This window comes from Ectobacillus antri (assembly GCF_003852715.1).
GTDB classification, from domain to species: Bacteria; Bacillota; Bacilli; order Bacillales; family Bacillaceae_G; genus Ectobacillus; species Ectobacillus antri.
In genome coordinates this window covers 115,344-173,014 of sequence record NZ_RIAV01000003.1, presented here as the reverse complement: position 1 = coordinate 173,014, position 57,671 = coordinate 115,344, and the positions used below count along the sequence as shown (strand labels likewise).

Genomic DNA, 57,671 nt, shown 5'->3' with positions numbered 1-57,671 from the left:
AATGCTTTAATTTTATCGATACGAGTTCGCACATTTTCATTTTTATGAATTTGTGCTTCCGCACGCTTGAATAAATCCACTTCTTCTGTATTAGCAATCATTTTTGCTAATTCTTTTGCTCGCATTACAATATCTTCTTTAGTGTACGTCACTTCACTTCACCTCAATTTGTTCTTCTACCATTACCCCATTTAATGACCATGTTTTAGCTTCTGTAATTTTCACCAAAACAATTTGACCAATTGCCGATTTTGGTCCTTTAAAGTTCACAAGCTTATTTTTACGTGTATATCCAGCTAATACATCTGGATTGTTTTTACTTTCACCTTCTACCAATACTTCCACAATTTGATCTTGATAAGCCAAGTTCTTCTTTGCAGAAATCTCATTGACAACAGCATTTAAGCGTTGTAAACGATCTTTCTTCACTTCCATCGGTACATTATCCTGCATTTTTGCCGCCGGTGTACCTTCACGCGGTGAGTAAATAAAGGTATATGCGCTATCAAATTCAACCTCGCGATACAAAGAAAGCGTTTCTTCAAACTGTTCCTCTGTTTCATTTGGGAAGCCGACGATAATATCTGTTGTAAATGAAGCATTTGGAATGGCTGTCTTCATTTTACGAACAAGCTCTAAATACTGCTCACGCGTATACTTACGAGCCATAATCTTTAATATATCCGTACTACCAGATTGAACTGGTAAATGAATATGTTCAACAAGGTTGCCGCCCTTTGCCAATACTTCAATTAAATGATCATCAAAATCACGTGGATGACTTGTTGTAAAACGAATGCGTGGAATGTCAATTTTACGCAGCTCATCCATTAAATCACCTAAACCGTACTTCATATCTTTGAAGTCTTTACCATAAGCATTTACGTTTTGACCAAGAAGTGTGATTTCTTTATAACCCTGTGCTGCTAATTGGCGTACCTCTTGAATAATATCTTCCGGGCGACGGCTTCTTTCTTTACCGCGTGTATAAGGAACAATGCAGTACGTACAGAATTTATCGCAGCCGTACATGATATTTACCCAAGCTTTAATATCACCGCGACGTACACGTGGAAGATTTTCAATAACGTCACCTTCCTTCGACCATACTTCAACAACCATTTCTTTAGAGAACATCGCTTCTTTTAAAATAAATGGCAGACGATGAATATTATGCGTACCGAAGATCATATCCATATGTGGATGAGTTTTCATGATTTTGTTCACTACAGACTCTTCCTGTGACATACATCCACAAATCCCCAAAAGCACGTCCGGATTTCGGCGCTTTAAGGCTTTTAAATGCCCAATCTCACCAAACACCTTATTTTCCGCGTTTTCACGTATTGCACATGTGTTTAATAGAATAACCGTAGCATCTTCAACCGTATTTGTCGGTTCAAAGCCCATTGCGCTTAAAATCCCCGCCATGACCTCTGTATCGTGCTCATTCATTTGGCAACCATATGTGCGAATAAAGAACTTACGACCGTTTCCAATATTAAGCATATCCTCAGGAATCTCAAAATCACGCTGAATACTTACTTCTTCTTTACCACGTTTTTTTGCATCCTTTAAAGAAGGCGGCTGATACGTTCTATCAAAGTATTGACTATAATCCTTTTCGGATTTTTTTTCAGATGAAAGTATTTTTTGACTTTCTAGTCTTTGTTGTTCGTTCATAACTCTATCTCCTTTCAGGTAGCTATCAGTCTAAACAGCGCGCACACTTTTAAACATGCACCATATATAAATCACTATGTCCGATATACGTATTCGTACAGCGGTTATATAAACACCGAAATGTACTCAAATGGCTTGCAAAAAAGCATAAAACCTTTATCTTCGGTTTATATATTAGACTTATATAGTATAAAGTGTTTAGACCTATTAAACAATATAAGAGACTTAGATTTTATGAACGTATACTCTCATTAGTTAAAGACTTTTTTTTTCAACTTCATGCGCAGTTGCATAAGCATATCAGCTGTCATATTATCAAGGTCATACTGCGCTTTAAAACCCCACTCTTCTTCTGCTGCCGTGCAATCAATTGAGTTTGGCCAGCTATCTGCTATGCCTTGTCGAACCGGGTCAACTGCGTAGGACATCTTGAAATCAGGAATGTGTTTACGGATGGATGCTGCAATTTGTTCCGGTTCAAAGCTCATTGCTGTAATATTAAAAGCATTGCGATGCTTCAGCTTCGCAGAATCCGCTTCCATTAACTGTACAATAGCCTGAAGTGCATCCGGCATATACATCATATCCATGTACGTACCCGGCGCAATATACGATGTATATGCACCATCTTCAATTGCTTTATAGTAGATTTCCACAGCATAATCTGTTGTGCCACCGCCAGGGGGTGCCACGTAAGAGATGAGACCTGGAAAGCGGACGCCGCGCGTATCTACACCAAACTTATGATAGTAATAATCACAAAGCAATTCCCCTGCCACCTTGTTTACACCATACATGGTTGTTGGCCTTTGAATTGTATCTTGTGGTGTATTGTCTTTTGGTGTAGAAGGACCAAACGCTCCGATAGAACTTGGCGTAAAGAATTTACAATTTAACTCTTTCGCAGCCTCAAGTGCATTTACCAATCCACCCATATTTAAATTCCATGCAAACACAGGATTTTTTTCTGCGGTTGCAGAAAGTAAAGCTGCCAAATGAATAATCGTATCTACTTGATGCTCTTTTGCTACAGTATATAAACGCTGACCGTCCGTTACATCAAGCAATTCAAACGGACCTGATGTGACAGCTGGATTGTCCGTTGCGCGAATATCCGAAGCAATTACTTGCTCTGCTCCGTATAAATTACGAAGCATCATGACAAGTTCAGAACCGATTTGTCCTAGAGAACCTGTTACCAATATTTTCTTCATGTTTGCTCACTCCTATTGCATGCTCATGATGTCTTAAATGATATCCATTTCCTTGCCGACCTTTTCATAAATACGGATTGCTTCATCTAGCATTTCCTTTGTATGTGCAGCAGTCGGCATATTACGTACACGTCCCATACCCTTTGCAACAGTTGGAAACACAATTGCTTTTGCATATACGCCCTCTTCGTTTAAACGTTTGCTAAATTGCTGTGTTAGGACTTCGTCACCAATAATACATGGTGTGATTGGTGTTTCACTATTACCAATATTGAAGCCAAGCTTTTTCAATCCTTGCTTCAAGTAGCGACCATTTTCCCATAAACGATCGTGAAGCTCTGTACTTTCTGTGATAATAGATAACGATTCAATACAAGCCGCCACATCCGCAGGTGTTAACGAAGTAGAAAATAGAAATGGACGAGAACGAACCTTTAACCAATCGATGAGGTTTTGTTTTCCTGCCACATATCCACCGACAACACCGATTGCTTTTGACAGTGTACCGATTTGAAAATCTATCTTATCAGACAATCCAAAATGTTTTACTGTACCTGCGCCTTTCCCAAGCACACCAGAACCATGCGCATCATCTACATACGTGATTAAATCAAATTCCTCTGCAATTTCTACAATTTCAGGTAGTTTTGCAATATCACCATCCATGGAGAATACACCGTCTGTAATCACCATAACTTTTCCGTATTGACCTTGCGTTGCTTCTTTTGCTTTTTGACGTAAATCTTCCATGTCAGAGTGTTTATAGACAATGATTTTAGCTCTCGATAAACGACAACCATCAATAATGGATGCATGGTTTAGTTCATCAGATAAAATGGCATCATTTTTATCCATAATGGCTGAAATAGCGGCCATGTTACAATTGAATCCAGATTGATATGCAACAGCTGCTTCCGTATGCTTAAATGCTGCGATTGCTTCTTCAAGCTTAACGTGTACATCAAGCGTACCATTAATGGTACGAACAGCTCCTGCACCTACCCCGTACGTCTTAATCGCTTTTGTGGCTGCTTCTTTTAAGCGTTCATCTGTAGCTAAACCAAGATAGTTATTGGAAGACAGATTAATATATTCTTTGCCACCAATTGTAATGATTGGGCCGTTCGGACTTTCCAGCGGGTCGATGACATTATACATGCCTTTATCTTTTAATTCCGCTAAATTTTCAGTTAAAAATGATTCCAATGCTTTACTAGACATATCGTTAAGCCCCTCCTCATGCCGGCGTCTACAGCAACCACAGTGACCACGAAAGCGCTTTCTCTATTAAACTCGTATCGCAAACGGGTTGAGATCTACTTTTCTTCACTTGCAATCTCTTTTATGTTATCACTTTCAATGCCGGTAAATCATTATACTTTTTTCACGTATTAGCTTAACATATTTTTCACGAAAAAGGATAAAAAACATTTGCATTACATACAAACGTACTTTCGTTTCTGAATAATCCTGTTTTATTTAACATAATTTTGAAAAAAGTCTCCCTCTTCAAGCGAAGCTAAGTGGTGAGTAGTTCACTATAAAATCTCGTACATCAATTTCATTTTTCCACTTTTCCCCTTTAAAACCTTTCCATGCATATGCTACCTTTTCAAGAGCTTGCTTCATAATGAAATTTCCCATTTATTAATACAGGATGTGATAATTTTGTATAACAGGTTCTGGTATAAGAGTAACACTGTTTTGACTTTGGCTACGCCTGTAATCGTTAAATATTTATGAAACAATGCACAAAATTATATGCATAGTGTACAAGTTCTTCAGACAATTTGTTATTGTACGAAATAAAAGGCCGTTAACACCAGCAACAACGCGGATTTGACGTTTAACGAAGGTATTCTCTATAAGGTTTATATTATGAGTTCTTATGCAACACCACCATAGAAAAAGATCCATACAACTCGCGATAATCAGCAATAAAAAAGCCCTTTCACATAGAAAGGACTTCTTCTGTTACATAAATTCTGCCATCAATTCATCAAACATGCTTTGGTCCATTTTTAGATCAGCATGTACAAGTGGCTTGTCACTGTAACCTTTAATCAGCTCCTGATAGGAAGGCTGTTGTTTATTTTGATAAATTAAGCCTGTTACAAGGCTATTATTTTCAATTAATGTCTGCATCGCCTGCATACGATTAGAAGGATCGTATCCTTCTACTTCGCTAAGCTTCTTTAGGTTTTCTTTAAACCAATCATACGTATTCACTTTATTGTACGTTACACATGGACTAAACACATTAATAAGAGAAAAACCTTTATGCTTAATCCCCTCTTCAATTAATTGTGTGAGCTCTTTAAGATCGCTTGAAAAGCTTTGTGCAACAAACGTCGCACCGGCTGTTAATGCCATTTCCATGACAGACAATGCCGGTTCAACCGATCCTTGCGGCGTACTCTTTGTTTTAAAACCTACTTCGCTTCGCGGTGAAGTTTGTCCTTTTGTTAACCCGTAAATCTGGTTATCCATTACAATGTATGTAATGTCAATATTGCGTCGAATTGCATGGATTGTATGCCCCATACCAATTGCGAATCCGTCTCCGTCACCGCCTGAAGCAATAACTGTTAAATCACGATTCGCCATCTTTACACCTTGTGCAATTGGCAATGCACGGCCATGAATTCCATGGAAGCCATATGTGTTAATATAGCCGGAAATACGACCAGAACAACCGATTCCTGATACAACCGCCATTCCTTCCGGTTCTAAACCAACATTTGCAGCGGCACGCTGAATTGCAGCTTGTACGGAGAAATCACCGCAACCCGGGCACCAGTTCGGCTTCACATTATTTCGGAAATCCTTAAACGTTGCCATTTAATACAACTCCTTTTTTGCATTCGTTGTAAACTTCTTTTGGTAAAAACGGGTTGCCATCATATTTCAATAGGCTGGAAATTTTTTCACCATAGCCCACGTTCATTTTTATAATGTTTGCTAGTTGCCCCGTTGCATTATTTTCTACCACTACAACGCGCTTTGCTTCCTTCACAAGTGGCTGCATTACAGCTGTTGGGAACGGATGAAGCAAACGAACATGAGCATGATTCACCTTCAGACCATCTTTTTCTAAACGAATCATTGCTTCTTCAATTGCTCCTCTTGTTGAGTTAAAGCCAACAAGAAGCACATCTGGATTTTCATGCTTTGCAACAATATGAACAGGTGTATTAAACTTCATTCCTTCAATCTTGCGCATGCGCTTATCCATTTGCGCAATGCGATTTTCAGGTGATTCAGACGGCTTTCCTGTTTCGGCATGCTCTACACCTGTTACGTGATGAATGCCATTTTTCACACCAGGTACAACACGAGGAGAAACACCATCATCTGTTACTGCATAACGTTGGAAATACTCCTTATTTTCGATAGGCGGCTGCTCATCCAACAAGAGTTTACCGCGACGAATTTCCACTTTATTAAAGTCTAGCGGTTGTACAGTTTGCTTTCCTAGTGAAAGCTGCAAGTCTGTCATTAGAATAACAGGCACTTGATATTCCTCGGCAATGTTAAACGCCTCAATTGTATCATAAAAAGCTTCTTCGACCGTACTAGGCGCCATAACAACCTTAGGAATCTCACCATGTGTACCGTATATCATAGCCATTAAATCTGATTGTTCTTGCTTTGTCGGAAGTCCTGTACTTGGGCCACCACGTTGTGTGTCGACAATGACAAGCGGTGTTTCGGTAATACCGGATAAACCGATCGCTTCCATCATAAGAGACAAACCAGGTCCAGCTGATGCAGTCAAGGAACGCACGCCTCCGTAGTTAGCACCAATTGCCATTGTACACGCAGCAATTTCATCTTCAGTTTGAATAACAGTACCGCCGACCTTTGGCAATTTTTTAATTAAATATTCCATGATTTCCGATGCTGGTGTGATTGGATAAGCTGCCATAAAACGAGCACCGCCCGCCACTGCACCAAAAGCAATCGCATCGTTACCAATCATAAATAAGCGTTTTTGGCCACTTGCTGGCTCAAGCTGCATCATATTTACTTGCGAGCCAAGCAAATCTTTCATATGTTGTGAACCGCGGCGAATTGCCTCCATGTTTTTTTCTACAATTTGTTGCCCTTTTCTTCCAAAAATTTCTTCCACAACTTCTAAATAGACTGATTCATCTAATCCAAGCACTGAACAAGACGCACCTACAGCCACCATGTTTTTCATTAAAGATGTACCGAGTTCTGTTGCAATTTCTGTAAATGGTACCGCATACAGTTGCACGCTTGTACTATCTGGAATTGTTGGAGAGAATTTTGCATCTGCAATTACAATTCCGCCATCTCGAAGTTCATGGAAATTTAAGTCAATTGTTTCCTGATCAAATGCAACAAGAATATCCAAGTCATCGGATACAGAGCGAACTTCAGTTGTGCTGACGCGAATTTTATTGTTGGTGTGTCCGCCTTTAATACGGGAAGAAAAGTGGCGATAGCCATACAGGTAATATCCAAGCCTATTTAAAGCCATACAAAAGATTTCGCCGGTACTTTCAATCCCTTCACCTTGTTGCCCCCCAACTTTCCAAGAAAGTTGATTCATCATTTACTACACCCCTTTGGCCTCATACATTATAGTGCATTTTTTTACACTATCATTTTATCATCTTCTACCCTAGGAAACTACAAACTCTGGTCATACATTTTAAAAATTTATATAAGACGTGAAATTCTTATATAAAAACCCTTCTACTTGACGTTCTGAATAATGTTTTTGCAGTATATTGATTAAATTTGGATAATCCGCATATGAAGAAAGTCCTTCTACTGTTTCTGTTATGCCATCGAAGTCAGATCCAAAACCAAGTTGCTTCTCTCCACCGAGCATACAAATATGCTCTATATGCTTCAGAATATGAGAAATATGAGCTGGCCCTTCCGTTATAAACGAAGGTACAAAAGTGATACCTATCACACCATCTTTCTGTAGCAATGCACGAATTTGCTCATCAGTAAGGTTACGTGGATGGTCGCATAAAGACCGGCAATTGGAATGAGATGCAACCGGATATGTTGCATGCCCAATTACATCCCAAAAGCCCTTTACAGATAAATGAGATACGTCTGTCCATAACCCATGCGCATTAAGATGTTCGACAACCTGGAAACCAAATGAACTTAAACCAGCACCACGCGGTTCTAAAACACCATCGGCCACTGCATTGCTGTAATTCCAAGTTAACCCCACAGAGCGTACACCTAAGCGGTATAGTGTTTCAAGCTTTACAATGTTTTTATCAATGGCATCACAACCTTCTAATGTCAGCAATGCCCCTATTTCTCCATCTTTCAAATTATCTACATCTGCCTTAGATAACAGAACTTTCATATGCGGATGCTTTTCTATTATCTCCTTGTAGAATATATCGACCATTTCTAGTGCTACTAGGAAACGTTGCTCCTGCGACACATTCTCTGGCACATATATAGCGAAACACTGAATTTTGGCATCATTGCGCAATAAATTTTCCATAGTAATGTGAAGGTGCGGGTCATTTATAAACTGCCTCTTTCGATCAGACCACAATTGCCATAGCACATCACAATGTGCATCAAAAATCTGCATATAATCACCCTTCAAACAAAAATAACCTGTTTGCAACGCAAACAGGTTTAACTTCAACGAGGCTCTACAATCAGTTTAATTGCTGTTCGCTCTTCTCCATCAATGGTTATATCTGTAAACGCCGGTACGCAAATTAAATCTAAGCCACTTGGTGCCACAAATCCTCTTGCAATTGCAACTGCCTTAACAGCTTGATTTAACGCACCTGCTCCAATCGCTTGAATTTCCGCGGTACCTCGCTCACGGATGACTCCTGCAAGTGCGCCTGCTACAGAGTTAGGGACAGACGTTGCTTTAACTTTTAATATTTCCATTGCTTGTTTCCTCCTCGTTTCATTAAATGAGCGATTAAATTCACTCTACATATATTCACGAGGCAAAGCATGTATTCCTTCTTAAAAAGTCTTAATTTTCACAAAAATTTATATATAGTCGAATAGAACATACCTTTTAATCAAAAATAGATTGATCATCGTTGATTAAAATTTGTTCCACTTTCCGTGCTTTACCCGTAGCCGGATCTACATCAATATATACGGCACTTAGTTGCCTACGCCCTTCCGTTACTTCAAATCGCACAGGCAAGCCAGTTAAAAACTTTTTAAGAACCGCATCACGACTCATTCCTAAAATTCCATCATACGGACCAGTCATACCAACATCTGTTATATAAGCTGTCCCGTTAGGCAAAATACGCTTATCAGCAGTAGGAACATGTGTATGTGTACCCACAACAGCAGTGACTCTACCATCTACGTACCATCCAAGCGCCTGTTTTTCACTTGTTGCTTCCGCATGAAAGTCTATAAAAATTACATTGGTACGCTTTCTTGCTTCTTCTATGTACGCATCTGCTTGCTTAAAAGGACATTCTAGAGGAGGTAAAAATGTGCGTCCTTGTAAATTGATAATTGCTACTTCTGTTCCATTACAATTTACAAAAATCATTCCTTTTCCTGGTGCACCTTCAGGGAAATTACCAGGACGAACCAAATATTTAGCATCATCAATAAAGGAAAATAAATCTTTATTATCCCATGCATGATTGCCAAGTGTAACAGCTTGTGCACCTACCTCTAAAAAACGACGATAAATTTTTTCAGTAATTCCCCTGCCCGCTGCCGCATTTTCTCCATTAATGATGGTAAGCGTTGGACTGTATTTTTTCTTTAATTTTGGCATGTACTCATCAATCATTTCCCTCCCAGGCGCTCCGACAACATCTCCAATAAATAAAATTCGCATCACTATTGCTTCCTTTCTAATCCTACATTCTCATACAAATTCTAAATGGGTACTTATTCAATCTTTTTCATCAAATATACAGTAAGCAAGCCATTGACAACTTAGCTCTGTCACATTTTTGCATATAGTGTAATGATCTACCGATGTATGATAAAAAAATAAAGTGGTCAGAGACCACTTTATTTTGCATATTCAACAGCACGTGTTTCTCGAATAACCGTAACTTTGATATGTCCTGGGTAATCAAGCTCGCTTTCAATACGTTTGCGAATATCTCTGGCTAAACGATGTGCTTCTAAATCATCGATTGCATCAGGTTTGACCAAGATACGAACTTCACGACCTGCCTGAATTGCAAATGATTTCTCTACACCCTCATAGGACTCAGAAATCTCCTCAAGCTTTTCTAAGCGACGAATGTAGTTTTCCAACGTTTCACTTCTTGCTCCTGGTCTTGCTGCTGATAATGCATCCGCAGCAGCAACAAGCACAGAAATAATAGAAGTTGGATCTGTATCACCATGGTGGGATGCAATTGCATTAATAACCACAGGATGTTCTTTATATTTTGTAGCAAGTTCCACACCAATTTCAACGTGACTACCCTCAACTTCATGATCGATTGCTTTTCCAATATCATGCAACAAGCCTGCTCGGCGCGCTAGTTTTTCATCTTCACCAAGTTCAGCAGCCATTAAGCCCGCCAAATATGATACTTCCATTGAGTGCTTTAGTACGTTTTGACCATAACTTGTACGGAACTTTAAACGACCCAAAATTTTAATGAGATCTGGATGTAAGCCATGAACACCGACTTCAAATGTGGTTTGTTCACCAATTTCCCTGATATACTCATCCACTTCACGTCTGGATTTTTCAACCATTTCTTCAATACGAGCCGGATGAATACGTCCATCTTGTACAAGTTTATCTAATGCAATACGAGCTGTTTCACGACGAATTGGATCAAATCCTGATAAAATAACTGCTTCCGGTGTATCATCAATAATTAAATCAATACCGGTTAATGTTTCTAATGTTCGAATATTTCGACCTTCTCGACCTATAATTCGGCCTTTCATCTCATCGTTTGGAAGATTTACGACTGAAACAGTCGTTTCTGCAACATGATCAGCTGCACAGCGCTGAATTGCTAGGGATAAAATTTCCTTCGCTTTTTTATCCGCTTCTTCTTTTGCACGAACTTCACTTTCTTTAATCATCATCGCGATCTCATGTGAAAGTTCGCCTTCCATTTTGGAAAGAATGATAGATTTTGCTTCTTCACGTGTCAAGCCTGAAACACGTTCTAGTTCGTCCTGTTGTTTTTGAACCAGTTCTCCTACTTTGCTTTCCAACTCTTCAATCTGCTGTTGTTTTAAAACAAGAGAATCTTCTTTTTTCTCAAGCGCATATTCACGCTTTTCTAAAGATTCGTTCTTACGATCAAGATTCTCCTCTTTTTGCATTAAACGATTTTCTTGTTTCTGTAACTCACTTCTTCGATCACGAACTTCTGATTCTGCTTCTGTACGAAGTGTATGAATTTCGTCCTTAGCCTCAAGCAATGCTTCCTTTTTTAATGCTTCCGCTTGGCGCTTCGCATCTTCAAGAATTTGATTAGCAGCGTAGGTAGCACCGTTAATCTTTGCTTCGGCGATGGATTTTCGAACAAAAAAGCCAACAACGGCACCGACGATCGTGGCAAGCAAAATGGAGATGATTGCAACAACTAAGTTCATAACTTTCACCTCCTTTTGCTATTAATAAAATAAGACTGTCGGCATGTGCATTTAAGATGCACACCACTGCCCCCTCGTCCCTTTGAACTATGTGCATGGGACATGTTTACATTCGCTTTATTATTTACACAATTCTTCGAATTTGGAACAAAAAGTTCCCTTCGAATGTCATACATTTTCAAACCGAAAGATATGACACAATGGTAAAAAAAGAATATACATTCTCATTTTATAGGTCGATATTTCCATTGTCAAGAGCGGTATCTATTTGCTGAGTTTTAACTAGAATAAAATCGAATAAGAGTTATCTTTTTTGTTGAAATAAAAAACACCCAATTGGGTGTTTTTTATCTTATTCATCTAATAAAGTTGGCTCGTCTTCTTCAATAACCGTGCGAGGTCCATCAGAATCAATACCGTAGTGAGCACGTACTTTTAAAGCAATATCGTCTCGAACATGTGGATTTTCACGCAAAAAGATCTTTGCATTTTCTCGACCTTGACCAAGACGCTCGTCTTGGTAGGAATACCATGCACCACTCTTTTGTACAATATCAAGTTCTGTTGCCATATCAAGAATTTCACCTTCTTTAGAAATTCCCTCTCCATACATAATATCTACTTCCGCTACACGGAATGGAGGTGCCACTTTATTTTTTACTACCTTAATCTTTGTTTTATTACCAACCATATCGTTGCCTTGTTTTAACTGCTCGGCACGGCGTACTTCTAAACGCACTGTTGAATAAAACTTTAATGCACGGCCACCTGGTGTTGTCTCAGGACTACCGAACATAACACCTACTTTTTCACGAATTTGATTAATGAAGATAGCAATTGTTTTGGATTTATTAATTGCACCGGAAAGCTTGCGAAGAGCTTGTGACATAAGACGCGCTTGCAACCCGACATGAGAATCTCCCATTTCTCCTTCAATTTCAGCTTTTGGAACAAGAGCTGCTACAGAATCAATAACAATAATATCTACTGCGCCGCTGCGTACCAACGCTTCTGCAATTTCCAACCCTTGCTCACCTGTATCGGGCTGCGATAACAATAAAGAATCTATATTTACACCGAGCTTTTGTGCATACACAGGATCAAGAGCATGTTCTGCGTCAATAAATGCAGCTTGCCCACCGCGTGCTTGTACCTCTGCAATTGCATGAAGAGCGACTGTAGTTTTACCAGAAGACTCAGGTCCATATGTTTCAATAATTCGTCCGCGTGGGTAACCACCTACACCTAAAGCAACATCCAATGCTAGAGATCCACTGGAAACTGTAGAAATCTGACGTTCAGATTGCTCTCCTAGCTTCATGATAGATCCTTTACCGAACTGCTTTTCTATTTGTTTTAACGCCATTTCTAGCGCTGCTTGACGATCGCTCATTATATTTCCTCCTTTTATGTTAACCTTATCATTATTATAACCGCTTTTCCGTAAAAAGCCAACAAAAATCGAACACCTATTCGTATTTTAGTTTTTACTGTTCTACATCTCTACTTTAGCTATAAATATAATTTCAAAATTTTCATATCAAAATACGAATACTGTATTTAGCCAATTAACAACAATGTTTAGACAAGCAACACAAAATAAAACTTACACTTTCCTAACTTGTGAACTCCTCATCATCTCATTTTCTCACCAATCCATGTAAGTAGCGTGAACTCCAAAAGTTCATATGCTTACAGTGTGTTTACTCCGTTTCTAACGCATAGCCTGAAGCAGGAGAGCCTCTTTATTTATAATAGACAGTGTTAGCGCCTAGTGTTAATAATTAGCACTTGTTGATTGGTATGGATAGGTAAAAATTCTGATAAAAGAAGTGAGTCAACAAGAGACCGTTTAGGAGCTTAGCCTGAAGATATACTGACTGCCGCAAAGAGTGAAGCATTATATCGGAAATTAATAATACGGTTTTAACAGAGCCCTATTCATGAAAAAAGGAAGAGTTTAGCACTCTTCCAGTCGTTTTAATAGATAGTATAAACCATATTTGACAGCTCTTTCTCTTACAAGAATTCTGTTGCCTCCAAGCTTTAACGAAAATGTTTCTGTATGTTTCCCTTTGATTGCTACACCAATATGTACGGTTCCAGGCGCTTGGTTTTCTAACGGTTCTGGTCCTGCCACACCTGTAAAACTGATGCCCACATCACTTTGCAAAAGTGTAAGGACATTTGTAGCAAGTAAACCTGCACATTGTGAACTGACTACTTGCATATCAGCCGGAATACCAAGTAGCTTTTCTTTTACAGACCTGTCATAGCACTGTACACCGCCTTTAAAACAAGAGGAAACACCCGGTACGTCTGTTATCTTGGCAGCAAACATACCGCCAGTTAAACTTTCTGCACACGAAAGCGTATATCCTTTTGCCTGTAGTAAATCAATAACCTTAGTATGCAGGGATTCATTATCATAACCGTAGAAAAAAGACCCTACCCTTTCTAAAATTTGCTGCTCAGTTTTATTAAGTAGCTCATGTGCTTCTATTTCAGTTGTAGCCTTAGCCGTCAATCGAAGCGTTACTTCTCCTTCAGCAGCAAGGGGAGCAATGGTGGGATTGGTTTGGGCATCAATAATATCTTGTAATACATCTTCTAGCTGTGATTCCCCAATGCCAAAAAAACGTAATACACGTGAGTACAAATTCCCTGTAGATCCTAATTGGATTAGATATGGTTCTACATATCGTTCATACATAGGAATCATTTCTTTCGGCGGTCCTGGTAACAAAACATATAATTTGCCACCTGCAGCCAATGCCATACCGGGCGCCATACCAAAATCGTTCGGAAAAACAACCGCCCCTTCTAGTACAAGTGCCTGTTTTTTATTGTTTTCTGTAAAAGCTCGGCCCGTTTTGGTGAAATAAGCAGCAATTGCATCCATAGCTGGTTCATCATATACCAGCTTGACTCCTGCAGCATTGGCGATAGTTTCTTTTGTTAAATCATCTTTGGTCGGTCCTAATCCCCCCGTAAAAATTAAAACATCCGCTCGTTGCTGTGCAACGGCAATAGCTGAAGAAAGTCGTTCAGCATTATCTCCTACAACAGTTTGGAAATAAACATTAACACCAATAGATGCTAATTTTTGCGAAAGAAACTTTGCATTTGTGTTTAAGATTTGTCCTAATAATAATTCGGTGCCAACCGCGATAATCTCGGCGTTCACAATACATTCCCCCTATTTGGAATTAACAAAAACAGCGCGATTCTTCCAAAAGTAATCCCATCCGGATATCACAGTAAAGACAACAGCAATCCACATAGATATATTAGCTACAGAAAACGGTAGCCAATGAAGAGGCACATCATGTAATAGGTATGCTGAGATAGCTACAATCTGCGTCCATGTTTTAATTTTACCGAGCATGTTAGCGGCCACAACTTCTCCTGTTCCTGCTAAGATTAAACGTAACCCTGTAATAGCAAACTCACGGCTTATGATAATAATGACCATCCACGAAGGAGCATGAAAGGGCTCCGGCAATTCTACAAGTATAATAAGAGCAGCGGCTACTAGCAATTTATCGGCTAACGGATCTAAAAACTTCCCGAAATTAGTCACCAAATTATATTTACGTGCATAATAGCCGTCTACCCAATCTGTGGCTGATGCAAAAATGAAAATTAACGCTCCAATAAGATGACTTAGTGTTAAATCATTCGGACCTATAATACGATTTGACCATTCAAACGGAACCAACATAACAAGCATAAACAAAGGAATTAAAAAAATTCTTGATAAGGTGATTTTATTAGGTATATTCACGATTACTCCTCCATTGTTTCAAAACCAATTTCATTGAAAATAGTCATCGCATGCGATGACTATTGTGCAGATTGCGCTGTCCGCAAATTTTTAATCAGTAAAATTTGATGATAATATTTTGTAGGATCTTGCGGATACGAAACTGCCTGACCGTTAATTTTAATGTCAGTATTCGGTGTACTTCCAACATTTAAGCGCATCGTATCTTGTGCGGACAAATCCTGTTGCAATGTTTCTCCAGGTTGTAACGTTTTGCTTATAATCAGTTTTCCTGAACCATCTTTTATATCGATGTATGCGCGTCCTTTAGCTGTTAACTCAACAATCATTGCCGTATTGTTGCGAAGTTCCATCGTAGCTATTTTACCGGATGTTTCGATTACCTTTAGCTCTTGTACTGGCTGTGGAGGTGCAACAGGAGCTTCTTCCTTCTTTACCTCTTCTTTAGGCTCTTCTTTTTTATCTAACGGTGAATTTTCCGCTTTCTCTACCTGTGCTTTTGTTACCTCAGGTATAGCTGTACTTTCCTCTTTATTCGCTAAAGCCTGAAATACAAGCCAAACACCTACACATACCGCAAGTACAATAAGAGTGATAAATACTTTTGGCATATAATCCATAAACTTATTTGAAGCGGCTGTAGAAACCGCCTCCCTCGACTTACGAACACGTGACAATTGCGTTATATCGTGTGAAGCAGGAGGGAGGGGTAATTCATTCTTATGCTCTTCTAGCAACATTTCCGCATCTAGTCCAACAGCTTCTGCATATTGCTTAATAAACGCTCTTACGTAAAACTCTCCCGGCAAGATATGCAACTTTCCTTCTTCTATACTGGTGAGATATCGCTTTTGAATCTTCGTAATCTCTTGCAATTCATCTAATGACAAACCCTTTGTTTGTCTGGCTTCCTGTAATTTTTGTCCTAGTTCCAATACAAACACCTCGATACTTCCTTAAAAATCGAACATGGAAAAATTATTCCTTGTATTTAGCTCAATATCATCCACCAAATGATATGTAATCTCTTCATCATCGTCGTTACGTAACTCAATAATGTAATCAAAGTCGTCCAATGTATATTCAGACTGGGCTACAAAGATATCTGGGTGCTCCACCACTTTTGTTGCTGGGATGCGCATAATCTCTCGTACAAGCTGCCAATGTCTTTCGTTTGCTCGCTTTGTTGAGACAATGCCATCTAAAATAAAAATGTTATTTTCGCTATATTCATCTTGAATAAGTTGACTTCGAATCGTTTGCTTGATTAATGTAGAAGATACAAAAAGCCATCTTTTGTTTGCGCAAACGCTTGCTGCTACAATGGATTCCGTTTTGCCGACTCGCGGCATGCCACGTATGCCAATTAATTTATGCCCCTCCTTTTTCATTAACTCAGCCATAAAATCAACCAATAATCCTAATTCATCACGAACAAATCGAAATGTTTTCTTATCATCAGCATCTCTTTGTATGTATCTACCATGTCGCACCGCCAACCGATCTCTAAGTTTCGGTTCGCGGTACTTCGTTACCGTTATATTATCCATCGTATTCAGAATTGATTCAAGACGCGCAATTTGCTCACGGTTTTCTCCTCGAAGCAATAAACCCCGTCTAGAGTTATCTACACCATTAATTGTCACAATATTAATGCCAAGCATCCCGATTAGCGAAGAGACATCGCCAAGCAAGCCGGGTCGATTCTTATGTATCTCATACTCAAAGTACCATTCGATCATCTCAAACACTCCCCTTGCCTACTAACTATCTACTATCTTATATGATTTTTCCTGAATAGAAAAGTGAAATTACAAATCCGATATTCCAAATACAAAGCATTATTCATGTAAGCATTATCATTTTTGTGTTCAAAACAAAGAAAAGAGGAGGCTCCCCCCCTCTTTTAACGTTGATGCTGTACAAGCTTAATCATTAGATTCGCAATAGTATGCTGCTCTTGCTCATCCGCCACTTTCCAAAGTTCGGCCAACACGCGTTCTTCATCGTTGCGCGGCTCTACTTCGTTTGCTAAATAATCGCCAATTCGATAAGCCATTTCAGATACATAATTATGATCTAATCCTTTACCTTCGGCTTGATCCAAACGCTCACCCAAAAATGATTTCCATTGGTCAAAATTATCTAATACAGACACAGGTAACACCTCACCTTTCAAATAGATTCAATACTACTATGCACATTTCTAACCGATATTATGTATTAATACCATCCACCATTTACAGCGATAATCTGCCCTGTGATATAAGAAGCCTTAGGAGACAATAAAAATGAAACCACATTCGCTACCTCTTCTGCTTGCCCTAGGCGGCCCATTGGTATTTCCTCGGCAATTTCATTTTTTTCATCTTCGGAAAATATATGTAGCATCTCGGTTTCTATAGCACCTGGAGCAACTGCGTTTACTCGTATCCCACTGGGTGCAACCTCTTTGGCTAATGCTTTTACAAATGTATTTTGCGCTCCTTTGACAGTAGAATACAGTACTTCACAAGAAGCTCCTACCTGTCCCCAAATGGAAGAGATAACAATAATTTGCCCTTGTTTTTTAGAAATCATATCAGGTAATAAAATTGTCACCAACTGATATAAATTGGTAACCTGCATGCGCACCATCGCATCTAATTCATTGTTTGAAATATCTTGAACCAATCCAAATACGCTTTTACCAGCCGCGTATACAATGATATCTAGTGGATGGTGCAATTGCAATTGTATGTGCTTTGCACCATCTGGGTGCGATAAATCACCGTTAATTAAGATATGCCCCTGCCCCAATTCCTGTAATAGTTTCTCCGCTTTTTCTTTTCCTGTATGGTAATGTAGATATAGTTGATATCCTTCAGCAGCTAGCTGTCTGGCAATTGCTCCTCCGATTCCTCCACTTGCCCCTGTAATAAGTGCGTACTTCATATATGCCTCCTTACATGTAAAAAGCATCCGTAATGGATGCTTATGCCTTAGGTACGACCTGACAAACACTCAATCTTTTTTCATCAACAAATTCCTTGGCAGCTTGCTTTAGATCCGAACTTGAAATTTCCTCCAAAACTGCTAACGCATCAAATAAACTTGATTCGTTAAACGCATAACGTGTAAATTGATTTGCGATATATTCCGGAGAATTTAAAGAACGTAAAAAGCCGCCTATTTTCTTTTTCTTTGCCCGTTCGAGCGTCTGTTCCGATAAGCTATTATAATCTGTGTGCAATAGAATGGATGTTAGCTTTTCAGCCAATTCATTAGGATACTTTGTATCGCCTCCCACCATTGCAAAACCAAAGTTACTCTCTTCTGTATAATCATAAGAAAATGTATCGTCAATTAAACCATTATTATAAAGGTCCTCATAATTATTAGAACCTTTACCGAATAAACAATCCATTAAGAGCGTCAACGTAATTTCTTGCTTTAATAAAGCTCGACCTGTTTTATTTGACTTCTTCGCTTTTAAACCTACCAAACATTTAGGCGTTTGTACAGTCATGGGAATAACTTTTTTCTTTTCATTTACTTCTTCAGGTTCACTCTCAAAAAAACGTTGAATTGGGGGTTGATCTTCATATTTCTTAGCAGCTTGATTACGGCGTACCAACTCCATTGTATCTTCTACATCGACCGGACCAACAACAAATAACAACATATTACTTGGGTGATAAAATGTGTGATAGCATTCATATAAAGAATCTTTTGTAATTTTGCTTATAGAGTCGATTGTACCTGCTATGTCTATTTTAACAGGATGTTTTTGATACAAAGCATCAATTAATCCAAAATACAAGCGCCAGTCTGCATTGTCTTGATACATTTGAATTTCCTGTCCGATAATACCCTTTTCTTTTTCTACAGTTTCTTCCGTAAAATATGGTGCTTGCACAAAATCCAGCAATGTATTTAAGTTGACATCAACATTTGATGTACACGAAAATAAGTAGGCTGTTCTTGTAAACGATGTAAAGGCATTCGATGAAGCACCTTGTTTGCTGAAAAGCTGAAATGCATCATGGTCTTCTTTTTCAAATAACTTGTGCTCTAAAAAATGCGCAATGCCGTCCGGCACTTGTACCTTTTCTGTTCCATCTATTGGAACAAACACGTTATCAATGGAACCGTATTTTGTTGTAAATGTAGCAAACGTTTTATTAAATCCTTGCTTTGGCAGAATATATACATCTAAGCCATTTGGTAGCTTTTCGTAAAATAATTCTTCTTTAAGTTGTTCAAATGAAATTTTCTCCACCTTACACATCCTCCCCTTGCAGCAAGTAAACCGTGTCAATCTCTATCTTTTTTGCTACTGCAATTACTTCCTCTTTTGTTACATTATGAATTGCTTCCTCCCATTTGGCAATTGGGCGTTCGTAATCCGCTACAACATTATGGTATAGCATTTCAACTAGTCCCCTCGGTGTATCAATCGTTTCAAGAATTTGATTATTAATTACTGCTTTGGTTTGCTGCAGTTCTTGCTCTGTAAAATCTCCGTTTCGCATTGCTTCTAGTTGCTCATTGATAATGGAAACAGCTTTTTGATAATTTTTAGCTTCAATGCCTGACATAACAAACAAAAGTCCTTTATGGCTTTCATAACGAGATGCGGCGTAATATGCAAGGCTATTTTTTTCCCGCACATTGATAAATAGTTTAGAGTGAGAGAATCCTCCAAATAGACCGTTGAATACTTGAAGCGGGAAGTAGTCTTTATCTTTATATGTAACATGGGTACGATAGCCTATATGCAATTTGCTTTGTTTTAAATCCTGCTTCTCAATTACTTCTCGTTCTGATACTTGTTTAGAAGGTGATATAGTAACTCTACAATGCTGCTTTCGTTGTGCAGGTAGTGTGAAATATTTTTGAATTAAAGTTGTCACAGATTCATTAACATCACCAATCACATACAAATCTAAGCAGTCCTCTCTCAACACTTGCTGATAATACGAAAATAAAGAAGCCGGTGTAATCTCGGCAATTTTTTCTTTTATACCGTTTGCGTTAAATCGATATACCTCATTTTGACACATTTCCTCTAGCAATCGATCATTCGCATAACGCATTTTATCATCATACACGGATTCCAAACGCTGTAATAAAGACCGCTTTTCACTTTCAACAATGGATGGGACAAACACGTCACCTTCCGTTATCGGGTGTAAAATTAATTCAGCTAGCATTTCAATCGCCTTTTCTAGAAGAAGAGGGGCATCTTGTAAATACACTTCGTTTGCAACGTCCATATAAAAAGAAATAATGTGATATTCACCCTTTTTACTGACATCTACTCCTAAAGAAGCACCATATAAATCTTCAAGATGCTGTCTAATGAGCTTCACGGTTGGAAACGTTTTTGTACCACTTTGTAATACATATGGCAATAAGGCACGCTGTGTAACTGTTTCCTCCGATAAGGGGGCCTTCATTCGCAGTACAAGTGTATTCGTTTTGTATTTCGTAGTAGCAACTGTATGTACACGTAAACCAGCTATTTGTGTTTGCTGTTCCATCTTACTCCTCCTTATATACATATTCTTCTTCAATATACATTTCCTTGCATGAACTTGGCAAATTTCTAACGTATTTTTAGTATATGTGAAAAAAGAAAAAACTCGCACAAAGTGCGAGTTTTTAGCGTTTTCCTTTTTCGTACGGTGCACCTAATGCTTTAGGAGCTTCAGAGCGTCCTACAAAACCTACCAGCGCAAAAATGGTTAACACATAGGGAAGAATAATTAAAATTACTGGTGGAATATTTTGTAGCAGTGGCAGTGTACCACCTGTTACTCCCAGAGACTGTGCAAACCCGAAGAACAATGCTGCTCCGAGTGCACCAATCGGATGCCATTTACCAAAAATCATAGCTGCCAGCGCAAGGAAGCCTTGGCCTGCAATTGTACCACCTGAAAAGTTGTTAGAAATAGATGTTGCGAACACTGCACCACCAAGACCCGCAAACATACCAGAAATAACAACGGCAGTGTAACGCATTTTATATACGTTGATACCCATTGTATCTGCCGCCATCGGATGCTCTCCCACCGCACGAAGACGTAGACCAAATGGCGTTTTATAGATGATATACCATACTAAAAATACCATAGCAATGGCAATATATGATGTTAATGGAATTGACGTAAAGAACAACTTTCCAATTACCGGAATATCAGAAAGAACAGGTATATCCATTTTATCAACACGATATTGAATTACGTCCGTTTGTCCTTTTCCAAATATCTTTTTAATAGCAAATACTGTTAATCCAAGCGCCAAGAAGTTAATTGCCACGCCACTAACAACTTGATCAGCTTTAAAAGTAATAGAAGCAACTGCATGAAGCAATGCAAACAAACCACAACCCACAGCCGCAATTACAAGTGAAATCCAAGGCGTAGCAGCGCCCCACGTATCAGACATTAATAATGTTGTTACAATCCCAATAAACGCACCAAACAGCATTAAACCTTCCAGTGCAATATTTACAACACCGGATCTTTCACTAAATACACCGCCTAAAGCCGTGAAAATAAGAGGGGCTGCTGTATACAACGTTCCTTGTATGATAATAGCGAGAATATCCAAGAAGCTCATTTATTTGCCCTCCTTGCTAAAGCGATTTAAAGCCCAACGAATTACGTAGCTACACGCGACAAAGAAAATAATACACGCAACAATAACGTTGATTAGTTCAGACGGCACGTTTGCTGTGAAGTTCATTTGTGGAGCTGCGCTCTTTAATCCACCGAATAATAATGCTGATAAAATAATACCGAATGGATTGTTCATGCCAAGAAGTGCAACCGCAATTCCGTCAAATCCAACCCCCGTAAAGGCTGTCATTGCCGTCATGTACTGGAATGTACCTAAAGCTTCCATAGAACCGGCAATTCCGGCGAACGCACCAGCAATTGTCATAGAAAGAATAACGTTACGAGACACTTGCATACCAGCATAATGAGAAGCATGCTGATTGTATCCTACTGCTTTTAATTCATACCCCATAGTCGTACGGTCTAATAAAAACCACATCACAATTGCAGCAAGCGCTACGATGATAATTCCCCAGTGTAAGCGAGAGCCATCTGTAATGGATGATAACCATGGTGATGCAAGAGAAGCACTTGCTTTTACATCATATGTTTTTTCATTTCCAGCATGTAGGAAACGTTTAATTAAGTCATACGTCACATACAATGCTACGTAGTTCATCATAATCGTTACAATAACTTCATTTACTTTAAACTTGCCTTTTAAGTAACCAGGAACAAAACCCCACAATCCTCCGGCTACTGCAGCAACTAGGATAGACAATGGTAAATGAATAACTTTCGGTAGTTCAAAAGCATAACCAACCCATACTGCAGCAAGCCAACCAACAAGCAATTGACCTTCTACTCCAATATTAAATAACCCCGTACGGAAAGCAAATGCAACAGACAAACCGGCTAACACAAGAGGTAGCATCGTACGAATTGTTTCTCCGACAGCACGTGGGTTACCGAACATACCTTCAATAAGGGCCGTATATCCTACAACTGGGTCATAGCCACTCACAAGCATAACAATTGCTCCCATTAGAAGACCAAATAATGCTGATAATACAGGAACCAATATATTAATTGTGCGTGATGATAAAAATCCTTTATGCATGGTTCTCCACCTTCTCCCCTTGCGTTCCGCCCGCCATCAACAGGCCTAACTCTTGCTCGTTTGTTTCTTTTGCATTCACAATACCTACAATGCGCCCTTCGTAAATAACAGCAATACGATCACTTACATTTAAAATTTCATCCAATTCAAGTGATAAAAGTAAAACCGCCTTTCCTTTATCACGTTGCTCAACAAGCTTTTTATGAATAAACTCGATTGCGCCTACATCCAGACCACGTGTAGGTTGTGCTGCAATTAACAAATCCGGATTACGGTCCACTTCGCGAGCGATAATCGCTTTTTGCTGGTTTCCACCGGATAGCGCACGTGCAGGCGTATGTTCACTTGGTGTGCGCACATCAAATTGCTCAATTAATGCTTTTGCTTTTTCGTATACTTTACCGAAATTTAATATACCATTTCTAGAAATTGGTTCTTTATAATAGGTTTGAAGCACCATATTATCGCCAATAGAAAAGTCTAGAACCAATCCATGCTTATGGCGGTCCTGGGGAATATGTCCGACCCCTTCTTCTGTAATACGGCGCGTAGGCCAGTTCGTAACATCTTTTTGATTTAATGTAATAGAACCTGACTCAACTTTTCGTAACCCTGTGATTGCTTCAATCAGTTCACTTTGACCGTTACCATCTACCCCTGCAACTCCGACAATTTCTCCTGCACGAACAGTTAAGTCAAGGCCTTTTACAGCAGGTAAATTGCGGGCATCATGTACAACCAAATTAGAAATTTTTAATACATCCTGTTGTGGTTGGGCGTCTGACTTTTCAGTCTTAAAATTAACTTCTCTTCCTACCATTAATTCTGCTAATTCCTGCTCACTAGAGTTCTGAATCTCAACTGTTCCAATACCTTTACCTTTACGAATAATTGTACAACGATCACACACTTCCATGATTTCTTTTAATTTATGTGTGATGAGAACAATGGACTTACCTTCTTGTACAAGACGCTTCATAATGTTCATAAGCTCATGGATCTCTTGAGGTGTCAATACAGCTGTTGGTTCATCGAAAATTAAGATTTCAGCGCCGCGGTACAATGTTTTCAAAATTTCAACACGTTGTTGCATCCCTACAGAAATATCCTCAATTTTTGCATATGGATCTACCGCCAGTCCATATTGCTCAGACAGTTTCTTAATTTCAGCTGCCGCGTCTTCAATGTTAATTTTGCCGCCCTTTTTCGGCTCATTTCCTAAAATAATATTTTCTGTAACAGTAAAATTGTGTACCAGCATAAAGTGCTGATGCACCATACCGATTCCTAAATCATTTGCAACATTAGGACTTGTAATTTTAACAGCTTGACCTTTAATTTTGATTTCACCCTCTTCCGGCTGGTATAAACCGAAAAGGATGTTCATTAGTGTCGATTTTCCGGCACCGTTTTCCCCAAGCAATGCATGGATTTCACCCTTCTTTACTTGTAGGGTAATATCGTCATTTGCTTTGATGCCAGGGAAAACCTTTGTAATATGGTTCATCTCGATTACATATTCCATGAATTAACCCCCTATACATACAAAGGTTAGTTCCAAGAACTAACCTTTGCTATTCCTCTGTGTCCTATTTTTTCAGAGAAGCTTCATATGTTTTATATTCTGCTTCAGTTGCAGGAACTTTTAAATTACCTTCAAGGATTTGCTTTTTGAACTCTTCTACTTTAGCCAATGCTTCTTTGCTCACATTTTCAGTTGTTTCTGCAATATCAATACCTTTGTCTTTTAAACCAAATTCTTTAATAGCGCCGCCTTTAAGCGTACCTTCTTTTGCTTCTTTAGCAACCTCTTCAACTGCAACGTCTACACGTTTAACCATGGAAGTTAATGTAACATTTTCAGGCATACCTTCTTGATGCTGGTCACGGTCAACACCGATTACCCATACCTTCTCGCCTTTTTTCTTGCGGTTTTTCGCTTCAGTGAACACACCGTTTCCTGTACCGCCCGCAGCATGGTAGATTACATCAACACCTTGTCCATACATTGTAGAAGCCAATTGTGTACCTTTTGCAATGTTGTTAAAATCACCTGCATATTGAGATACAACCTCAATATTCGGATTTACTGCTTTTGCACCCGCGATGAAGCCGTATTGGAACTTTTTAATCAAATCGCTCTCTACGCCGCCGATAAAGCCAATTTTATTGGACTTTGTCGTCATAGCAGCTACCGCGCCTACAAGGAAAGAACCTTCGTTCTCTTTGAATACGATGCTTGTCACGTTTGGCTTGTCTACAACCATATCAACGATTGCAAACTGACTATCTTTCGCTTGATCAGCAGCCTTACCAATTGCATCTGCCATTAAAAAGCCGATACCAAAAGTGAGGTTAAATTTTGCTTCGCTAAATTTGTTTAGATTGTTCAAGTAGTCAGATTCTTTTTCGGACTGCAAGTAACGATAGCCTTCGTTTTCTTTCAAGCCGTTCTCTTTACCAAATTTAGTTAAACCTTCCCAAGCTGATTGGTTAAACGATTTGTCATTAACACCGCCAGTATCAGTAACCATACCTACTTTAAAGTTAGACGCTTTTTTGTCGCCGCCTTTTTCTTCTGCCTTGTCTGTTCCGCAAGCACCTAATACCGTGCTTGCTGCCAATGTTAAGGATAATAAAAGACCTGCTTTTTTCTTCATACTAGAACCCCTCCATAATATGCTGTTGCAGTTTTTGTATCTCTTGCTACTTACTGTCCCTTCTGAAAGGTGTCACCTCCTCAAAAGGATGAGGGACATTACATCCGTTTTCGTAGTACGTGGAAGCTGAATTTATCAGCTCTGAAATAGTTTACAGAATACAAAATAGGCTCATCATTTTGATCATAGTGCATTTGCTTTAAAACGAGCAGTGCTGTCTCAGGGTCACATTCTAAAATTGGTGACACCTTCGAATGATAGCCCAGCGGTTCAATATGAGCCACTGCATATGTCACACGTTTGTTTGTTTTTCTGTGAATAATACTCAGCAATGACTCTTCTTTATAGTCTGACAAATCCGGTAAGATATTATGCGGCATTTTATCAACACAATATACGACCGGTTCCCCATCTGCCGTTCTCACCCGCTCTATTGCAAGCGCTTCCACATTCTCTGTACAACGAAACTTCTCTTTCTCTTCTTCCGTCAAACTTGTAAGCGAAGATGATAGAAAGATAGTACCTGGTACTTTTTTGGCATCCGCAATCATATCAGTGATGCTGTAAAGCTGCTCAATCCCAGATGAGAAGAGCGGTGTAGCGTTTACAAAAGTACCAACACCATGACGGCGAATCACGACATTTTCCTCTTCTAAAATGCGCAACGCCTCTCGCAAGGTCGCTCGAGAAACCCCAAGTTCCTTTGCCAAATCAAATTCTGAAGGCAATTTCTGCTTTTCTTTGTATACGCCCTCTTTAATGTCATCTTTAATCCGGTCTATCACTCGTAAGTAAAGATGCCGGTTATCTGACCTGATTGACATGTTACTCCCCCAGTGTTCCACTTATTCGACCTCTGATGTAAGACATCTTTTCGTCTTTTTCAACCTTACTATATCATGAAATTATAAAAATCAAAATATAAAAGTTGTAATTTGTCGAATAAATGTTAATAATTTTTCTAGCACAAATTTTTATATATTTATGCATAAAAAAAACCTGTGCAACAGTATCTCTACGTCATGAGAAAACTGGAGCACAGGAATGTGCGTCACCGCTCTCCTCATAGTCTAGCAATTTAAGGCTGCTAGGTAGAAACTTCTGGACCATATCTCCATGATTATATGAGGTATCTAATTCATTCTGAGGTAAATAGTATCATAATATCCGTACATCGTCAACGGCATTCGACAAAAATCTTCGTATATTACGAACTCATCTCTTCTCTATCTTTAATAAGTACTTCTCTTGGTTTACTTCCTTCGTAAGGACCTACTACACCGTTCGCCTCCATCACATCAATTAAACGCGCTGCCCTTGCATAACCAATTCGAAAGCGACGTTGCAGCATAGATACAGATGCTGTTTGCATATCAATAACCAATTGAACTGCTTCTTCATATAAATCGTCACCGGATTCCTGTACAACGTCTGCGATTGGTAAAATCATATCTTCTTGATATTGTGCTTTTTGCTGAGAAATAACGAACGATACTACATTTTCTACTTCCTCATCTGATAAAAAGGCACCTTGTACTCGAACAGGCTTAGATGCCCCTATTGGTAAGAAGAGCATATCGCCACGTCCTAATAGCTTTTCTGCGCCCCCCGCATCCAAGATTGTTCTTGAATCAGTCTGTGAAGACACCGCAAATGCAATACGTGATGGAATGTTGGCTTTAATGACCCCTGTAATAACATCTACAGAAGGACGTTGAGTTGCCAATATCAAATGAATACCGGCTGCGCGTGCCATTTGTGCCAAGCGCATAATAGCATCTTCAACATCTGATGAAGCTACCATCATTAAATCTGCAAGCTCGTCCACAATTACTACAATATATGGCAAGCTTGGTTGCTTTGCTTCTGCTTGTTCATTATATTGACGCACATATTCATTATATCCCTCAATATTTCTCGTACTGCTATGTGCGAACAACTCATAACGCCTTTCCATCTCACTTACGACTTTCTTTAATGCCATAGATGCTTTTTTCGGATCTGTTACCACCGGTGCCAGAAGGTGGGGTACACCATTATATACATTCAGTTCAACCATTTTTGGATCAATCATCATAAGCTTGACTTCATGAGGCTTAGCTCGCATTAAAATACTTGTAATAATACCGTTAATGCAAACACTTTTTCCACTTCCTGTAGCACCGGCTACTAATAAATGGGGCATTTTATTAAGCTGTGCCATCACGGCTTCTCCGGTAATGTCACGCCCTAAACCAATCAGCAGCGGATCTTCGTTTCGACTTGCCCCTTTAGATTCCAAAACCTCACGCAACGTAACCATCGCAACTTCCGCGTTCGGCACTTCAATACCAACTGCTGATTTGCCGGGAATAGGAGCTTCAATTCGAATATCTTTAGCCGCCAATGCCAGTGCTAAGTCATCACTTAAGCTAACAATTTTGCTCACTTTAACACCCATATCAGGATACACTTCGTATTTTGTAACAGCAGGTCCTCTGTGAACCTTGGTTACTTTCGCCTTAACCCCAAAACTTTTAAAAGTTTGCTCTAGCTTTCTTGCATTTTTATAAATTAATTCATTTTCATCAGTCACGTGACTATTCTCTGGTAAGCGAAGTAAATCCAAAGCGGGCAGCAAGTAATCTTTATTCTCAATATTGGTAAACTGCATAGGAGGTCCTGGATCTACAACATCTTCTGCTTCTATTCGTTGTTCTTTGACGATCTTTTCTTTTGTCACTATGGGCTCTATAATGGTACGTTCAGCAAAATTTGAAATAATGGGGGGAGCACTTGACTCTTCCTCTGATTCTTCTTCAAATTCATCCTCTATCTCATGTTCTACAGCAGTCTCTATTGTTTTACTTCGCTGCACTTTCTTTTTTTCAGTTTGCACAGCTGCTCTTCCTTCTCGCCATTCTTTATAATCTTGGCCGAACGCCTTTAATTGCTCACGTATCAAATACACTACCGGTGCCAGTATTTCACCAATATGTTTATTTGTGATACAAAGCAGGCCAAGAAGTACAAAAATAATGCCTACAATGTATGCGCCCGCTTCATCGAATAAAAAATAACAGCACGCAAAAGTAACAGCTCCGATCATACCACCGCCCAGCTTTTGCGAGCCAACCTTTCCTTTAACTTCCATAAAAAACAATTCCTTTGTACTTACTAGAACTGAAGGGCTTGGGAACTGCCCTTTTTGCGTTAACATATTAAATAGAGCAATATGACTGAACATCAACAATGCAATAACAATTAAATATGTGCCTACTAAACGTTTATGTAATAAATTGGGCCAGTTGCGTTTCATTACAAAATAAATTGAAAGCGCAAATGCCGCACCCACTCCTGCCATGTACCATTCTCCAAAGAAAAAACGAAAAAATAAAACAAGTGCCTTTCCCACCATACCAAGGTGCAATATTGTGATGAGTGAGAGCGCAAAAAGAGTTAAACCAACAATCTCATAATACATCGTAGGTTGTACGGATTTTCTTTCTTTATTCTTTCGTACTCTCTGCTTTTGTTTTGCCATTTTGCCACCTCTACAAACGTAAGAAAGCAGCCATAATTGGCTGCTACATTCTTTTTCTATAGTATACCATATTGCATGAGTAAATTCCTTCTTTTTCACACAATCCATATTTGCTGACCCGGTTGATAACGCAAATAGTCTTGCGGATCACTACTTAACACTCTTACAATAGCATGTCCTTGTTCTCCATTTGACTCTACCACCATTGCTACCCCGTTACAGCTGACAATCTGTTGTTTATGAAATACATGTTCATCAACAGGATAAATAAAATGCTCCGGTACTATTGTATATAAGATCATTGAACCATCTTCCCTTGCATGTCAATCATTTCATTTAACTTGCGGATGGCTTCTCCAATTCCCCCCACTTCGTCTATTAGCCCATATTTAACCGCATCTGCACCAACCACATTTGTACCAATATCACGCGTCAAGTTTCCTTTAGCAAACATTAATTCCTTAAATCGGTCTTCTGTAATCTTAGAATGCTTTGTCACAAATTTAATGACACGCTCCTGCATTTTATCGAGATACTCAAAGGTTTGAGGAACACCAATTACAAGTCCTGTTAATCGAATGGGGTGAATCGTCATAGTGGCAGTTTCCACGATATACGAATAGTCTGTTGCCACGGCAATTGGAACACCAATGCTATGTCCACCACCAAGTACGATAGATACAGTGGGTTTTGACAGCGATGCAATCATTTCTGAAATAGCCAAACCTGCTTCAACGTCTCCGCCTACTGTATTTAATAAAATAAGTAGTCCCTCTATTTTAGGATTTTGCTCAATTGCGACAATTTGAGGAATTAGATGCTCATATTTTGTCGTTTTGTTCTGCGGAGGAAGCTGTACATGTCCTTCAATTTGTCCAATGATGGTTAAGCAATGAATGCGTGATTCACTCATTTGCGGCACATTTGTTTGTCCAAGCTGTTGAATTTTTTCAACAAGTGAGTCCCTTGGGTCTTTTTTTTCCCCTTCTTCGTTCATTATGTAATGTTCTGACATGATAATACCCCACTTTCATGATGATACCAATAGTATTTGTCATGTTTGCTTTTTCATGTAGGGAAAGAAAAAAAACACCGTCTCTCTAGTAACACTAAGCGATACAACCTTATAAATCCAAATAGAAATCTATATTTTTAGATGGAAGACCATAACGAGCAACACCTCGAGCGACAATGAGGCCTATAAAGAATATAGACTGAGCATAAAACTGTATGAATCAGAAGTATCATTGTTTCCTTGTTGTTTTTACTATTCAACTATATCAGCCTATGTATTTTCCACACAACATGTGCCGGGTGCTAAAAACACCCGGCACATGTTGTAAAACTTAACAGCAAGCAATTCATTCACTTACACTTCCATAATGATTGGTAGAATCATCGGGCGACGTTTTGTTTTGTCAAACAAGAATTGACTTAAAGACTCACGAACACTTTGCTTTAGCGTGGACCACTCAACTGAAGATTCACGAATCGCTTTTTCTACGATTTCCTTTACCATCTTTCCAGAATCGTCAATAAGTTTCTCTGATTCCCTTACATATACAAAGCCACGAGAGATAATTTCAGGGCCAGATACAATTGCCTTTGTTTCTTTTTTCAAAGTAACTACAACGACAAGAATACCATCCTGAGACAATAACTTCCGGTCGCGCAAAACAATGTTTCCAACATCTCCAATACCTAGTCCATCAATTAATACATTTCCGGCTGGCACTTTGCCACTTGCTTTAGGCTCCCCGTTACTAAACGAGATAACGTCTCCCTTGTCTACAATAAAAATATCATTTTGATCCATACCGATTTCTTGTGCAAGCTTTGCATGCGCCTTTTGCATTCTAAACTCTCCATGTACTGGAAAGAAGTATTTTGGCTTCATCAAATTTAACATAAGTTTTAACTCTTCTTGGCTACCATGACCGGATACATGCACTTTCTTTTCACCATAGTACACAACATTGGCACCCGCGCGGAATAACAAATCAATTGTTTTAGAAACAGACGTTTCGTTTCCTGGAATTGGTGAAGCAGCTATAATAACTGTGTCACCTTTTCGTATAGCCATCTGTTTATGTGCATTCTTTGCCATACGTGAAAGAGCTGCCATTGGCTCTCCCTGACTTCCTGTTGTCAAAACAGCCACTTGCCGTTCCGGATAGTTGTCAATATCCTGTAAGGAAATCATCATTCCATCAGGAATATGTAAATATCCTAGGTTATGAGCAATATCAACTACCTTCACCATACTGCGGCCTACAACAGCCACTTTACGGCCATGTTCATATGCAGCATCAAATACTTGTTGAATACGATGTACGTTAGATGCAAACGAAGCTACGAGAATACGACCTTCTGCTTTATAAAACTCTTTTGATATTTCAACTCCTACAGCACTCTCAGATCCTGTGTATCCTGGTCTTTCTGCATTTGTACTATCTGATAATAAGCAAAGTACACCTTCGTTACCAAGTTGTGCCATTTTACCAATATCTGCTCCGTACTTATCAACTGGTGTTTGATCAAACTTAAAATCACCCGTGTATACAATTGCCCCTTGAGATGTGTGAAATGCAACTCCGACAGAGTCAGGAATACTATGATTGGTTCTGAAAAATGAAACTGTCGTTGTTCTGAAGTTGACAACTGAATTTGCATCAATTGTTTTTAAGGTAACCTTTCCGAGCAGCCCCGCCTCGCTAAGTTTGGCTTCTACAAGACCTAGTGTAAGCTTAGTTCCGTATACAGGAATATGCAGTTTTCTTAGTACGTATGCAATTCCACCAATATGATCTTCGTGACCGTGCGTTAAAAATAATGCTTTTACTCGTTCTTTATTTGTTTCTAAATATGTAATATCAGGAATGACAATATCAATTCCAAACATTTCTTCTTCCGGAAACATAAGCCCGGCATCCACTATGTAAATATCCGAATCAATTTCCACGCAATACATGTTTTTACCGATTTCCCCTACTCCTCCGAGGGCAAACACTTTTACTAATTCTGTCTCTTTAATTTCCACCTATCCTGCCTCCCAAATTTACTGCACAATCCCGTACTAAGTCACTTAAAATTATTATACCTGATAAAAGAATTAGAATACAAGCTAATTTCTAGTAGCGATATTTATACATAATCAAGTAACCACGCTCTTTTCAAAGAGAAATCTATGTAAAAGAACAATTAAAAGAGGAAAGCCGCCTGTTGGACACGGGCGGCTTTCCTTTATTTTGGAATAGATTGAATAACTTCTTGTAATGTTTGTCTTTCTCCCTCAGATAGAGGTACAAGTGGCAAACGAACAGACCCTACATTCATACCAAGCATTTGCAATGCCGTTTTGACAGGTGTTGGGCTCGGCGCCATAAATACTGCTTTTGTAACACGTAAAACAAGCTGATGCAAGCTTTGCGCTGTTTTCATATCACCGTTTTCATAGGCTTTAATCATTGCCTGCATTTGATTACCAATGATATGAGATGCAACTGAAACTACACCACGCGCGCCGATCGCCAGCGCTGGTAATGTCAAACCATCATCTCCGCTATATACGGCAAAATCGTCTCCTGTTTGCTCTATGACTTCTGTCATTGCCAACACATCACCGCCGGCGTCCTTAAGTGCTACAATGTTTGGAATTTGAGACAAACGCACAATTGTCTCAACAGACATTGTTACTACAGAACGGCCTGGAATGTTATACAGCATAACAGGTAGTTTGGTTGCGTTCGCAATCTCTTTAAAATGCTGATATAACCCTTCTTGACTAGGTTTATTGTAATATGGTGCAACCAGCATAATTGCATCTACACCCGCTTCTTCCGCAAGTACCGTCAATTCAATTGATGCACGAGTATTATTGCTACCTGTTCCTGCTACAACCGGAACTCTCCCGTCTACAACCTCAACTACATGGCGAAACAAGGCCACTTTTTCTTGTGTTGTCAACGTAGGTGACTCACCAGTCGTTCCGCATACAACTAAAGAAGTTGTACCGTTCTCAATTAAATAATTAACCAACTGTGTTGTTTTGACAAAATCGATGTTTTCTTTGTTGTCAAAAGGTGTAATCATTGCTGTTGCAATTGTGCCGAAATCAATCATAATTTCACCTCTTTAGATAATTCAAATGCACTGTGTAGCGCGTTTACTGCGTTTACCAAGTCACTTTCTTTTACGAGCATCCAAATCGTCGTATGACTGTCCGCAGATTGCAGAATTTGAATACCAGCTTCTGAAAGAGCTGTAACAATACGTGACGTTACACCAGGAACACCGGTCATGCCAGCTCCTACGATAGACACCTTAGCGCAGTGTCTTGTAACAATTGGTTCATAGCCTATTTCACCTAATACCTCAATTGCTCGATCCGCTACATCGTCACTTACAGTGTAAGCTACACCTGTCGGCGAAATATTAATTAAGTCGACGCTAATTTTTTCTTTTGCCATCTCCTTAAATACTTGAGCTTGCAAATCATATGGCGCATCCTTTGCCATTACTTTAATTTGCGTAACATTGGATACATGCGCGATACCAGTTACGGGACGTTCTTGTACATCTTGCCCTTGTACTGCTCCTTCATAAGCAGTCACGAGTGTACCAGTTCCTTCTGAGTAAGTAGACCTTACACGTAAAGGTACTTTAGCATGCATAGCAATTTCTACTGCCCTTGGATGAATAACCTTTGCTCCTTGATATGCCATATTACAAATTTCATTATACGTAACAATATCAAGTGGTCTTGCATCTTTTACAATACGTGGATCAGCAGTCATAATACCTTCGACATCTGTGAAGATGTCAATGTATGCTGCATTCAGTGCAACCCCAAGAGCAGCTGCGGAGGTATCACTACCGCCGCGGCCAAGCGTTGTAGTGTCACCGTCTTTTGTTCTTCCTTGAAATCCAGCTACCACAACTACATCATAGTCTTCTAATTCTTGTAATACACGCTCACACTTCATTTCAATGATTTTCGCATTTGTAAAATCATTATTTGTTATGAAGCCTGCCTGTGCACCAGTCAGTGCTGTCGCATCTACTCCAAGTTCATTTAACATGTTTGAAAATACAACAGCAGAAATAAGTTCTCCGCAAGATAATAATAAGTCTTTTTCACGTTTTGAAAGATGCGCCTGTTTATCTCCTACTAAACTAAGAAGCGTATCTGTAGCATACGGCTCACCTTTACGGCCCATAGCTGAAACAACCACTACCACTTTATATCCATCTTGTAATGCCTGTGAGATGTGCTTAAAAGCATGCTGTCTACCTTTCTCATCTCGTACAGACGTACCACCAAATTTTTGTACAATGATTTTCATATTTGCACCCTCTTTAGAAGTTACACTAACCCTAGTTTAATCAATCTTTCAGCGATTTGTACAGAGTTCCACGCTGCACCCTTTAACAAGTTATCAGACACAATCCAGAGATGAAACCCTTTGTCATTATTTAAATCTTTACGAATTCGACCTACAAATACTTCATTTTGTCCTGCTGCATAAAATGGCATCGGGTACAATTGTTCAGCTGGATTATCCTGTACAATAATGCCTTCTGCCTCAGAAAGCAACACACGAATTTCTTCGGCTGTTACACCCTCTTTTTCTACTTCAATATAAACAGATTCAGAATGTCCTGTCACAACCGGTAGACGCACACAAGTGGCAGCTACCTCGAGTTCTGGCATATGCATAATTTTTTTCGTTTCATTGATCATTTTCATTTCTTCGTACGTAAAGCCGTTTTCAGTAAATACATCGATTTGCGGAATGGCATTGAATGCAATTTGATAGTGCTTTTCGCCACTTTTTACTGGCAACATCTTTGGCTCTACTGGCTGACCTTCAAGTACTGTCTTTGTTTGTACATGAAGCTCTTCGATCGCTGATGCTCCTGCTCCTGAAACAGCTTGGTATGTGGAAGCAATAACTTTTTTTAAGCCATAAGCCTGGCGAATCGGCTCTAATGCTACAACCATTTGAATAGTAGAGCAATTTGGATTAGCAATAATTCCTTTGTGAGCCAGCAAATCTTGCTCATTTACCTCTGGAACAACTAGTGGAACATCTGTTTCCATTCGGAATGCACTCGTATTATCTACAACGATTGCGCCACGCGCAGCTGCTTCAGGAGCCAATACTTTAGAAACTGAGCCTCCTGCGCTAAACAATGCGATATCCACACCTTCAAAACTTTCAGGTGTAGCTTCTTGTACGGTTACATTCTCATTTTTGAATACCACTGTTGTTCCAGCCGAACGTTTTGAAGATAATAACGACAATTTACTGATTGGAAAATTTCTATTTTCCAATGTATTTAAAATTTGTTGTCCAACTGCACCTGTCGCTCCGACTACAGCGACATGAAAAGATTGTTTCTTTTCCATCACTATGCCCCTCTCTCACAATGTACTTATAAAAAAGACGGGGCACTGTCCCCCATCTCCGCCATATAAATTCATTTTACCTTCCCTATCCAAACGGATGTAATAAGTATAACGAGAGCTTGACACTCTATCCCATCTAGAAAGAAGGCTTTCATGATTTCATTTCTTTGATCTGAATTTATATAGAAACATAATAACACATTGTTGCACGGGATTGAGTATTTTATAAAAAATAGTTCTAGCTTTCCTATTATTCATTCATATATTTGTATTTTTCCACAATAACGGGCTGCAGCTGTTTTCCTTCCAATGCTGATGCCACTGTATCACGAAGCAATTCCATTCGCGCTACCATGGAACTCGGCTTCTTTTCAGGTGCGTCTTGACCAAACGGAACAAAATACATATTACGGGAAGCCATTAATCTCATTAAATTTACACCATTTAGTCCTAACGCATCATTTGTGGAAATCGCTAAAATAACTGGCTTCCAATTTCGAAGTGTAGCTTTAGCGGCCATTAATACTGGGGAATCTGTTTGCGCATTTGCTAGTTTACTCATCGAACTTCCTGTAAGCGGTGCAATTACCATGCAATCAAGTGGAATTGTGGGGCCAAGTGGCTCAGCTTTCACGATGCTATCAATGACTGAAAATCCTGTGATTTCTTCTATTTTTTTAATCCAATCCTGCCCATCTCCAAAGCGGGTATTGGTTGTTTGAAGTGTGTAGGATACTACCGGACGCACCTCAGCTCCCTCGTCAACTAACTGCTGCAAGAAGGGCATTACCTCTGCATATGTGCAATGTGAACCAGTTAAACCAAATCCAATACGTTTTCCCTTTAAACTCATCTTGCATTCTCCTTTCTTGCTTTGTTCTCAATCAATAATGATGTGAGTACATTTGCCAAAATTTGCCCAGCTGTTTTAGGTGCTACAATGCCTGGCAGCCCTGGTGCTAAAAAGGCCTTCACACCTCTTTTTTCTGCATATCGAAAATCTGTCCCGCCCGGCTTTGACGCTAAATCAATAATTAAGGTGTGTGCCGGCATTTTAGCAATTACATTCGCCGAAACAATTGGATGAGGGATTGTGTTAATTACAATATCTACATCTTGGACTTGTTGCTCTAAATCTTTCAAGTGAAACGGTGTGAAGGTCATTTCCGTAATGCGCGCCAAATGCTCTGAACGCCTTGCGCCAACTCGTACATGCGCACCTAATGCTTGAAAAGATCTAGCTACACTCATACCAGTTCTACCAAAGCCTAAAACCATTACCTTAGAACCATGGATGGTATAGTCAGTATGCTGAATCACCATCATTAACGTACCTTCAACCGTGGGAATTGAATTGTAGATTGCAACATCATCACGTTCGAAAAGCTTTACTAAATTACGACTGCACGTTGCGGTAATTTCATTTAAATACGCATTACTAATACCCGAATACACCGTAAAGTGCGGTGGCGTTTGTTCAATTTGTTCTTTTGTAAGTACAACTTTTTTATTTGAAAAAATAGTATCTACTTTTCCTTCTGAATCTGTACCCGCTACAGGTAATATAACAGCATCTAAAGACGCAAAATCCAATTCTTCGATCTGTCCTTTGGTCGCTCCTGTAAACCCGTGATCCAGTTGATCAAACCCGATTAAAGAAAGTTTTGCATCCAGCTCGATTAATTTCCGAATCACTTCAAGCTGTCTTGCATCTCCTCCAATCACAGCTATATGCATGTCAGTTAACATCCCCGTATTCACCTTCTTTTGTTTGTATTCTAACGCCTATCTTTCACAGAACATCATATGTATTGTACAAGGACTGAGTGATTATCCCTCAGTAGTTTATATAAGAAAAGAAAAAACCGTGCATCAATTGCACGGTTCTTTTTAGCTATTCATCATCATGATGAGAAAGATCAAAAATAATCATATCCTGACCTACTTTTTTAATTCGTTTCCACGACACCCGGACTTCTTGCTGCGATCGTTTGAAAGCACTCCATTTACCAGTAGGAATAATTAGGTTATGAATACGACCATCGTTCTCATCAATTTCCAAATCTGCATGACCAAGAACTCCCATCCGTTCTGCCCGCTCTAAATCTACAATCTCTTTTCCACTTAATTCACTTAAGCGCATGCTCATCCCCCCTACTCACTTGTATGTAAATCTATGCCCAAAAAGAACTTTATCCTAAAAGATAAAAAGCCGCACTTAGGCGACTTTTATTGTAATCCGCGTGGTAATTCTCCGGTTGGACTAATAAGTGAGACAGCAAACTCATTTGTGAATGTTTGATGAATTAATGCATCCACTTCGTCTTTGCTTACTTTGTTGATACTTTCAATCATTTCATCAAGAGAACGATGAATACCAAGAAGCATTTCATTTTTTCCGTTTCGACTCATGCGACTGTTTGTGCTTTCTAAACTTAACATTAAACTACCTTTGAGCTGCTCTTTGCTGTTGGCAAGCTCTTTTTCTGTAATACCTTCTTGCTTTAGTTGCGCAAGCGCCTGCTGAATGGTTTCATATAAAGTATCCAGTTGTTGACTACCTGTACCTGCATAGATTGTCATCATACCTGTATCTTCATAAGAAGAGTGATAGGAAAACACAGAATATGCAAGACCGCGCTGCTCACGGACCTCTTGGAACAATCGGCTACTCATACTACCGCCTAATATATTATTTAACACAATTAAACTGTATACCTTATCATCTCCGACAGGTAATCCCTTGTACCCTAAGCAAAGATGCGCCTGCTCTGTTTCTTTTTTACGTGCAACCTTATTGGTATGAAATACAGGATTATGTACTTGTTCACGCTTTGTCTTTCCCTCATAACTTCCAAAATATTGTTCTGCTGTTTTCATAAAAGCTTCACTAACATTACCAGCAATGGAGATTACAACATTTTCAGGTGTATACCGCTCTTGCATATATTGACGCAATGTGTCACCAGTAAAGGTAGCGAGAGTACTCTCTGTTCCCAAAATCGGATAGCCAAGCGGATGTGTTTCATATACTGCCTTTGTCAACATGTCGTGCACGATATCATCCGGTGTATCCTCGTACATTTTAATTTCTTCATAAACAACATTTTTTTCTTTGGTTAGCTCTTCATCCACAAATGTAGAATTAAAGAACATATCAGCTAGAACTTCCAATGCATATTCTGCATGCTCATCGAGCACTTTTGCATAATAGCATGTATATTCCTTTGATGTAAATGCGTTTACTTGTCCACCAATGCTATCAAAAGATTCAGCAATCTCACGAGCTGACCTTGTTTTTGTTCCTTTAAAGAACATATGCTCTAAAAAATGTGAAATGCCATTATTACTAGCATTTTCATGACGTGAGCCCGTATGAATCCATACCCCGATTGCAACAGAGCGAACAGTCGGGATTTGTTCAAATACGATTCTTACTCCATTTTTGCATGTTTGTTTGGTAATCAAAAGCCATCCTCCTATTGCAAGTCATTCTATGTCACATACAATATGTGCTTCTCAATCATAACAATTTCAACAACACATGTCATGCAAATCATCATATACAGAATGACTTGTTTTATATTCTATTTGTTCTACTTTAATCAATTCTTTTTTCATCCAATAAATCTGATACAGTACCGAGCCTATAACCTTCTTTTTTTAGTAGCGTAATAAGAGTATCTAAAGACTGTGCTGTTGATGAAGTTGGATGCATTAGTACAATTGCACCATTATGTGCTTTTCTCGTTACTCGTCCAATTAAAACAGAAGGTGCAGGTCGTTGCCAATCAATGGTGTCTACAGTCCACATAATGGTACCTAATTGCAATTCATCAGCAATTTTTACCACCTCATCTCGATAGCTTCCACTTGGTGGCGCAAACCATTTTACTTTTTTTCCGGTTGTAACTGCAATCATATCATTAGTTTTACTCAGTTGTTCGCGAATGGCTGCTGCTGATAATGTCTTCATATCAGGATGTGTATAGGAATGATTGCCAACTTCTTGTCCTGCTTCTGCAATCATTTTTGCGAAAGAAGGGTTTTCCTTTACCCAGCGTCCCTCCAAGAAAAAAGTTGCGAATACATTATGTTTTTTTAATGTTTCTAACATAACAGGCAGATATTCATTTCCCCATGCTACATTAATGGTTAGAGCAATCATTTTTTTATCCGGATGGCCACGATATACAGGAGCAGGAGGTAAATCTTGTAGATGTATACTTGGTGCTATTTCCTTGTATACAAGTCTTTCTGAATTAAATTGTTGCTGTTTTTTCATGTTGAGATACGATGCTTCTATATCTACTTCTAGGCCATTATAGCCAGGTATGGCCTTCCAAATTTTATCCACAACTGCGTTTTGCGGTGCTTTTCTATACTGAGTTGCTTTACTCTTAATTTCTTCATATAAACCTTCTGTTGCAGCAGCTACTCTAAACAATTCACTGTATTGCGTATATGTATTTTGTATGATTAGTAAAAGCAAACTCACGATAGTAAAACTAGCGATGCGGTTCATATAACTCCTCCTTATCAAACAGTATGTACAAATGTTTATTTTCAGAACATGCATAACTTACCCTTTATGATGATGTTTCATTACTTGATATAAGGAGTTATAAAAAAAAAGAGACGGGAAACCGTCTCTTTATTGCTGCACTTCTTTTTCTGCTTGCTCTTTCTGTTCTTTTAATAATACTTTACGAGATAAGTTTACACGGCCTTGCTTATCAATCTCGATAACTTTAACCATGATTTCATCACCAATTTTAACCACATCTTCTACTTTTGGAATACGCTCTTCCGCCAGTTCAGATATATGAACAAGACCATCTTTTCCACTGAACAATTCCACAAAAGCACCAAATTTCTCAATACGCTTTACTTTGCCGAGATATACTTGTCCAACTTCTACTTCGCGTACGATATCTTCAATGATTTTCTTAGCTTTTTGATTCATTTCTTGATTAATAGAAGAAATAAATACTGTGCCGTCTTGTTCAATATCAATCTTAACGCCGGTTTCTTCAATGATTTTATTAATTTGTTTACCACTTGGTCCGATTACGTCACGAATCTTGTCCGGATTAATTGTCATTGTTAAAATTTTTGGTGCATATGGTGACAATTCAGCACGTGGTTCATTTATAACAGACAGCATATGCTGAAGAATTTGCATTCTACCTACTTTAGCTTGTTGTAAAGCTTCTTCCAAAATTTCTCGAGAAAGTCCCTCAATTTTAATATCCATTTGAAGTGCAGTAACACCTTTTGCTGTGCCCGCTACTTTGAAATCCATATCACCAAGATGGTCTTCCATACCCTGAATATCTGTTAGAACTGTATAATGCTCGCCGGATTTTACAAGTCCCATTGCAATACCAGCTACAGGTGCCTTGATTGGTACACCCGCATCCATCATCGCAAGTGTGCTTGCACAAATACTCGCTTGTGAAGTGGAACCATTAGACTCCAATACCTCTGATACTAAGCGAACAGTATAAGGGAAATCTTTTTCAGATGGAATTACAGGCTCCAACGCTCTTTCTCCAAGAGCGCCATGCCCAATTTCACGACGACCCGGTCCTCGCATCGGACCTGTTTCACCTACGCTAAACAATGGGAAGTTGTAGTGATGCATAAATCTCTTGGACTCCTCAATCCCAAGACCATCCAAGATTTGTACATCGCCTAGTGCCCCCAGCGTACAAATACTAAGCGCTTGTGTTTGTCCACGCGTGAACAAACCAGAGCCATGCGTGCGAGGCATAAGTCCCACTTCGGATGCAAGCGGACGAATTTCATCAATGCGGCGACCGTCCGGACGAATTTTTTCAACAGTGATTAAGCGACGTACTTCTTCTTTCACCATCATGTATAAAATTTCATTAACTTGTCCCATTACTGTAGCATCCGACTCCAGTGCTTCATAATGCGCTATCACACGCTCTTTTACAGCACTAATTGCTTCTTCACGAGCATGCTTTTCATGCACTTGAATAGCACTCTTCATGTCTACTTCAGCCATTTCACGAATTTCTTTTTCAAGCTCACGATCTACTTCATATAAAGAGATTTCACGCTTTTCTTTCCCAATTGCTTGGACAATCTCTTCTTGGAATGCAATTAAACGTTTAATCTCTTCATGACCGAACATAATTGCCTCGAGCATCACTTCTTCAGGTACTTCCTGTGCACCAGCTTCAACCATGTTAATCGCATCTTTCGTTCCTGCTACAACAAGGTTAATATCGCTTTGCTCTGTTTGTGCTACCGTTGGGTTAATAATAAATTGTCCATCAATTCTTCCTACTACTACACCTGCAATTGGACCTTCAAATGGAATGTCAGATACACAAAGCGCTAAGGAAGACCCAAACATAGCTGCCATTTCAGAAGAACAATCCTGATCTACACTCATTACGATACTTACTACTTGTACTTCATTTCGGAAGCCATCTGCGAATAAAGGACGAATTGGTCGGTCAATTAAACGACTAGCCAAAATTGCTTTTTCGCTTGGTCGTCCTTCGCGTTTAATAAAGCCACCTGGAATTTTTCCAACTGCATATAGACGCTCTTCATAGTTTACTGTTAATGGAAAAAAACCTACATTTTTTGCTTCTTTAGAAGCTGTGGCAGTAGAAAGTACAGCTGTATCTCCATAGCGAATTAACACAGCACCACTTGCTTGTTTTGCTAGTTGTCCTGTTTCAACGACTAACTTTCGTCCTGCCCAATCTATAGAGAAGACTTGCTTTTCTTGAGTCATTTAAGTACCCCTCTCATTCCTAAATATAAAAATTCTATGTAAATGGTATCATGCAAAGCAGTATACATATGACTATTCGTTTTGTATAAAGCCTTCCCTGCTTATAATACAAAAAACGATAAACTGTTTATAAAAATTGCATAATAAATGTCATTCTTTATGTAGTATCTCCGAAACTGCAAGAACCTATAATAAATGACTATATATTTTTACCTAACAAAAAAGCGGGAATCATCCCGCTTTTTTGACTATCGACGTAAGCCAAGCTTGTTAATTAATTCACGGTAACGCGTGATGTCCTTATTACGAAGATAAGTAAGTAAGTTACGACGCTTACCAACCATTTTCAAAAGACCGCGGCGTGAATGGTGATCTTTCTTGTGAGTACGCAAGTGATCATTCAAAGTGTTAATTTGCTCAGTTAGGACAGCGATTTGAACCTCTGGAGAACCAGTGTCCGTATCATGTGTTTTGTATTGAGCAATGATTTCGTTTTTACGCTCTTGTGTTAAAGCCATCCTGTTCACCTCCTAATATCAATCCCCAATTTCCTAGCATGCGTTGGTGAATCGACATGCCAAGTAAATGGTTCAATTAAAGTACGTAAATTAGAATACTACAGTTTTTTATAAAAAGCAAGTCTGACCTTGCCCATCATGAAAATATTGTTGTGCCTGCTCTTTATCACGTTGGATTTGTGCTACCAGTTCTGTGACTCCATTAAACTTTTGTTCCGCTCTAATACGACGATGCCATTCGATTACGACTTGTTCACCGTAAATTTCGGCTGCAAAATCAAACATATGCACTTCAACAGACAACTTGCGCTCCTCGTTAAAAGTTGGTTTATACCCTACATTGCATACACCGTCGTACCATCTATCATGTATGCCCAATTTTACTGCATATACACCAGTAGCCGGTAAAATATAATCCTTGATCTCTACATTAGCAGTGGGAAAGCCAATTTGTCTTCCCCGCTTATCGCCGTGCACAACGGTCCCGGTTACAGTATAGCGTCTCCCAAGTACAGGTTCTATGTCTTCCATACGTCCTTCTCGAATCATACCCCTTAACAATGTAGAGCTTACTTTTTGCTCCTGCAGGGCAACCTTTTCCACAACTGTGTGTGTAAATTCACCTCTCGAATGAAACGGCAGGGTTTCCATCGTACCTTTCCCTAACCGGCCGTACGTGAAGTCAAAGCCTGCTACCGCATGCTTAACATGTAAACCAATAATATAGTCATCCACAAATTGCTGCGGCAAGAGTGCCGCAAATTCCTTACTAAACTCCACCACATATAAAACATCAATACCCATAGCTGCCAAGAGACGTGCTTTTTCTTGCAATGGTGTAATATATTCCACATGCGATGTAGCCTTTCTAAGAACCACTGACGGATGCGGGTGAAAAGTCATTACCGCACTTTTCAGTTTTCGCTCTCTTGCCAAGTTCTTTGCAGTGTGAATAACCTTTTGATGGCCGAGATGAACACCATCAAAATATCCTAAAGCCATAACAACCGGCTCTGCTTCATCTCTATTTACTTGATGAGGATGCGTTAAATGAATGAGTTTCACGCTCAAGTCCACCTTCTTACAACTAACTTTTATTATAAAACACGTATAAGCCTTACTAACGTAACTACAACGACAAAATGAACGCGCCAGAACTACTAACCTTGCTAGATGTTTACTTCTCGCAGGTTCTCATTGCAACTGCATATCAATCGTTCTTCTTTGTCATCTCAAGAATGTTATCTTTTCTACTTATAGCTATATAAGTTTACATAGTTTTTTCGACATAGAAACAGAAAGAAAATCACAGCGCTAGAACGTCTCGCTATGTGTATATGTTCTTACTTGATACGCGTATCTCTTAGGCCCTGACCACAACCATACATTGCCCGTTCTTCTTTCCCACCCAAAAAGAATGTCGGTTTTTCTAGTTGTACTTATATACTTGTTTTATTATAGCTTTAATTCTTGATTATTCACAAGAACTTTTGTCGGCTTTAATAGGCTTACTTTAGTGGGATGCGGCTCGTAAATAGCTAAGCACTGGTTATTCTTATTAAATATCATAATGTATTTATCCATAAAAATGCTTGGTCTCGGCAAAAAACCACCGTTTTTTACCTTCTCGGCTGTTTCTTCATCTACAACCAATTTTGAAAATGTAGCTAACGCCTCATCAATAGATTGTAACATCCCTTGCATCTTACCCTGTCTTACCTCTTCTTCTACTTGCTCCAATGTCACACATTGCTCTAACGTAAACTTACCAGATGCAGTACGTATGAGATCAGACATATGTGCTGGATAACCCAGCTTTTCGCCTATCATAACCGCAAGCGTGCGTACATACGTACCTTTGCTGCAAGTCACTTGAAAACGAAAAGAAATAGACGTTCCTTCGAACACATCACGGTCATCTAATAAATTAAAAGAATGAATAGTAATGGTGCGTACTGGACGTTCAACTTCAATACCTTGTCTTGCATATTCATATAGTTTTTTTCCATTTACTTTTACCGCTGAAAACATCGGGGGCATTTGTTTAATTGTTCCTGTCATCTCCTGCAATACCGCCTGAATCTCTGAGCGTGTAATTACGCGGTCTACATTCCTTTGTTCTACCATTTCTCCAGATGAATCTTCAGTTGTAGTCGACCAACCAATTGTTACTTCACCCTCGTATGTTTTTACTTCGCTCGTTAAAAACTGTGCAATTTTTGTTGCTCTTCCAATACAAATTGGTAGCACACCTGTCACATCCGGATCAAGTGTACCTGTGTGACCAATGCGCTTTTCTTTTAACAGTTTTCGCAGCTTAAAGACACAATCGTGAGATGTCATTCCTTTGGGTTTGTTTAAAAGTAATACACCTTCCATACCTTCACCTCATGTTCACGATAGAAAAAATGGATAGACAATGTCTATCCATCATTCTTCGTGCTTTTCATCTTTGTTAATTTCATGCAACAGCGTTTCAATTCTATGACCGTAATCGATGGACTCATCAAATTCAAACGTAATTTCAGGGGTTTTACGCAAACGAATTCGTTGTCCTATTTCTGAGCGAATAAAGCCCTTGGCTTTCGCTAACCCCTTTAATGTATTTTGTCTTTGTTCATCATCACCAAGTACGGAAATGTATACTTTCGCAAGTTGCAGGTCTCCGCTGACTTGCACATCTGTTACTGTTACAAATCCAACACGGGGATCTTTAATCTTGCGACTAATAATCTCACCGAGCTCTTTTTTCATTTGCTCACCCACACGATTTGCACGCAACTTCATAAAATCACCTCATTCAGTACCATTCCCACATCGTTACTGTACGCTCTATTTCTGGAAATGAATCAATAAGTGTGAGCGCTCGTTGTATTTCACGCTCACATACAATCCGTTCTTCTGCCACCGCAACGATGGTTATTTCAGTTCTTTGCCACGCATCTTGATAATTTGTTTCAGCAACAGAGACATTGTACCGTTGCCGAAGCCGCATTATAATACGTTGCAATACAGCACGCTTATCTTTTAAAGAAGCGGCATCATAAATCATGCATTCACAGATGAGTGCACCAATCACTTGCGCTCAATTTCCTCCATGACATAGGCTTCAATAATGTCGCCTTCTTTAATATCGTTAAATTTCTCAACCGTTATACCACACTCATAGTTTTGTGCTACTTCTTTTACGTCATCTTTAAAACGCTTCAATGTATCCAACTTGCCTTCAAACACGACAATGCCATCACGAATTACACGAACACTGCTGTCGCGCGTAATTTTCCCGTCAATAACGTAAGAACCGGCAATTGTACCAACTTTAGAAACTTTGAATACTTGTCGTACTTCCGCTTGACCGATGATTTTCTCCTCAAATTCAGGATCTAGCATACCTTTCATTGCGGATTCAATTTCTTCAATTACATTATAAATAATACGGTGTAGTCGAATATCAACATTTTCTGCTTCTGCCGTACGTTTTGCATTCACATCAGGGCGAACATTAAAACCAATTACAATTGCATTGGAAGCAGAAGCTAGGATAATATCAGATTCTGTAATAGCACCAGCGCCTGTATGAATAATTTTTACTTTAACGCCTTCCACTTCAATCTTCTGTAAAGAAGCAGCCAATGCTTCTACAGAACCTTGTACGTCAGCTTTTACAATCAAGTTAATTTCTTTCACATCACCTTGCTGAATTTGTTGGAACAAATCTTCAAGGCTCAGTTTCGCTTTATCACCACGTTGTTCAACAATCATTCGTTGCGCTCTCGTTTCACCAACTTGACGTGCACGTTTTTCATCGGCGAAAATCATAAAACGATCGCCTGCTTGCGGAACATCATTTAAACCTGTAATCTCAACTGGTGTGGAAGGACCAGCCTCTTTCACACGACGACCTTGATCATTCACCATAGCACGTACGCGACCGTAAGCTGTACCTACAACGATTGGATCACCGATGCGCATTGTTCCGTTTTGGACAAGAAGTGTCGCAACAGGTCCTTTTCCTTTATCCAGTTGCGCCTCGATTACCGTACCTAATGCAAGGCGATTTTCATTTGCTTTATACTCTTCTACCTCACTTACAAGCAAAATCATTTCAAGTAAGTTATCGATTCCCTCACCTGTTAACGCAGAGATTGGCACAAAAATTGTATCTCCGCCCCAAGCTTCAGAAACCAATCCATATTCAGTCAATTCCTGCATCACACGGTCAGGATTTGCTGTCGGCTTATCCATTTTGTTTACCGCTACGATGATTGGAACTTCTGCCGCTTTGGCGTGGTTAATTGCTTCTACTGTCTGCGGCATTACACCATCATCCGCCGCAACAACAAGAATTGTAATATCTGTAACCTGTGCACCGCGAGCGCGCATTGTTGTAAACGCAGCGTGACCTGGTGTATCAAGGAACGTAATTTTCTTATCGTTTACTTCGACTTGGTACGCACCAATATGTTGTGTAATACCACCTGCTTCTCCTGCAGTTACCTTAGAATTTCGAATGGAATCCAAAAGTGTTGTTTTACCATGGTCAACGTGCCCCATAATCGTTACAACAGGAGGACGTTCAGTCAAATGCTCTTCTTCATCACTTTCATCAATAAACGTTTCAAAATCCGTTTCGTCCATAACAACTTCTTCTTCAACCTCTATGCCATACTCCGCGGCAATGAGTTCAATTGTGTCTTTATCCAGGCTTTGGTTAATCGTAGCCATAATACCAAGTAAGAACAATTTTTTAATAATTTCAGAAGGCTCTTTGCCAAGTTGCTTTGCTAATTCACTTACTGTAAGAGAGCCTGAAAAGACAACCTTATCAGTTGTTTCAGTTGCAGGACGTGCACTCTTTTTCGCAGCAGCAAAACGATCCTGACGCGTATCCGTCTTTTTGCCTTGGTCTTTTTTCTTTTTCTTATTACTGTTCTTTTTGCTGTTGCGCACAACATTTTCCTTGTTTGCTTCTTCATCAAATTCTTCTACGATAGAACGCTTAGCTGTGCCTGCATTATAATCGTTATTTAATTTTTCAACTACTTCGTCATCTAACATTGTCATATGATTGGAAACCTCTATGTTCATTTCTTTTAGTTTTGTAATAACATCCTTGCTAGATATGTTATGTTGTTTTGCATATTCGTGTACTCGAATTTTACTCATACCTTCACCCCCGATAAGTTGTATCGAGCATGCTTTGCAGCTTCTTTGCAAAGCCTTCATCTAGTACAGCTACAACCACCCGTTCATCTCTCCCGATTGCATGCCCTAATTGTTGTCGGGTTTCGACTGTTCTGAGCGGGATTTTATAGTAGTTCGCTTTATCCTTGATGCGTTTTGCCGTATTGTTTGATGCATCTTCAGCCAGCAAAACCAGCTTTGCTCTGCCGCCTCTAATCTCTTTTAATACAAGCTCTTCGCCCGATATAATCTTTCGCGCGCGATTTGCCAATCCCAAAAACGTACTCCAGTTGCTCATGGCTGCTCCACAAGCGCAAGCAATTCCTCATACACAGAACTATCAATTTTTGTTTTTAACTGATGCTCTAAGATGTTTTTTTTCTGCGCCAGTAAAATTGCTTCTTTATTACGAGATAAATAAGCACCTCTTCCGGATTTTTTCCCCGTTAAATCTATAGATACTTCGCCCTCTTTGGAACGAACAATGCGCACTAGCTCACGTTTTGGCTTCATTTCTTGTGTAGCTACACATTTTCTTAAGGGAACTTTACGATTGTTCACTTCGTATCACTCCTCAAACGCATCTGCTTCAAATTGGTATGATTCTTCTAAGATGCCAGCCTTTTTTGCGTCAGACTCGCTTTTAATGTCAATTTTCCAACCTGTCAGCTTAGCTGCCAAACGCGCATTTTGTCCTCTTTTTCCAATCGCCAAAGACAGTTGATGATCCGGCACAATAACTGTTGTAGCTTTATCATCTTCATTTACTAATACCTTTATCACTTGTGAAGGACTAAGTGCGTTTGCTACGTATTCTACAGGGTCGTTAGACCAACGAACAATATCAATTTTTTCACCTTTTAGTTCGTTGACGATGCTTTGAACACGCTGTCCTTTTGGTCCAACACAGGAGCCAACTGGATCTACATCCGGATTCTCTGAGTATACGGAAATTTTGGAGCGGTCTCCAGCTTCACGTGCTACAGAGCGAATTTCTACTGTTCCGTCATAAATTTCAGGAACCTCTAGCTCGAACAAGCGCTTTAATAAGCCAGGATGCGTGCGAGACACGAAAATTTGTGGACCTTTTGTTGTTTTTTCTACTTTTGTCAAAAATACACGGATGCGATCATGCGGTTTATACTGTTCGTTTGGCATCTGCTCACCAATTGGCAACAATGCTTCCACTTTTCCCAGGCTGACATAAATAAAGCGCGCATCTTGACGCTGTACAATACCGACCATAATGTCTTCTTCGCGGTCAATAAATTCGGAATAAATAACACCGCGCTCAGCTTCGCGCACACGTTGCGTTACAACTTGTTTAGCTGTTTGTGCAGCGATACGTCCAAAGTCCTTTGGTGTTACTTCAAGCTCAACAACATCGCCCTCTTGATAATTTGGATGAATTAAACGTGCTTCTTCTTCTGAAATTTCAAGGCGCGGATCAAATACACTCTCAACTACATCTTTTCTTGCAAAAACTTTAATAGATCCTACTTCCGGATTGAAACTTACACGCACATTTTGTGCTTGGTTGAAGTTGCGTTTATATGCAGAAATTAATGCTGCCTCAATTGCTTCAATAATAATATCTTTGCTGATGCCCTTTTCTTTTTCTAATACGAGCAAAGCATCCAACAGTTCAGTGCTCATTAAGATCCCCCTCTTTTAAAACGTAACTGCAAGTCTGGCGCTTGCAACCTTTTCCATTGGAATTTGAATTTCTTTTTTTCTTGTTTTTATAATCATGGCTAATGTAACGGTTGTACCGTCATAAGAAAGTAGCTTTCCTTCAAACTGCTTTTCTCCGTCAATTGGCGCATATGTCTTAATAGCTATTTGTTTCCCTATCGCCTTTTGAAAATCCTGCTCTTTTTTCAGCGGGCGTTCCGCTCCTGGTGAAGAAACATCAAGGAAATATAAATCCGGAATCGGATCTGCGGCATCGAGCGCCTCGCTTAAACGTTCGCTGACAGTTGCGCATTCCTCAATGTCCACACCCGCTTCTGAGTCAATGAACACGCGTAAAAACCAGTCTTTTCCTTCTTTGACGTATTCTACATCCACAAGCTCTAAGTTTAATTCCGCAATAATCGGTTTTGCCAGCTCTTCCACGATTTCTGTAACTTTGCTCATGAGCTGCCTCCTTCCTAACTGTACGATAACAAAAGCCCCTGCATGAAAGCAGGGTGATTTGCCTTAGTATTACCAAAATCAGTAACACTTATAGTCAATTATGTATAGCAAGCAACAGCTTCCTTATACGAAAAATCAGGCGATAATAACACGAAAGAGCGGGTTTCCCCACTCTTTCCGTAATAATATGCACGACCTGAATTACCCGTTTATTACTATAGCATACTTGGCTATATTTTGCAAAGCGTTTTGATTTAGAACAAGGAAAGTTGATTTTGATCTGGTAAGGATTCTAAGCACCCGAGAGTATCTAAGTAACTGATGATGGTTTTAGATACTTTTGCTCGTTGCTGCAGGTCTTCTTTAGAAAGAAATTCACCTTGTTCACGTGCATTTACAATATTAATTGCCGCGTTCGTTCCCAATCCATCAATTGCATTAAACGGCGGTATTAACGACATACCATCGATGATAAAATCTGTTGCGCTAGAGCGATATAAATCCACCTTACTAAAGGAGAAGCCGCGCTCGCACATTTCAAGTGCCATCTCAAGTACTGTCAACAAGCTCTTCTCTTTTGGCGACGCATCCAAACCTTTTTGTAAAATCTCATCAATATTAGCACGAATCGCTGCCGATCCCTTTGTCATTGCCTCTACATCAAAATCATCTGCACGAACCGTAAAGTACGCTGCGTAGTACAACAGCGGGAAATGCACTTTAAAATAAGCGATGCGCACAGCCATTAATACATACGCAGCTGCGTGCGCCTTGGGAAACATGTACTTAATTTTCTTACAAGAATCAATATACCATTCTGGTACATTGTTCTTTCTCATTTCTTCTTCCCACTCTGGTGGTACGCCTTTTCCTTTACGAACCGATTCCATAATTTTAAAGGCTAAAGAAGGTTCAAGCCCTTGATAAATTAAGTAGACCATAATATCGTCACGACATCCAATTACCTCACTTAGTGTACATGTACCGCTATAAATGAGCTCATTAGCGTTTCCAAGCCATACATCTGTTCCGTGAGAAAGACCTGAAATTTGAACAAGCTCTGAGAATGTAGTTGGCTTCGTTTCTTCTAGCATTTGTCTTACGAATTTCGTTCCAAACTCTGGAATACCGAGTGTTCCAGTTTTACAGTTAATTTGCTCTTCTGTTACCCCTAAAGAATCTGTACCTGAGAAAATTTTCATAACCTCAGGATCGTCAGTTGGAATGGTTTTCGGATCAATGCCGCTTAGGTCCTGCAGCATTCGAATTACTGTTGGATCGTCATGTCCGAGAATATCAAGCTTCAGCAAGTTATCATGAATAGAATGAAAATCAAAATGTGTTGTTTTCCACTCTGCTGACGTATCATCTGCTGGAAACTGAATAGGAGTAAAATCAAATACATCCATGTAATCTGGGACTACAATAATCCCACCTGGATGCTGACCTGTCGTTCGCTTTACGCCGGTGCATCCCATTGCCAAACGCTCCACTTCCGCACCACGCATCGTTAAATTATGATCAGAAGCATATCCCTTTACATAACCAAATGCCGTTTTATCCGCGACAGTACCAATGGTACCTGCTCGGTACACATTATCCTCACCAAACAGCACTTTTGTATAATTGTGCGCACGCGGCTGATATTCTCCGGAGAAATTTAAATCAATATCGGGTACCTTATCTCCTTTAAAACCAAGGAACGTTTCAAATGGGATATCATGTCCGTCTTTTTTATAACGTGTACCGCAGTTCGGGCAGTCTTTATCTGGTAAATCAAATCCGGAACCAACCGAACCATCATTAAAGAAATGAGAATGTTTACAACTTGGACAAATATAGTGTGGTGGCAATGGATTTACCTCGGTAATCTCCATCATAGTTGCTACAAAAGAAGAACCAACTGAACCTCGCGAACCAACAAGATAACCATCATCCAGCGATTTCTTTACAAGCTTATGAGAAATCAAATAAATAACTGCAAATCCATGTCCAATAATACTCTTTAACTCTTTTTCTAGACGCGCTTCTACGATTTCCGGCAAATTATCACCGTATATACTGCGTGCACGCCTGTAACTCATATCACGGGTTTCTTCATCTGCACCTTCAATGCGCGGTGTATACAGATCGTCCTTAATTGGCTTTACATCACCAATCATGGCCGCTACTTTTTGTGTATTTGTTACAACAATTTCCTTCGCAACATCTTCTCCCAAAAATGCAAATTCATCTAGCATTTCATCCGTAGTCCGGAAGTGAACAGAAGGAAGGTTATGTCTGTTAAGTGGATTTGCTCCCCCCTGCGAGCTGATAAGAATCTTACGATAAATTGCATCTTCAGGATCTAAGTAATGAACATTGCCAGTTGCAACAACTGGCTTTTCTAGTGTTTTCCCAAGATTTACAAGGTTGGTCAGTATGGTTTTAAGCTGACCTTCATTTTGCACGAGTTCCAACTCAATCAGATGCTTTAATACAGAAGGCGGCATAACTTCAATATAATCGTAAAATTGGATGAGTTCTTCCGCTTCTTCTGGTCCTTTCTGCATCATTGCTTCAAATACCTCACCTTTGTCACATGCCGTGCCCACAAGAATACCACTTCTATATTTTTTTAACACTGAGCGAGGAATACGTGGGACGCGGTAATGATATTGCACATGAGATAACGAAACAAGCCTATATAAATTTTTTAAACCTTCATCAGATGTTGCTAAAAGCGTGACATGACTCGGCCTACCTCTCTTATAAGAGTCGCCTTGCCCCATGCTATCGTTGAGCTGATCATGATGTGTATACCCTTTGGCAATTACCTCTTTTAGCATCTTTGCAAGTAAATATCCGGTTGCTTCTGCATCATAAATGGCACGGTGATGCTGGACAAGTTCAATATCAAACTTTTTACAAAGCGTATTTAAGCGATGGTTTTTTAACTCTGGTAATAAAAAACGAGCCAATTCCAATGTATCAATAACGGGATTAATGCTCTTTGGCATACCGTACTTTTTAAAGCCTGTATTTAAAAAGCCCATATCAAAGGATGCATTGTGGGCTACAAGCGTACAATCACCCATCCATTCTGCAAACTCTCTTAGAACTACATCTACATCCGGGGCATCACGAACCATATCATCCGTAATACCCGTCAACTCAATTGTTGTAGCAGATAATGGATGATGCGGATTGGCAAAGCGTTCAAATCGATCTATAATTTCACCATTATGAATTTTTACTGCTGCAAGTTCAATAATGGTATCGTACACTGCCGATAATCCAGTTGTCTCTACGTCAAATACGACATATGTTTCGTCTGCAAGCGAACGATGTGCTTCGTTGTAAGCAATGGGAACACCATCATTGACAAGATTGGCTTCTACACCATATATGACTTTAATGTCATTTTTTTTACCTGCGTTGTACGCTTCCGGAAATGATTGCACAACTGCATGATCCGTAATGGCAATAGCTTCGTGTCCCCATTTTTTCGCTTGTGCCACTAGCTTAGATACTGGCGTTACTGCATCCATTTGGCTCATAGGGGTATGCAAATGGAGCTCAACGCGCTTTTCTCCTTCAGGAGCGCGATCTACACGTACAGGCCCTTTTATTTCATTCACATCGTTTGCCATCATAATTAAATCTCGAACAAACGTGTCATCTTGGAACGATCCACGCACTTTGACCCACATACCTTTTTTGATTTTTTGGAATGCAGGGAGATCTTCTTTGTCACGTGAAAACATTTTGACCATAATTGAATCTGTATAATCGGTAACTTTGAAGGTCAGAAGTGTTCGACCACTACGCAGTTCTTTTGTTTCCACGTGGAACACGTAGCCTTGAATTGTTTTTCGTTTTTCTTCCTCACGTATATCTCGGAGCAGTGTAATTTCTTCATCCGGTTTAATTAAGTACCCTATAACAAGCGGTTGATCATCAATTACAACATCTTCTTTCTTTGCAATTTCCTCCATTGCTTGTAGCACTTTTTCACGATCTTCCTGCTGTGTCTGCTCACGAAACTTTTGAATTTCAGCTTCGTTTCCAACTACCTTTGTATCTACTGTAAATTGAGGAAAACCAAAGCGTTCATATTGCTCACCAATTGATCTCGCCATATTCTTTTTAACTGTCGCCGCTTCGAGATCATTGTTCACTTGAAGCTGCAATTTAATGCCATTTACTTGTGGCAGCTGATTTTTCAAATATGCAAACATAGGAGAAAATGGAATCTTCCTTGTACAAAGTGGCCAATATGATTGCACATCCTGCTCTGTAAATTGCTTTGTGGAAGTTTGAATAGAAAAGGACACATTGGCAATATGAGAGAATGTTTTCTCTAATTGACTTTCAAATAGTTGGTATACATTAGCAGGCAACACACGCGGTAACATCAGCCTGAAAAACCAGCTCTTTGTCCGCTTATCTACAATCAGCTTTTCAATTCTGCCTTCACGAAAATATTGTGTAACAAACTCTTCAGGTAAGCCGAGTTGCTGCAGCAAAATCATAAACCGCTCTTGTTGCTCTTTCGTCAGTGCTGTCACATCGCTCCTCCTCTCTACAAAAAGTAAAGTAAGGCACATTTGTACCTTACTTGTCTATTTTATAATATTTTTGATATAGGTGGAAAGTTCTTCGATTGCCATCTCTTGTGACTCATTTGTTTGGCGAACCTTTACCTCTACAATGCCTTCCTCTGCTTTTTTACCTACTGTAATGCGAATTGGGAATCCAAATAAATCAGCATCGGCAAACTTTACACCCGCACGCTCTTGACGATCATCCAATAGTACGTCATAACCTTCTGCTAGTAATGCTTCGTAAATCTTCTCTGCTTTTTCACGTTGTGTATCCACTTTCACATTAACAGGAATCACATGTACAGTGAACGGTGCAACAGCTGCAGGCCATTTTAAACCATATTCGTCATTATGTTGCTCAGCAATTGCTGCAACTGTACGCGACACACCGATTCCATAGCAACCCATAATCATAGATTGTGTTTTACCATTTTCGTCGAGATACGTTGCACCCATTGCTTCACTATAGCGTTTACCAAGTTTAAACACATGACCAACTTCAATACCCTGTGCAAATTTAATAACACCTTGTCCGTCTGGGGATAGGTCCCCTTCTTGAATGAAGCGAAGATCTGCAAACTGCGCTACCTTATAATCAATGTCAATATTAACATTGATGTAATGATAACCTTCTTCATTCGCACCACAACATCCATTAACAATAGCACCAACTGCATGATCCGCAATAATCTCCAAGTCTGCTGGCGCTCCAATTGGTCCAAGTGAACCAACTGTACAGTTCATAAGCTTCTGTACTTCCTCCGCACTTGCAAGTTCAACCATAGAAGCACCGTATAAGTTTTTCACTTTGATATCATTTACTTCATGATCCCCGCGCACAAGAACCATAACAAATTTGTCATCTACTTTAAAGATCATGGACTTAAAACATTTTGTAGGATCAAGCTGTAAAAACTTCGATACATCAGCAATTGATTTTTGATTTGGTGTTTCTACTTTTCTGGCAGCCTGTACAACTTCTGTGCTTTTTTCATATGTAGCGACCACTGGTGCCATTTCAATATTTGCAGCATAAGAAGATGTATCAGAGTACGCAATTGTATCTTCGCCAATATCCGATAGCACCATAAATTCATGCGTATCTTTTCCGCCCATTGCACCGGAATCTGCGATAACGGCGCGGAAATTCAAGCCGCAGCGACTAAAGATATTTGTATATGCTTGAAAGAGACGATCGTATACTTCATCTAAGCTTTCCTGCGATGCATGAAAGGAATACGCATCCTTCATTAAAAACTCGCGACCACGTAGCAAACCAAAACGAGGTCTTTTTTCGTCACGAAACTTTGTTTGAATTTGATATAAAGTCAGCGGCAAGCGCTTGTAGGATTTAACCTCATCACGAACAAGTGCTGTAATCACCTCTTCGTGTGTGGCACCAAGAGCAAAATCACGCTCATGTCTGTCTTTCATACGCATCAGTTCCGGACCGTAAGAATACCAACGACCGGATTCTTCCCATAATTCTGCTGGTTGAAGGGCTGGCATTAAAAGCTCCATTGCGCCAGCGCGCTCCATTTCTTCGCGGATAATTTTCTCCACATTATGCAATACCTTTAAACCAAGAGGTAAGAAGCTATAAATACCAGACGCATTTTGACGCATAAACCCTGCTCGCAATAACAACTGGTGGCTTTTCACCTCGGCGTCAGCCGGCACTTCGCGAAGCGTCGGGCTGAAGATCATACTTTGTCTCATTATATTCGCACCTCTTTATCCAAGTTCAACTTATAAAAAGAATTTTTTAATATCATTCCATGTAACAACCAACATCAAAAGCATAAGAAGCGCAAATCCAACAAAATGGACCATTCCTTCTTTTTGTCTATCCAATGGTTTTCCTCGCAATGCTTCTACAAGGAAAAACATCAATCTTCCTCCGTCAAGTGCAGGAATTGGAAGCAAATTAAACAAGCCTAGATTGACGCTTAGGGCAGCAGTTAGACCTAATAAATTAACAAGTCCTGATTTGGCAACCTCACCTGTTAAATTATAAATACCGACGGGACCTGACAATGCATCAATAGAGAATTGTCCTGTGATCAATTGTACTAAAGAAACAAATACAAGTTGTGTCATGCGAATTGTTTGTTCAAAGCCTAACTTAACCGAACCTAACAATGATTTTTCCACAGGTGGATACACACCAATTCGTCCTACCTCTTCATTTCCCTCCTGCTCTGCAGCAGGTATCACACTTACAGTAAGATGTTGATTATCACGTGTAATATCCATTGTTAATTCATTACCAGGGTTTTTCCGAATGAGTGTTGTTACATCTTTCCAAGATTGCATCTGTACTTTATTAATTGTACGAATTTCATCGCCTTCTTGTAGACCTGCTTTATCAGCAACCCCATTCTCTACTAATTGTCCAATTTCTGGTCTATCCACCGGAATTCCTTGTACAAGCCCAATAATCATGAACAAAATAAACGCTAAAATAAAATTCATAGCAGGTCCAGCAAAGATGGTAAGTGCACGTTGCCCTAAGGATTTAGATGTAAATTGGCGGTGGTACGGTGCAATTTGAACTTCTTCTCCTCCAGTCACATAACGTGCTTTTTCATCTACTGCAAATGTTTGCGGTGCATCTTCATATTCTTCATAGCCAGTAACTGTTAGCTTATGCTCAAGATCAGCATGCTCAATCTCCAATATGCGTGCATTTGGATAGCGATCTATGTTATTGAGCACAATCTTTTCTACAGCACCACCTCGGTTTAATAGCAACGCTACTTTTGTCCCAGGTTTTAACTCAATTGTCTCAGGATCTTCTCCTGCCATACGTACATAACCACCAAGAGGTAAAAGGCGAATGGTGTAGACTGTTTCATTTTTGGTAAAGGAAAAAATTTTAGGTCCAAAACCGATTGCAAATTCACGACACAGAATACCTGCGCGCTTAGCAA

The 57,671-nt window shown here is 39.5% G+C and carries 49 protein-coding genes, 2 pseudogenes and 1 riboswitch (2 of these 52 cut by a window edge); all 51 genes and pseudogenes read right to left on the bottom strand.

Annotation, left to right across the window (positions count from 1 at the left end):
* Positions 1–125 carry the 5' portion of a YlbF/YmcA family competence regulator gene (locus EEJ45_RS05080; RefSeq protein WP_124563813.1) on the bottom strand. 280 nt of this gene lie to the left of the window's left edge, so the window shows 125 of its 405 coding nt (coding positions 1–125); the start codon lies at positions 123–125; its stop codon lies beyond the left edge, outside the window.
* Positions 126–153: 28 nt separating this feature from the next.
* Positions 154–1,683 (bottom strand): tRNA (N6-isopentenyl adenosine(37)-C2)-methylthiotransferase MiaB, encoded by a 1,530-nt coding sequence (miaB, locus tag EEJ45_RS05075; protein WP_124563714.1) that lies wholly within the window; start codon positions 1,681–1,683, stop codon positions 154–156.
* 251 nt (positions 1,684–1,934) lie between these two features.
* Positions 1,935–2,897 (bottom strand): L-threonine 3-dehydrogenase, encoded by a 963-nt coding sequence (locus EEJ45_RS05070; RefSeq protein ID WP_124563713.1) that lies wholly within the window; start codon positions 2,895–2,897, stop codon positions 1,935–1,937.
* Positions 2,898–2,930: 33 nt separating this feature from the next.
* A complete protein-coding gene (locus EEJ45_RS05065) occupies positions 2,931–4,118 on the bottom strand; it encodes a glycine C-acetyltransferase (protein WP_124563712.1) in 1,188 nt (395 codons plus the stop codon).
* Between the two features lie 753 nt (positions 4,119–4,871).
* On the bottom strand, positions 4,872–5,738 hold the full coding sequence (locus EEJ45_RS05060; RefSeq protein WP_124563711.1) for a 2-oxoacid:ferredoxin oxidoreductase subunit beta: 867 nt from the start codon (positions 5,736–5,738) through the stop codon (positions 4,872–4,874).
* The gene (locus EEJ45_RS05055; protein WP_124563710.1) at positions 5,725–7,479 is read right to left on the bottom strand and encodes a 2-oxoacid:acceptor oxidoreductase subunit alpha; all 1,755 of its coding nucleotides are present in this window, start codon (positions 7,477–7,479) and stop codon (positions 5,725–5,727) included. Before EEJ45_RS05055 ends, EEJ45_RS05060 begins: the two co-directional genes overlap by 14 nt.
* Positions 7,480–7,578: 99 nt before the next feature.
* On the bottom strand, positions 7,579–8,499 hold the full coding sequence (locus tag EEJ45_RS05050; protein ID WP_124563709.1) for a dipeptidase: 921 nt from the start codon (positions 8,497–8,499) through the stop codon (positions 7,579–7,581).
* Positions 8,500–8,552: 53 nt separating this feature from the next.
* The gene (spoVS, locus tag EEJ45_RS05045) at positions 8,553–8,813 is read right to left on the bottom strand and encodes a stage V sporulation protein SpoVS (protein WP_124563708.1); all 261 of its coding nucleotides are present in this window, start codon (positions 8,811–8,813) and stop codon (positions 8,553–8,555) included.
* 136 nt (positions 8,814–8,949) lie between these two features.
* The gene (locus tag EEJ45_RS05040; RefSeq protein WP_124563707.1) at positions 8,950–9,744 is read right to left on the bottom strand and encodes a TIGR00282 family metallophosphoesterase; all 795 of its coding nucleotides are present in this window, start codon (positions 9,742–9,744) and stop codon (positions 8,950–8,952) included.
* Between the two features lie 179 nt (positions 9,745–9,923).
* On the bottom strand, positions 9,924–11,486 hold the full coding sequence (gene rny, locus EEJ45_RS05035; protein ID WP_124563706.1) for a ribonuclease Y: 1,563 nt from the start codon (positions 11,484–11,486) through the stop codon (positions 9,924–9,926).
* Between the two features lie 352 nt (positions 11,487–11,838).
* Complete coding sequence (recA, locus tag EEJ45_RS05030) at positions 11,839–12,879, bottom strand: recombinase RecA (protein ID WP_124563705.1); 1,041 nt, start codon at positions 12,877–12,879, stop codon at positions 11,839–11,841.
* A 567-nt stretch (positions 12,880–13,446) separates the two neighbouring features.
* Entirely contained in the window at positions 13,447–14,673 is a 1,227-nt protein-coding gene (locus EEJ45_RS05025) for a competence/damage-inducible protein A (protein WP_124563704.1), read from the bottom strand.
* Positions 14,674–14,685: 12 nt separating this feature from the next.
* Positions 14,686–15,273: a CDP-diacylglycerol--glycerol-3-phosphate 3-phosphatidyltransferase gene (gene pgsA, locus EEJ45_RS05020; RefSeq protein WP_124563703.1), complete on the bottom strand. Its 588-nt coding sequence runs from the start codon at positions 15,271–15,273 to the stop codon at positions 14,686–14,688.
* 59 nt (positions 15,274–15,332) lie between these two features.
* Complete coding sequence (locus EEJ45_RS05015; RefSeq protein WP_124563702.1) at positions 15,333–16,217, bottom strand: helix-turn-helix domain-containing protein; 885 nt, start codon at positions 16,215–16,217, stop codon at positions 15,333–15,335.
* Positions 16,218–16,229: 12 nt separating this feature from the next.
* The gene (locus EEJ45_RS05010; protein WP_124563701.1) at positions 16,230–17,015 is read right to left on the bottom strand and encodes a DUF3388 domain-containing protein; all 786 of its coding nucleotides are present in this window, start codon (positions 17,013–17,015) and stop codon (positions 16,230–16,232) included.
* Between the two features lie 164 nt (positions 17,016–17,179).
* Positions 17,180–17,431, bottom strand: a complete 252-nt coding sequence (locus EEJ45_RS05005) for a DUF3243 domain-containing protein (RefSeq protein WP_124563700.1) — start codon at positions 17,429–17,431, stop codon at positions 17,180–17,182.
* 65 nt (positions 17,432–17,496) lie between these two features.
* Positions 17,497–18,207 carry an elongation factor P 5-aminopentanone reductase gene (ymfI, locus tag EEJ45_RS05000; protein ID WP_124563699.1) on the bottom strand — a complete coding sequence of 237 codons (711 nt, stop codon included), beginning with the start codon at positions 18,205–18,207 and terminating at the stop codon, positions 17,497–17,499.
* A gap of 40 nt (positions 18,208–18,247) precedes the next feature.
* Positions 18,248–19,534 (bottom strand): EF-P 5-aminopentanol modification-associated protein YfmH, encoded by a 1,287-nt coding sequence (yfmH, locus tag EEJ45_RS04995; RefSeq protein ID WP_124563698.1) that lies wholly within the window; start codon positions 19,532–19,534, stop codon positions 18,248–18,250.
* Between the two features lies 1 nt (position 19,535).
* Positions 19,536–20,798 carry an EF-P 5-aminopentanol modification-associated protein YfmF gene (gene yfmF, locus EEJ45_RS04990; RefSeq protein ID WP_124563697.1) on the bottom strand — a complete coding sequence of 421 codons (1,263 nt, stop codon included), beginning with the start codon at positions 20,796–20,798 and terminating at the stop codon, positions 19,536–19,538.
* A gap of 121 nt (positions 20,799–20,919) precedes the next feature.
* Complete coding sequence (locus EEJ45_RS04985; protein WP_124563696.1) at positions 20,920–21,879, bottom strand: ABC transporter permease; 960 nt, start codon at positions 21,877–21,879, stop codon at positions 20,920–20,922.
* Positions 21,880–22,938: an ABC transporter permease gene (locus EEJ45_RS04980; RefSeq protein ID WP_124563695.1), complete on the bottom strand. Its 1,059-nt coding sequence runs from the start codon at positions 22,936–22,938 to the stop codon at positions 21,880–21,882. It lies immediately after the preceding gene.
* Positions 22,931–24,463, bottom strand: coding sequence for an ABC transporter ATP-binding protein (locus EEJ45_RS04975; protein WP_124563694.1), 1,533 nt, complete (start codon positions 24,461–24,463; stop codon positions 22,931–22,933). The genes EEJ45_RS04980 and EEJ45_RS04975 overlap by 8 nt, the downstream gene beginning before the upstream one ends.
* Before the next feature lie 64 nt (positions 24,464–24,527).
* Positions 24,528–25,598 carry a BMP family lipoprotein gene (locus tag EEJ45_RS04970; protein WP_124563693.1) on the bottom strand — a complete coding sequence of 357 codons (1,071 nt, stop codon included), beginning with the start codon at positions 25,596–25,598 and terminating at the stop codon, positions 24,528–24,530.
* Between the two features lie 98 nt (positions 25,599–25,696).
* Complete coding sequence (locus EEJ45_RS04965; RefSeq protein WP_124563692.1) at positions 25,697–26,422, bottom strand: GntR family transcriptional regulator; 726 nt, start codon at positions 26,420–26,422, stop codon at positions 25,697–25,699.
* Between the two features lie 222 nt (positions 26,423–26,644).
* Positions 26,645–26,746: riboswitch (purine riboswitch) on the bottom strand.
* Positions 26,747–26,805: 59 nt separating this feature from the next.
* Positions 26,806–28,260 (bottom strand): annotated as a pseudogene (locus EEJ45_RS19020) (DNA translocase FtsK); the annotation flags it as partial.
* Positions 28,261–28,341: 81 nt separating this feature from the next.
* Positions 28,342–29,121 (bottom strand): annotated as a pseudogene (locus tag EEJ45_RS19015) (cell division protein FtsK); the annotation flags it as partial.
* Between the two features lie 95 nt (positions 29,122–29,216).
* Positions 29,217–29,423 (bottom strand): YlzJ-like family protein, encoded by a 207-nt coding sequence (locus EEJ45_RS04955; RefSeq protein WP_124563690.1) that lies wholly within the window; start codon positions 29,421–29,423, stop codon positions 29,217–29,219.
* Entirely contained in the window at positions 29,420–30,136 is a 717-nt protein-coding gene (locus EEJ45_RS04950; RefSeq protein ID WP_124563689.1) for a ClpP family protease, read from the bottom strand. Before EEJ45_RS04950 ends, EEJ45_RS04955 begins: the two co-directional genes overlap by 4 nt.
* A gap of 354 nt (positions 30,137–30,490) precedes the next feature.
* Positions 30,491–32,161, bottom strand: coding sequence for a ribonuclease J (locus EEJ45_RS04945; protein ID WP_124563688.1), 1,671 nt, complete (start codon positions 32,159–32,161; stop codon positions 30,491–30,493).
* Positions 32,162–32,364: 203 nt separating this feature from the next.
* Complete coding sequence (dapA, locus tag EEJ45_RS04940; RefSeq protein ID WP_124563687.1) at positions 32,365–33,243, bottom strand: 4-hydroxy-tetrahydrodipicolinate synthase; 879 nt, start codon at positions 33,241–33,243, stop codon at positions 32,365–32,367.
* Positions 33,240–34,466 (bottom strand): aspartate kinase, encoded by a 1,227-nt coding sequence (dapG, locus tag EEJ45_RS04935; protein ID WP_124563686.1) that lies wholly within the window; start codon positions 34,464–34,466, stop codon positions 33,240–33,242. The genes dapA and dapG overlap by 4 nt, the downstream gene beginning before the upstream one ends.
* 20 nt (positions 34,467–34,486) lie before the next feature.
* A complete protein-coding gene (gene asd / locus EEJ45_RS04930) occupies positions 34,487–35,533 on the bottom strand; it encodes an aspartate-semialdehyde dehydrogenase (protein ID WP_124563685.1) in 1,047 nt (348 codons plus the stop codon).
* Positions 35,534–35,783: 250 nt separating this feature from the next.
* Positions 35,784–36,386, bottom strand: coding sequence for a dipicolinate synthase subunit B (locus EEJ45_RS04925; RefSeq protein WP_124563684.1), 603 nt, complete (start codon positions 36,384–36,386; stop codon positions 35,784–35,786).
* Positions 36,383–37,282, bottom strand: coding sequence for a dipicolinic acid synthetase subunit A (gene dpaA / locus EEJ45_RS04920; protein ID WP_124563683.1), 900 nt, complete (start codon positions 37,280–37,282; stop codon positions 36,383–36,385). Before dpaA ends, EEJ45_RS04925 begins: the two co-directional genes overlap by 4 nt.
* 145 nt (positions 37,283–37,427) lie before the next feature.
* Positions 37,428–37,676 (bottom strand): YlmC/YmxH family sporulation protein, encoded by a 249-nt coding sequence (locus tag EEJ45_RS04915; protein ID WP_124563682.1) that lies wholly within the window; start codon positions 37,674–37,676, stop codon positions 37,428–37,430.
* A gap of 86 nt (positions 37,677–37,762) precedes the next feature.
* Positions 37,763–39,001 carry a M16 family metallopeptidase gene (locus tag EEJ45_RS04910; protein ID WP_124563681.1) on the bottom strand — a complete coding sequence of 413 codons (1,239 nt, stop codon included), beginning with the start codon at positions 38,999–39,001 and terminating at the stop codon, positions 37,763–37,765.
* Positions 39,002–39,134: 133 nt separating this feature from the next.
* Positions 39,135–40,058 (bottom strand): polysaccharide deacetylase family protein, encoded by a 924-nt coding sequence (locus EEJ45_RS04905; protein ID WP_124563680.1) that lies wholly within the window; start codon positions 40,056–40,058, stop codon positions 39,135–39,137.
* A gap of 129 nt (positions 40,059–40,187) precedes the next feature.
* Positions 40,188–42,311 carry a polyribonucleotide nucleotidyltransferase gene (gene pnp, locus EEJ45_RS04900; RefSeq protein ID WP_124563679.1) on the bottom strand — a complete coding sequence of 708 codons (2,124 nt, stop codon included), beginning with the start codon at positions 42,309–42,311 and terminating at the stop codon, positions 40,188–40,190.
* 248 nt (positions 42,312–42,559) lie between these two features.
* On the bottom strand, positions 42,560–42,829 hold the full coding sequence (gene rpsO, locus EEJ45_RS04895) for a 30S ribosomal protein S15 (RefSeq protein WP_124563678.1): 270 nt from the start codon (positions 42,827–42,829) through the stop codon (positions 42,560–42,562).
* Between the two features lie 108 nt (positions 42,830–42,937).
* Positions 42,938–43,894 carry a bifunctional riboflavin kinase/FAD synthetase gene (ribF, locus tag EEJ45_RS04890; RefSeq protein WP_124563677.1) on the bottom strand — a complete coding sequence of 319 codons (957 nt, stop codon included), beginning with the start codon at positions 43,892–43,894 and terminating at the stop codon, positions 42,938–42,940.
* Positions 43,895–44,284: 390 nt separating this feature from the next.
* Positions 44,285–45,208, bottom strand: coding sequence for a tRNA pseudouridine(55) synthase TruB (gene truB / locus EEJ45_RS04885; RefSeq protein WP_124563676.1), 924 nt, complete (start codon positions 45,206–45,208; stop codon positions 44,285–44,287).
* Between the two features lie 51 nt (positions 45,209–45,259).
* Entirely contained in the window at positions 45,260–45,616 is a 357-nt protein-coding gene (gene rbfA, locus EEJ45_RS04880; protein ID WP_124563675.1) for a 30S ribosome-binding factor RbfA, read from the bottom strand.
* A 13-nt stretch (positions 45,617–45,629) separates the two neighbouring features.
* Complete coding sequence (locus EEJ45_RS04875; protein WP_124563674.1) at positions 45,630–45,908, bottom strand: DUF503 domain-containing protein; 279 nt, start codon at positions 45,906–45,908, stop codon at positions 45,630–45,632.
* A complete protein-coding gene (gene infB / locus EEJ45_RS04870; RefSeq protein ID WP_124563673.1) occupies positions 45,905–47,995 on the bottom strand; it encodes a translation initiation factor IF-2 in 2,091 nt (696 codons plus the stop codon). Before infB ends, EEJ45_RS04875 begins: the two co-directional genes overlap by 4 nt.
* 4 nt (positions 47,996–47,999) lie before the next feature.
* Positions 48,000–48,311, bottom strand: a complete 312-nt coding sequence (locus EEJ45_RS04865) for a YlxQ family RNA-binding protein (protein ID WP_124563672.1) — start codon at positions 48,309–48,311, stop codon at positions 48,000–48,002.
* Positions 48,308–48,574, bottom strand: a complete 267-nt coding sequence (gene rnpM, locus EEJ45_RS04860) for an RNase P modulator RnpM (protein ID WP_124563671.1) — start codon at positions 48,572–48,574, stop codon at positions 48,308–48,310. Before rnpM ends, EEJ45_RS04865 begins: the two co-directional genes overlap by 4 nt.
* A 6-nt stretch (positions 48,575–48,580) precedes the next feature.
* Complete coding sequence (nusA, locus tag EEJ45_RS04855) at positions 48,581–49,669, bottom strand: transcription termination factor NusA (RefSeq protein WP_124563670.1); 1,089 nt, start codon at positions 49,667–49,669, stop codon at positions 48,581–48,583.
* Between the two features lie 15 nt (positions 49,670–49,684).
* Positions 49,685–50,152 carry a ribosome maturation factor RimP gene (gene rimP / locus EEJ45_RS04850; RefSeq protein ID WP_124563669.1) on the bottom strand — a complete coding sequence of 156 codons (468 nt, stop codon included), beginning with the start codon at positions 50,150–50,152 and terminating at the stop codon, positions 49,685–49,687.
* 254 nt (positions 50,153–50,406) lie between these two features.
* The gene (locus tag EEJ45_RS04845; RefSeq protein WP_124563668.1) at positions 50,407–54,741 is read right to left on the bottom strand and encodes a PolC-type DNA polymerase III; all 4,335 of its coding nucleotides are present in this window, start codon (positions 54,739–54,741) and stop codon (positions 50,407–50,409) included.
* A gap of 15 nt (positions 54,742–54,756) precedes the next feature.
* Positions 54,757–56,457, bottom strand: coding sequence for a proline--tRNA ligase (locus tag EEJ45_RS04840; protein WP_124563667.1), 1,701 nt, complete (start codon positions 56,455–56,457; stop codon positions 54,757–54,759).
* 30 nt (positions 56,458–56,487) lie between these two features.
* A protein-coding gene (gene rseP, locus EEJ45_RS04835; protein ID WP_124563812.1) for an RIP metalloprotease RseP crosses the window boundary here: on the bottom strand, positions 56,488–57,671 show its 3' portion. It continues 73 nt past the right edge of the window; only the last 1,184 of its 1,257 coding nucleotides appear in the window; the start codon falls outside the window, past its right edge; its stop codon occupies positions 56,488–56,490.

Excerpts from the sequence above, each read along its gene's own strand:
- spoVS (WP_124563708.1), bottom strand. The coding sequence starts at position 8,813 with ATGGAAATATTAAAAGTTAAAGCAACGTCTGTCCCTAACTCTGTAGCA.
- EEJ45_RS04955 (WP_124563690.1), bottom strand. The coding sequence starts at position 29,423 with ATGATCTTATATACAATAGTACCGGAGCATTTTATTTATCCTGTTGAT.
- EEJ45_RS04985 (WP_124563696.1), bottom strand. The coding sequence starts at position 21,879 with ATGAGCTTCTTGGATATTCTCGCTATTATCATACAAGGAACGTTGTAT.
- EEJ45_RS04865 (WP_124563672.1), bottom strand. The coding sequence starts at position 48,311 with ATGAGCAACTGGAGTACGTTTTTGGGATTGGCAAATCGCGCGCGAAAG.
- EEJ45_RS05060 (WP_124563711.1), bottom strand. The coding sequence starts at position 5,738 with ATGGCAACGTTTAAGGATTTCCGAAATAATGTGAAGCCGAACTGGTGC.
- EEJ45_RS05050 (WP_124563709.1), bottom strand. The coding sequence starts at position 8,499 with ATGCAGATTTTTGATGCACATTGTGATGTGCTATGGCAATTGTGGTCT.
- EEJ45_RS04980 (WP_124563695.1), bottom strand. The coding sequence starts at position 22,938 with ATGCATAAAGGATTTTTATCATCACGCACAATTAATATATTGGTTCCT.
- miaB (WP_124563714.1), bottom strand. The coding sequence starts at position 1,683 with ATGAACGAACAACAAAGACTAGAAAGTCAAAAAATACTTTCATCTGAA.
- EEJ45_RS05065 (WP_124563712.1), bottom strand. The coding sequence starts at position 4,118 with ATGTCTAGTAAAGCATTGGAATCATTTTTAACTGAAAATTTAGCGGAA.
- EEJ45_RS05070 (WP_124563713.1), bottom strand. The coding sequence starts at position 2,897 with ATGAAGAAAATATTGGTAACAGGTTCTCTAGGACAAATCGGTTCTGAA.
- EEJ45_RS04905 (WP_124563680.1), bottom strand. The coding sequence starts at position 40,058 with ATGAACCGCATCGCTAGTTTTACTATCGTGAGTTTGCTTTTACTAATC.
- truB (WP_124563676.1), bottom strand. The coding sequence starts at position 45,208 with ATGGAAGGTGTATTACTTTTAAACAAACCCAAAGGAATGACATCTCAC.
- EEJ45_RS05055 (WP_124563710.1), bottom strand. The coding sequence starts at position 7,479 with ATGATGAATCAACTTTCTTGGAAAGTTGGGGGGCAACAAGGTGAAGGG.
- dapA (WP_124563687.1), bottom strand. The coding sequence starts at position 33,243 with ATGATTGATTTCGGCACAATTGCAACAGCAATGATTACACCTTTTGAC.
- EEJ45_RS05040 (WP_124563707.1), bottom strand. The coding sequence starts at position 9,744 with ATGCGAATTTTATTTATTGGAGATGTTGTCGGAGCGCCTGGGAGGGAA.
- infB (WP_124563673.1), bottom strand. The coding sequence starts at position 47,995 with ATGAGTAAAATTCGAGTACACGAATATGCAAAACAACATAACATATCT.
- EEJ45_RS04975 (WP_124563694.1), bottom strand. The coding sequence starts at position 24,463 with ATGGAATATGTAATCGAGATGAACCATATTACAAAGGTTTTCCCTGGC.
- EEJ45_RS04925 (WP_124563684.1), bottom strand. The coding sequence starts at position 36,386 with ATGAGTTTAAAGGGAAAACGTATTGGATTTGGTTTAACTGGTTCACAT.
- EEJ45_RS04845 (WP_124563668.1), bottom strand. The coding sequence starts at position 54,741 with ATGTGCCTTACTTTACTTTTTGTAGAGAGGAGGAGCGATGTGACAGCA.
- nusA (WP_124563670.1), bottom strand. The coding sequence starts at position 49,669 with ATGAGCACTGAACTGTTGGATGCTTTGCTCGTATTAGAAAAAGAAAAG.
- asd (WP_124563685.1), bottom strand. The coding sequence starts at position 35,533 with ATGGAAAAGAAACAATCTTTTCATGTCGCTGTAGTCGGAGCGACAGGT.
- EEJ45_RS05010 (WP_124563701.1), bottom strand. The coding sequence starts at position 17,015 with ATGATCGAATGGTACTTTGAGTATGAGATACATAAGAATCGACCCGGC.
- EEJ45_RS04840 (WP_124563667.1), bottom strand. The coding sequence starts at position 56,457 with ATGAGACAAAGTATGATCTTCAGCCCGACGCTTCGCGAAGTGCCGGCT.
- EEJ45_RS04915 (WP_124563682.1), bottom strand. The coding sequence starts at position 37,676 with ATGCGCTTAAGTGAATTAAGTGGAAAAGAGATTGTAGATTTAGAGCGG.
- EEJ45_RS04950 (WP_124563689.1), bottom strand. The coding sequence starts at position 30,136 with ATGTCAGAACATTACATAATGAACGAAGAAGGGGAAAAAAAAGACCCA.
- rny (WP_124563706.1), bottom strand. The coding sequence starts at position 11,486 with ATGAACTTAGTTGTTGCAATCATCTCCATTTTGCTTGCCACGATCGTC.
- dapG (WP_124563686.1), bottom strand. The coding sequence starts at position 34,466 with ATGAAAATCATTGTACAAAAATTTGGTGGTACGTCTGTACGAGATGAG.
- pnp (WP_124563679.1), bottom strand. The coding sequence starts at position 42,311 with ATGACTCAAGAAAAGCAAGTCTTCTCTATAGATTGGGCAGGACGAAAG.
- rimP (WP_124563669.1), bottom strand. The coding sequence starts at position 50,152 with ATGAGCAAAGTTACAGAAATCGTGGAAGAGCTGGCAAAACCGATTATT.
- EEJ45_RS04970 (WP_124563693.1), bottom strand. The coding sequence starts at position 25,598 with ATGAAGAAAAAAGCAGGTCTTTTATTATCCTTAACATTGGCAGCAAGC.
- recA (WP_124563705.1), bottom strand. The coding sequence starts at position 12,879 with ATGAGCGATCGTCAAGCAGCGCTAGAAATGGCGTTAAAACAAATAGAA.
- EEJ45_RS04965 (WP_124563692.1), bottom strand. The coding sequence starts at position 26,422 with ATGTCAATCAGGTCAGATAACCGGCATCTTTACTTACGAGTGATAGAC.
- yfmF (WP_124563697.1), bottom strand. The coding sequence starts at position 20,798 with ATGGAACAGCAAACACAAATAGCTGGTTTACGTGTACATACAGTTGCT.
- rpsO (WP_124563678.1), bottom strand. The coding sequence starts at position 42,829 with ATGGCTTTAACACAAGAGCGTAAAAACGAAATCATTGCTCAATACAAA.
- dpaA (WP_124563683.1), bottom strand. The coding sequence starts at position 37,282 with ATGTTAACTGACATGCATATAGCTGTGATTGGAGGAGATGCAAGACAG.
- rbfA (WP_124563675.1), bottom strand. The coding sequence starts at position 45,616 with ATGAAGTTGCGTGCAAATCGTGTGGGTGAGCAAATGAAAAAAGAGCTC.
- ymfI (WP_124563699.1), bottom strand. The coding sequence starts at position 18,207 with ATGAAGTACGCACTTATTACAGGGGCAAGTGGAGGAATCGGAGGAGCA.